The sequence below is a fragment of the Lysinibacillus sp. CD3-6 genome (assembly GCF_006351725.2).
GTDB lineage: Bacteria > Bacillota > Bacilli > Bacillales_A > Planococcaceae > Lysinibacillus.
The window spans coordinates 1-57,671 of sequence record NZ_CP085880.1 but is presented as its reverse complement, the minus strand read 5'-3'; the positions used below and the strand labels follow the sequence as shown (position 1 = coordinate 57,671).

Annotated in this window: 36 protein-coding genes, 3 tRNA genes, 8 rRNA genes, 1 other RNA gene, 1 pseudogene and 1 other annotated feature (1 of these 50 running past the window's edge); of the genes and pseudogenes, 6 read left to right on the top strand and 43 right to left on the bottom strand. The window is 40.8% G+C overall.

The window, feature by feature from the left end; translation table 11 throughout:
* The 8 genes from FH508_RS00240 to ffs all read right to left on the bottom strand — a co-directional run.
* Nucleotides 1-2,538: ribosomal RNA gene (locus FH508_RS00240) — 23S ribosomal RNA — on the bottom strand (it extends 390 nt beyond the left edge of the window).
* 181 nt (nucleotides 2,539-2,719) lie between these two features.
* Nucleotides 2,720-4,271: ribosomal RNA gene (locus FH508_RS00235) — 16S ribosomal RNA — on the bottom strand.
* The 16S and 23S rRNA genes sit together here, the layout of an rRNA operon.
* A gap of 289 nt (nucleotides 4,272-4,560) precedes the next feature.
* The gene (locus tag FH508_RS00230) at nucleotides 4,561-4,833 is read right to left on the bottom strand and encodes a pro-sigmaK processing inhibitor BofA family protein (RefSeq protein ID WP_228134237.1); all 273 of its coding nucleotides are present in this window, start codon (nucleotides 4,831-4,833) and stop codon (nucleotides 4,561-4,563) included.
* A 69-nt stretch (nucleotides 4,834-4,902) separates the two neighbouring features.
* Nucleotides 4,903-5,118 (bottom strand): YaaL family protein, encoded by a 216-nt coding sequence (locus tag FH508_RS00225; RefSeq protein ID WP_228134236.1) that lies wholly within the window; start codon nucleotides 5,116-5,118, stop codon nucleotides 4,903-4,905.
* Nucleotides 5,119-5,130: 12 nt separating this feature from the next.
* Complete coding sequence (gene recR, locus FH508_RS00220; RefSeq protein ID WP_228134235.1) at nucleotides 5,131-5,727, bottom strand: recombination mediator RecR; 597 nt, start codon at nucleotides 5,725-5,727, stop codon at nucleotides 5,131-5,133.
* Between the two features lie 11 nt (nucleotides 5,728-5,738).
* Entirely contained in the window at nucleotides 5,739-6,053 is a 315-nt protein-coding gene (locus FH508_RS00215; protein WP_228134234.1) for a YbaB/EbfC family nucleoid-associated protein, read from the bottom strand.
* Between the two features lie 20 nt (nucleotides 6,054-6,073).
* Nucleotides 6,074-7,861, bottom strand: coding sequence for a DNA polymerase III subunit gamma/tau (gene dnaX / locus FH508_RS00210; protein WP_228134233.1), 1,788 nt, complete (start codon nucleotides 7,859-7,861; stop codon nucleotides 6,074-6,076).
* Between the two features lie 144 nt (nucleotides 7,862-8,005).
* Nucleotides 8,006-8,273: signal recognition particle sRNA large type (ffs, locus tag FH508_RS00205), an RNA gene on the bottom strand.
* A 183-nt stretch (nucleotides 8,274-8,456) separates the two neighbouring features.
* Between ffs and FH508_RS00200 the strand changes: the two genes are divergently transcribed.
* The 4 genes from FH508_RS00200 to FH508_RS00185 all read left to right on the top strand — a co-directional run bounded on the left by FH508_RS00200 (nucleotide 8,457) and on the right by FH508_RS00185 (nucleotide 12,204).
* Nucleotides 8,457-8,549: transfer RNA gene (locus FH508_RS00200), tRNA-Ser, on the top strand.
* A gap of 146 nt (nucleotides 8,550-8,695) precedes the next feature.
* On the top strand, nucleotides 8,696-9,958 hold the full coding sequence (locus FH508_RS00195) for an ATP-binding protein (protein ID WP_228134232.1): 1,263 nt from the start codon (nucleotides 8,696-8,698) through the stop codon (nucleotides 9,956-9,958).
* Nucleotides 9,959-10,837 (top strand): response regulator, encoded by an 879-nt coding sequence (locus FH508_RS00190; protein WP_024362951.1) that lies wholly within the window; start codon nucleotides 9,959-9,961, stop codon nucleotides 10,835-10,837.
* A gap of 92 nt (nucleotides 10,838-10,929) precedes the next feature.
* Nucleotides 10,930-12,204 (top strand): cation:dicarboxylate symporter family transporter, encoded by a 1,275-nt coding sequence (locus FH508_RS00185; RefSeq protein WP_228134231.1) that lies wholly within the window; start codon nucleotides 10,930-10,932, stop codon nucleotides 12,202-12,204.
* 45 nt (nucleotides 12,205-12,249) lie between these two features.
* On the opposite strand, the gene FH508_RS00180 is transcribed toward FH508_RS00185, so the two are convergent.
* The 11 genes and pseudogenes from FH508_RS00180 to FH508_RS00135 form a co-directional block, all read right to left on the bottom strand.
* Complete coding sequence (locus tag FH508_RS00180) at nucleotides 12,250-12,870, bottom strand: RraA family protein (protein ID WP_228134230.1); 621 nt, start codon at nucleotides 12,868-12,870, stop codon at nucleotides 12,250-12,252.
* Nucleotides 12,871-13,087: 217 nt separating this feature from the next.
* Entirely contained in the window at nucleotides 13,088-13,579 is a 492-nt protein-coding gene (locus FH508_RS24075; protein ID WP_370635732.1) for a methyl-accepting chemotaxis protein, read from the bottom strand.
* A gap of 42 nt (nucleotides 13,580-13,621) precedes the next feature.
* Nucleotides 13,622-13,996, bottom strand: a pseudogene (locus FH508_RS24070) (PAS domain-containing protein); the annotation flags it as partial.
* A gap of 149 nt (nucleotides 13,997-14,145) precedes the next feature.
* The gene (locus FH508_RS00170; protein ID WP_228134228.1) at nucleotides 14,146-14,676 is read right to left on the bottom strand and encodes an LOG family protein; all 531 of its coding nucleotides are present in this window, start codon (nucleotides 14,674-14,676) and stop codon (nucleotides 14,146-14,148) included.
* A 404-nt stretch (nucleotides 14,677-15,080) separates the two neighbouring features.
* The gene (locus FH508_RS00165) at nucleotides 15,081-15,749 is read right to left on the bottom strand and encodes a deoxynucleoside kinase (RefSeq protein WP_228134227.1); all 669 of its coding nucleotides are present in this window, start codon (nucleotides 15,747-15,749) and stop codon (nucleotides 15,081-15,083) included.
* Nucleotides 15,749-16,384, bottom strand: coding sequence for a deoxynucleoside kinase (locus FH508_RS00160; RefSeq protein WP_305068704.1), 636 nt, complete (start codon nucleotides 16,382-16,384; stop codon nucleotides 15,749-15,751). Before FH508_RS00160 ends, FH508_RS00165 begins: the two co-directional genes overlap by 1 nt.
* A 336-nt stretch (nucleotides 16,385-16,720) precedes the next feature.
* On the bottom strand, nucleotides 16,721-19,132 hold the full coding sequence (locus FH508_RS00155; protein ID WP_228134226.1) for a heavy metal translocating P-type ATPase: 2,412 nt from the start codon (nucleotides 19,130-19,132) through the stop codon (nucleotides 16,721-16,723).
* Between the two features lie 81 nt (nucleotides 19,133-19,213).
* Nucleotides 19,214-19,420 carry a copper chaperone CopZ gene (gene copZ / locus FH508_RS00150; protein ID WP_228134225.1) on the bottom strand — a complete coding sequence of 69 codons (207 nt, stop codon included), beginning with the start codon at nucleotides 19,418-19,420 and terminating at the stop codon, nucleotides 19,214-19,216.
* 57 nt (nucleotides 19,421-19,477) lie between these two features.
* Nucleotides 19,478-19,810 carry a metal-sensitive transcriptional regulator gene (locus tag FH508_RS00145; RefSeq protein ID WP_228134224.1) on the bottom strand — a complete coding sequence of 111 codons (333 nt, stop codon included), beginning with the start codon at nucleotides 19,808-19,810 and terminating at the stop codon, nucleotides 19,478-19,480.
* Between the two features lie 82 nt (nucleotides 19,811-19,892).
* Nucleotides 19,893-20,846 (bottom strand): cation diffusion facilitator family transporter, encoded by a 954-nt coding sequence (locus FH508_RS00140; protein ID WP_228134493.1) that lies wholly within the window; start codon nucleotides 20,844-20,846, stop codon nucleotides 19,893-19,895.
* A 36-nt stretch (nucleotides 20,847-20,882) separates the two neighbouring features.
* Entirely contained in the window at nucleotides 20,883-21,218 is a 336-nt protein-coding gene (locus FH508_RS00135; protein WP_228134223.1) for an ArsR/SmtB family transcription factor, read from the bottom strand.
* Nucleotides 21,219-21,355: 137 nt separating this feature from the next.
* Between FH508_RS00135 and tadA the strand changes: the two genes are divergently transcribed.
* Nucleotides 21,356-21,880 (top strand): tRNA adenosine(34) deaminase TadA, encoded by a 525-nt coding sequence (gene tadA, locus FH508_RS00130; protein ID WP_228134222.1) that lies wholly within the window; start codon nucleotides 21,356-21,358, stop codon nucleotides 21,878-21,880.
* A gap of 149 nt (nucleotides 21,881-22,029) precedes the next feature.
* Here tadA and FH508_RS00125 read toward each other — a convergent pair whose 3' ends face one another.
* The 5 genes from FH508_RS00125 to pdxS all read right to left on the bottom strand — a co-directional run bounded on the left by FH508_RS00125 (nucleotide 22,030) and on the right by pdxS (nucleotide 28,494).
* Nucleotides 22,030-23,604 carry an amidohydrolase gene (locus FH508_RS00125; RefSeq protein WP_228134221.1) on the bottom strand — a complete coding sequence of 525 codons (1,575 nt, stop codon included), beginning with the start codon at nucleotides 23,602-23,604 and terminating at the stop codon, nucleotides 22,030-22,032.
* A 258-nt stretch (nucleotides 23,605-23,862) separates the two neighbouring features.
* On the bottom strand, nucleotides 23,863-25,197 hold the full coding sequence (locus FH508_RS00120; protein ID WP_228134220.1) for a sigma 54-interacting transcriptional regulator: 1,335 nt from the start codon (nucleotides 25,195-25,197) through the stop codon (nucleotides 23,863-23,865).
* Nucleotides 25,198-25,420: 223 nt separating this feature from the next.
* Nucleotides 25,421-26,701, bottom strand: coding sequence for a serine--tRNA ligase (gene serS / locus FH508_RS00115; RefSeq protein WP_228134219.1), 1,281 nt, complete (start codon nucleotides 26,699-26,701; stop codon nucleotides 25,421-25,423).
* A gap of 78 nt (nucleotides 26,702-26,779) precedes the next feature.
* Nucleotides 26,780-26,996 (bottom strand) — a binding site (T-box leader).
* A 48-nt stretch (nucleotides 26,997-27,044) separates the two neighbouring features.
* Nucleotides 27,045-27,608, bottom strand: coding sequence for a pyridoxal 5'-phosphate synthase glutaminase subunit PdxT (pdxT, locus tag FH508_RS00110; RefSeq protein WP_228134218.1), 564 nt, complete (start codon nucleotides 27,606-27,608; stop codon nucleotides 27,045-27,047).
* A 1-nt stretch (nucleotide 27,609) separates the two neighbouring features.
* Nucleotides 27,610-28,494, bottom strand: coding sequence for a pyridoxal 5'-phosphate synthase lyase subunit PdxS (pdxS, locus tag FH508_RS00105; RefSeq protein WP_139860494.1), 885 nt, complete (start codon nucleotides 28,492-28,494; stop codon nucleotides 27,610-27,612).
* A 105-nt stretch (nucleotides 28,495-28,599) separates the two neighbouring features.
* Here pdxS and FH508_RS00100 point away from each other — a divergent pair, with 105 nt between their 5' ends.
* Entirely contained in the window at nucleotides 28,600-30,030 is a 1,431-nt protein-coding gene (locus FH508_RS00100; RefSeq protein WP_228134217.1) for a MocR-like pyridoxine biosynthesis transcription factor PdxR, read from the top strand.
* A gap of 19 nt (nucleotides 30,031-30,049) precedes the next feature.
* Here FH508_RS00100 and asnB read toward each other — a convergent pair whose 3' ends face one another.
* The 19 genes from asnB to dnaA all read right to left on the bottom strand — a co-directional run bounded on the left by asnB (nucleotide 30,050) and on the right by dnaA (nucleotide 57,671).
* On the bottom strand, nucleotides 30,050-31,891 hold the full coding sequence (gene asnB / locus FH508_RS00095) for an asparagine synthase (glutamine-hydrolyzing) (protein ID WP_228134216.1): 1,842 nt from the start codon (nucleotides 31,889-31,891) through the stop codon (nucleotides 30,050-30,052).
* A gap of 106 nt (nucleotides 31,892-31,997) precedes the next feature.
* The gene (locus FH508_RS00090; RefSeq protein ID WP_228134215.1) at nucleotides 31,998-33,335 is read right to left on the bottom strand and encodes a D-alanyl-D-alanine carboxypeptidase family protein; all 1,338 of its coding nucleotides are present in this window, start codon (nucleotides 33,333-33,335) and stop codon (nucleotides 31,998-32,000) included.
* 135 nt (nucleotides 33,336-33,470) lie between these two features.
* On the bottom strand, nucleotides 33,471-34,934 hold the full coding sequence (gene guaB / locus FH508_RS00085) for an IMP dehydrogenase (RefSeq protein ID WP_228134214.1): 1,464 nt from the start codon (nucleotides 34,932-34,934) through the stop codon (nucleotides 33,471-33,473).
* Nucleotides 34,935-35,314: 380 nt separating this feature from the next.
* A 5S ribosomal RNA gene (gene rrf, locus FH508_RS00080) occupies nucleotides 35,315-35,430 on the bottom strand.
* A 103-nt stretch (nucleotides 35,431-35,533) separates the two neighbouring features.
* Nucleotides 35,534-38,461: ribosomal RNA gene (locus FH508_RS00075) — 23S ribosomal RNA — on the bottom strand.
* Nucleotides 38,462-38,642: 181 nt separating this feature from the next.
* Nucleotides 38,643-40,194 (bottom strand): 16S ribosomal RNA (locus FH508_RS00070).
* Between the two features lie 301 nt (nucleotides 40,195-40,495).
* The gene (locus FH508_RS00065) at nucleotides 40,496-41,389 is read right to left on the bottom strand and encodes a patatin-like phospholipase family protein (RefSeq protein ID WP_228134213.1); all 894 of its coding nucleotides are present in this window, start codon (nucleotides 41,387-41,389) and stop codon (nucleotides 40,496-40,498) included.
* Nucleotides 41,390-42,359: 970 nt separating this feature from the next.
* Nucleotides 42,360-42,475, bottom strand: a 5S ribosomal RNA gene (gene rrf, locus FH508_RS00060).
* Nucleotides 42,476-42,579: 104 nt separating this feature from the next.
* Nucleotides 42,580-45,507 (bottom strand): 23S ribosomal RNA (locus tag FH508_RS00055).
* Nucleotides 45,508-45,603: 96 nt separating this feature from the next.
* Nucleotides 45,604-45,679, bottom strand: a tRNA-Ala gene (locus FH508_RS00050).
* A gap of 13 nt (nucleotides 45,680-45,692) precedes the next feature.
* Nucleotides 45,693-45,769 (bottom strand) — tRNA-Ile (locus FH508_RS00045).
* A 96-nt stretch (nucleotides 45,770-45,865) separates the two neighbouring features.
* A 16S ribosomal RNA gene (locus FH508_RS00040) occupies nucleotides 45,866-47,417 on the bottom strand.
* 316 nt (nucleotides 47,418-47,733) lie between these two features.
* The gene (locus FH508_RS00035; RefSeq protein WP_173479123.1) at nucleotides 47,734-48,822 is read right to left on the bottom strand and encodes an HD-GYP domain-containing protein; all 1,089 of its coding nucleotides are present in this window, start codon (nucleotides 48,820-48,822) and stop codon (nucleotides 47,734-47,736) included.
* Nucleotides 48,823-48,968: 146 nt separating this feature from the next.
* Nucleotides 48,969-51,455, bottom strand: coding sequence for a DNA gyrase subunit A (gene gyrA / locus FH508_RS00030; RefSeq protein ID WP_173479124.1), 2,487 nt, complete (start codon nucleotides 51,453-51,455; stop codon nucleotides 48,969-48,971).
* Nucleotides 51,456-51,480: 25 nt separating this feature from the next.
* Nucleotides 51,481-53,415 carry a DNA topoisomerase (ATP-hydrolyzing) subunit B gene (gene gyrB, locus FH508_RS00025; RefSeq protein WP_173479125.1) on the bottom strand — a complete coding sequence of 645 codons (1,935 nt, stop codon included), beginning with the start codon at nucleotides 53,413-53,415 and terminating at the stop codon, nucleotides 51,481-51,483.
* 91 nt (nucleotides 53,416-53,506) lie between these two features.
* Nucleotides 53,507-54,622 (bottom strand): DNA replication/repair protein RecF, encoded by a 1,116-nt coding sequence (recF, locus tag FH508_RS00020; protein WP_173479126.1) that lies wholly within the window; start codon nucleotides 54,620-54,622, stop codon nucleotides 53,507-53,509.
* A 3-nt stretch (nucleotides 54,623-54,625) separates the two neighbouring features.
* Nucleotides 54,626-54,850: a S4 domain-containing protein YaaA gene (yaaA, locus tag FH508_RS00015; protein ID WP_024364626.1), complete on the bottom strand. Its 225-nt coding sequence runs from the start codon at nucleotides 54,848-54,850 to the stop codon at nucleotides 54,626-54,628.
* Between the two features lie 166 nt (nucleotides 54,851-55,016).
* Nucleotides 55,017-56,153 carry a DNA polymerase III subunit beta gene (gene dnaN / locus FH508_RS00010; protein WP_173479127.1) on the bottom strand — a complete coding sequence of 379 codons (1,137 nt, stop codon included), beginning with the start codon at nucleotides 56,151-56,153 and terminating at the stop codon, nucleotides 55,017-55,019.
* Nucleotides 56,154-56,321: 168 nt separating this feature from the next.
* The gene (dnaA, locus tag FH508_RS00005) at nucleotides 56,322-57,671 is read right to left on the bottom strand and encodes a chromosomal replication initiator protein DnaA (protein WP_173479128.1); all 1,350 of its coding nucleotides are present in this window, start codon (nucleotides 57,669-57,671) and stop codon (nucleotides 56,322-56,324) included.

The following is a 57,671-nucleotide window of genomic DNA, read 5'->3' as shown; positions in this document are numbered from 1 at the left end:
CCGACATCGAGGTGCCAAACCTCCCCGTCGATGTGGACTCTTGGGGGAGATAAGCCTGTTATCCCCGGGGTAGCTTTTATCCGTTGAGCGATGGCCCTTCCATGCGGAACCACCGGATCACTAAGCCCGTCTTTCGACCCTGCTCGACTTGTAGGTCTCGCAGTCAAGCTCCCTTGTGCCTTTACACTCTACGAATGATTTCCAACCATTCTGAGGGAACCTTTGGGCGCCTCCGTTACCTTTTAGGAGGCGACCGCCCCAGTCAAACTGTCCGCCTGACACTGTCTCCTGCCCCGCTAAGGGGCATGGGTTAGAATTTCAATACAACCAGGGTAGTATCCCACCGACGCCTCCTTCGAAGCTGGCGCTCCGAGATCTCTGGCTCCTACCTATCCTGTACAAGTTGTACCAAAATTCAATATCAGGCTACAGTAAAGCTCCACGGGGTCTTTCCGTCCTGTCGCGGGTAACCTGCATCTTCACAGGTACTATAATTTCACCGAGTCTCTCGTTGAGACAGTGCCCAGATCGTTACGCCTTTCGTGCGGGTCGGAACTTACCCGACAAGGAATTTCGCTACCTTAGGACCGTTATAGTTACGGCCGCCGTTTACTGGGGCTTCAATTCGCAGCTTCGCTTGCGCTAACCACTCCTCTTAACCTTCCAGCACCGGGCAGGCGTCAGCCCCTATACGTCACCTTACGGTTTTGCAGAGACCTGTGTTTTTGCTAAACAGTCGCCTGGGCCTATTCACTGCGGCTCTCGTGCGCTTGCACGCTCAAGAGCACCCCTTCTCCCGAAGTTACGGGGTCATTTTGCCGAGTTCCTTAACGAGAGTTCTCTCGCACACCTTAGGATTCTCTCCTCGACTACCTGTGTCGGTTTGCGGTACGGGCACCTCTCACCTCGATAGAGGCTTTTCTTGGCAGTGTGAAATCAGGAACTTCGTCCATACGGACTCGCCATCACAGCTCAACGTTACAGTGTGCGGATTTGCCTACACACACGCCTTACTGCTTGGACGCGCACAACCAACGGCGCGCTTACCCTATCCTACTGCGTCCCCCCATTTCTCAAACGGTGAGGAGGTGGTACAGGAATATCAACCTGTTGTCCATCGCCTACGCCTATCGGCCTCGGCTTAGGTCCCGACTAACCCTGAGCGGACGAGCCTTCCTCAGGAAACCTTAGTCATACGGTGGACGGGATTCTCACCCGTCTTTCGCTACTCATACCGGCATTCTCACTTCTAAGCGCTCCACCAGTCCTTCCGGTCTGACTTCAACGCACTTAGAACGCTCTCCTACCACTGACATCGTAGATGTCAATCCACAGCTTCGGTGAATCGTTTAGCCCCGATACATTTTCGGCGCAGCGTCACTCGACCAGTGAGCTATTACGCACTCTTTAAATGATGGCTGCTTCTAAGCCAACATCCTGGTTGTCTGTGCAACGCCACATCCTTTTCCACTTAACGATTACTTTGGGACCTTAGCTGGTGGTCTGGGCTGTTTCCCTTTTGACTACGGATCTTATCACTCGCAGTCTGACTCCCGTGTATAAATATCTGGCATTCGGAGTTTGTCTGAATTCGGTAAACCGGGATGGCCCCCTAGTCCAAACAGTGCTCTACCTCCAGTATTCTCATCACGAGGCTAGCCCTAAAGCTATTTCGGAGAGAACCAGCTATCTCCAAGTTCGATTGGAATTTCTCCGCTACCCACACCTCATCCCCGCACTTTTCAACGTGCGTGGGTTCGGGCCTCCAGTAAGTGTTACCTCACCTTCACCCTGGACATGGGTAGATCACCTGGTTTCGGGTCTACGACCACGTACTAATTCGCCCTATTCAGACTCGCTTTCGCTGCGGCTCCGCCTTCTAAAGCTTAACCTCGCACGTAATCGTAACTCGCCGGTTCATTCTACAAAAGGCACGCTATCACCCATTAACGGGCTCTAACTACTTGTAGGCACACGGTTTCAGGATCTCTTTCACTCCCCTTCCGGGGTGCTTTTCACCTTTCCCTCACGGTACTGGTTCACTATCGGTCACTAGGTAGTATTTAGCCTTGGGAGATGGTCCTCCCGGATTCCGACGGAATTTCACGTGTTCCGCCGTACTCAGGATCCACTCTGGAGGGAATAAACTTTCGACTACAGGGCTTTTACCTGCTCTGGCGGACCTTTCCAAGTCGCTTCATCTAACTCATTCCTTTGTAACTCCGTATAGAGTGTCCTACAACCCCAAGAGGCAAGCCTCTTGGTTTGGGCTCTTCCCGTTTCGCTCGCCGCTACTCAGGGAATCGATTTTTCTTTCTCTTCCTCCAGGTACTTAGATGTTTCAGTTCCCTGGGTCTGCCTTCAAGACGCTATGTATTCACGTCAAGATACTACGCGATTAAACGTAGTGGGTTCCCCCATTCGGAAATCTCCGGATCAAAGCTCACTTACAGCTCCCCGAAGCATATCGGTGTTAGTGCCGTCCTTCTTCGGCTCCTAGTGCCAAGGCATTCGCCGTGCGCCCTTAATAACTTAACCTAGTTATTAAGCCTAAAAAACTTAATTTAAAAAATAAATGTGTTTGTTACAATTTCAATGTCGTTTTATCCAGTTTTCAAAGAACAAATTTTGAAGTATTTCATCTAATGATGAACCTTCAAAACTGAACGCAAAACGTAATCTTACAAACCCAAGGTTTGTATTCCGAAAATATCCTTAGAAAGGAGGTGATCCAGCCGCACCTTCCGATACGGCTACCTTGTTACGACTTCACCCCAATCATCTATCCCACCTTCGGCGGCTGGCTCCAAAAGGTTACCTCACCGACTTCGGGTGTTACAAACTCTCGTGGTGTGACGGGCGGTGTGTACAAGGCCCGGGAACGTATTCACCGCGGCATGCTGATCCGCGATTACTAGCGATTCCGGCTTCATGTAGGCGAGTTGCAGCCTACAATCCGAACTGAGAACGACTTTATCGGATTAGCTCCCTCTCGCGAGTTGGCAACCGTTTGTATCGTCCATTGTAGCACGTGTGTAGCCCAGGTCATAAGGGGCATGATGATTTGACGTCATCCCCACCTTCCTCCGGTTTGTCACCGGCAGTCACCTTAGAGTGCCCAACTAAATGATGGCAACTAAGATCAAGGGTTGCGCTCGTTGCGGGACTTAACCCAACATCTCACGACACGAGCTGACGACAACCATGCACCACCTGTCACCGTTGTCCCCGAAGGGAAAACTATATCTCTACAGTGGTCAACGGGATGTCAAGACCTGGTAAGGTTCTTCGCGTTGCTTCGAATTAAACCACATGCTCCACCGCTTGTGCGGGCCCCCGTCAATTCCTTTGAGTTTCAGTCTTGCGACCGTACTCCCCAGGCGGAGTGCTTAATGCGTTAGCTGCAGCACTAAGGGGCGGAAACCCCCTAACACTTAGCACTCATCGTTTACGGCGTGGACTACCAGGGTATCTAATCCTGTTTGCTCCCCACGCTTTCGCGCCTCAGTGTCAGTTACAGACCAGATAGTCGCCTTCGCCACTGGTGTTCCTCCAAATCTCTACGCATTTCACCGCTACACTTGGAATTCCACTATCCTCTTCTGCACTCAAGTCTCCCAGTTTCCAATGACCCTCCACGGTTGAGCCGTGGGCTTTCACATCAGACTTAAGAAACCACCTGCGCGCGCTTTACGCCCAATAATTCCGGACAACGCTTGCCACCTACGTATTACCGCGGCTGCTGGCACGTAGTTAGCCGTGGCTTTCTAATAAGGTACCGTCAAGGTACAGCCAGTTACTACTGTACTTGTTCTTCCCTTACAACAGAGTTTTACGAACCGAAATCCTTCTTCACTCACGCGGCGTTGCTCCATCAGGCTTTCGCCCATTGTGGAAGATTCCCTACTGCTGCCTCCCGTAGGAGTCTGGGCCGTGTCTCAGTCCCAGTGTGGCCGATCACCCTCTCAGGTCGGCTACGCATCGTTGCCTTGGTGAGCCGTTACCTCACCAACTAGCTAATGCGCCGCGGGCCCATCCTATAGCGACAGCCGAAACCGTCTTTCAGAATTGTCTCATGAGAGACAAAAGATTATTCGGTATTAGCCCCGGTTTCCCGGAGTTATCCCAAACTATAGGGTAGGTTGCCCACGTGTTACTCACCCGTCCGCCGCTAACGTCAAAGGAGCAAGCTCCTTATCTGTCCGCTCGACTTGCATGTATTAGGCACGCCGCCAGCGTTCGTCCTGAGCCAGGATCAAACTCTCCATAAAAGAAATTTGATTAGCTCAAATTGTTTTGCTGGCATCAATTTTGATGTCCAAAATTTTGTTTCGTTCACTAACGAAGTTAGCTGCTAAAAACTATATTGATTACGTTTTGCTTGTTCAGTTTTCAAGGTTCATTGTGTCGCTTCTTGTTTCAGCAACTCTTATATAATACCATTTTTTCAAATCGATGTCAACAATTTATTTTAATTGTTTTTGTTTTATATAAGTTGTTTCAGTTGTTGTCTTAACGACTCTTATGACTATATCACAATAAATATAGTTTGCAAGTCTTTTATAAAAAAAATATTAAAAAAGTGATTCCTAGCACACCAGGAATTCCTAATATTGCAATTGTGAAAACTGAAAACAGGTTGATAGGCACATTATAGCCGCCATACCCAACACCTAAATGGATAATGAATAGTAATAAAAATGCAAATGCAAATCGGAACCAAAATACAGAAATCCCTTCTAATACTTTTCCTAATTTAACATGCTTTCCTACTATATAAAGAAAAAGAAGCGCTACAGGAACACAAATACTTACAATTACAATCCACGGCATCCAATTGCCTCCTTCGATAATAATTATGTAAGTTTATGATTCCCATGTCGCTTCTATAACTCTCAACTATTATTTAATTAGCACTCGTCGAATTCTAGCTTCCTTAAACAAATAGAAATGTATACTCTCAGCAGCTTTTCGTTGAGCTATAATTTCTAAATCATAATCATTTAATAATTCTTCAATCACTTTCGCTTGCTGTAAATCTTCTTTTGTTTCTTTAATGAGATTAACAAGCTTTTCATCAAATTCTCTTTTTAATTTCCCTTTATTGCGGAAGAACATCTCAATCCCTCACTATAACTCTCGACGGCCTTCCATTGCCTTCGATAATGTTACTTCATCAGCATATTCTAAATCTCCACCCACAGGTAATCCATGTGCAATACGTGTTGTTCGGATACCCGATGGTTTCACAAGACGAGAGATATACATAGCTGTCGCTTCACCTTCAATAGTAGAATTTGTTGCTAAAATAAGCTCCTGTACAGTTTCATCTTGTAGTCGTACTAAAAGGGAGGCTACATTAATATCCTCTGGACCGATACCATCCATCGGTGAAATAGCTCCTTGTAGCACATGATATTTCCCATGATAATCACGCATTTTTTCCATTGCGATAACATCTTTTGTATCTTGAACAACACAAATTACAGAAGCATCTCGTTGTTTATCAGTACAAATATGGCATGGGTCTATATCAGTAATATTGCCACAAACAGAGCAATAGCTTAAATTACGCTTCGCTTCAATTAAAGCTTTTGAAAAGGAAAGAACGTCATCCTCTTTCATTGTTAACACAAAAAACGCCAGTCGGGCCGCGGTTTTAGGCCCGATACCTGGCAATTTCATAAAACTATCGATTAGTTTAGATATTGGTTCTGGGTAATACATATTGTTACCTCCTAGAATGGAAGGTTCATGCCTTGTGTGAATTTACCCATTGTTGCATTTGTTTTTTCTTCCACTTTTTTAAGTGCTTCATTCGTTGCAACAACAATTAAATCCTGTAGCATTTCGATATCGTCTGGATCCACTACTGAAGTATCAAGATTCACTTCTACAACTTCGCGTTGACCTGTAACTGTTACTTTGACCATACCGCCGCCAGCAACACCTTCAAATTGTTCTACATTTAAAGCTTCTTGAGCTTCCATCATTTCTTTTTGCATTTTTTGCATTTTCTTCATCATGCCTTGCATATTTCCCATTCCACGCATAACCTATTCCTCCTAAGTAATCAGTCTTCAACAATTTCAATAAAATCCTTACCGAATAGCTTTTCCGCTTCCGTCACAAGTGGATCTTGTGACGCCAGTGGTTGCGCATCATCGATAAACGGTTCTTCCGACATTTCTGCCGGTGGTGGTTCTAACAATTCAACATTCGGATCATCGTTAACAGACTGTGCTTTCTTTTGCTGTAATCCGTGATCACGAATAAACTCTTCACGCAACTTTAACCATGTTTCTTCTGGTGTACAAAGCATTTCATACATCGTGCCCGTTTGAGCTGCAATTAATTGTGTGAATTGCGCTTTTAGCATTTGATTGTCTGCAACCATTTGACAATGAATATCATACTTGAATTTTAACACAAAAGCACTTGAAGATGCCGCAACAGGTTCAGCTTCTGCTAAAAGAGCGGATTGAGACTTTTGCATTTGATTTAATGCTTGCGCCCATACAGCTTTTAAACTTTGCACATCTTGCTTTGTCGCATCCTTAAGCACTTCTTGAATACGACCAGTAGGCGCTTTGTAGCCGTTTGCACTTTTTGCGCGAGGACGTTGTTCTTTTGCAGCTTGACCAGCTTGTGATGGTGCACCACTTTGTAATTGCGCTGATAATTGTTGTACCATCTGCTCTAGTGCGACTATTTTTTGCGCAAGCTCTGGACTCATTGCCGTTTCGCTTGATGTAACGTTGTGATTTACAACCCCACCTGAAAACTGCGTCATTTTCAGCAATGCCGTTTCCAAATAAATTTTTGTATGATGAGAGAAACGCATTTCTTGTTGCGTTTTCGCTAAAATATCAATGTATCCATAGAGCATATCTGGGGCAAAATCATGCGCCAGAGCAAACACACGCTCTTCTGGTGATACTAACTCTAATAGTTCAGCTAGATTTTCACTCGTTTGCAAAAGAAGTAAATCACGGAAAAATGTAATTAAGTCCTCCGACAGGCGCAATGGGTCTTTTCCATCTGCAATTAGCTGTTCTAAAAGCGCTAGCATTTGTGCTACATCTTTCACCTTTAAAGCTTCTGCTAAATCATAGAAAACATCTTGACTGATTGAGCCAGTAACTAGCAGCGCATCTTCAAGTTTCAGCATTTCACCGCTGAACGATACAACTTGATCTAACAAGCTCAATGCATCACGCATACCACCTGCTGCTGATTGCGCAATTACTTTGAGTCCTTGTTCTTCAAACGGTAGCTCAATGTCTTCTAATACAACCTTCATGCGCTCAATAATATCGTTCGTTGAAAGTCGTTTAAAATCGAAACGTTGGCAACGAGAAATAATCGTCGCTGGTAATTTATGAGGTTCTGTAGTTGCTAAAATAAATACAGCATGTGGTGGTGGTTCTTCTAATGTTTTTAACAGCGCATTGAAGGCACTTGTAGACAGCATATGCACTTCGTCAATGATATACACTTTAAACCTGCTACTTGCAGGTGCAAAACGGACTTTTTCAATAATGTCACGTATTTCTTCTACACGTGAATTAGAAGCTGCATCAAATTCAATTACGTCTGGATGTGAACCATCAGTAATGCTTATACAAGTTGCACACTCATTACATGGTTCGCTTGCTGGAGCATGCTCACAGTTTAAAGCCTTGGCAAAAATTTTGGCTGTACTTGTTTTCCCTGTTCCACGAGGCCCTGAAAACAAATATGCATGAGTTGTTTTATTCGCTAGGAGAGCATTTTGCAGCGTTCTTTTGACATGTGCTTGACCTGACATTTCTCGGAATGATTGTGGTCTATACACACGATAAAATGCTTGATACGTCAATAATTTCCTCTCCCCTTCTTTTTAAATATGATTAAAACCATTATAGCATCGGCTACGTTGTTAATAAAACAGTGGCCTTTATTAGAATATAAAAAAACGCATTCGCCTATAATAGACGAATGCGTTCGAATTGGCAATTTAATGCCGTGCACCTTTCTTCGACAGCCGCACATAAGCGTTACTCTTGTCGTTAGCTCAGATTAGGCAACCCCGCGGCACATGAATAAGACCACTTAATGCTGCTTCCTTCCGGACCTGACATGGTTCATGGGTATCCATTGCGCAGGACCCAATCGTCAACACTACGTGCAAAAGGCAGACCAAACAATACGGACAGCCTCGAAAAAGGAATTCAGTCTCGCTAGAGCGGATTGCGAGTTACAGGACACCGCTACCTTCCCACCTAGCACGGCAATAACTAGTATACTTTCAGTTTTCATAAATTGCAACGAATTGCACAAATTATTTATATTCGTTATTACAAAATAATAAGAAGAAATATAAACAAAATTATTTTTTTAAAAAAGATGTTGACGTGAAAATCAAAACATGATAAATTAGTTCTTGTCGATAAGATAACACAGCAATATAGTATGGAGGTATACCCAAGTCTGGCTGAAGGGATCGGTCTTGAAAACCGACAGGCGGGTAACACCGCGCGGGGGTTCGAATCCCTCTACCTCCTCCATTTTTAAAATACCGACTACATAATGTAGCCGTTTTTTTTTGCTCAAAATTGTATGTCATACTTATTAAATACCACTTCCTTTTAGGTTGTGGTATTTTTTTATTAGCTATTTTGCTTCTACTAAAAATTTAGGGAGGATATAAAATATGTACTCAAAGGTTTTTTTATCTCGTACTTCCCTCACATGGATTTTATTAATTGCCATATTAACTGCTCTCGGTAGTGAAATTAAAATTATCCCATTCGCTAATACGTCTTTTCGATTTGGCTTAGGAACGATCATTTTCTTTTTATGCACATTGCTTAAACCAACACCTATTATTTTTGCTGGCGTCGCAACAAGTATTGTAACAACTGCATTACGAACTGCTATTAGTTTCTATACACAAAACATATCCATATTAGAAGGTATCTATATTCATTTACCTGCAGCTACATTTTATTTATTATTTGCAATATGTCTGCAATATTTAAATATTCATCAATATCGCGAAAAGCCACTTAAGTTAGGGTTACTTGTTGCCCTAAGTGAGGTCATTAGCAATTTAGCAGAACAGTTGCTACGTTTCTTTGTACAATCTTATACAATTTTATTCATTCATGACTTACTGATTTTATTCGCTGTTGCCTTGTTACGAAGCTTTTTTGTTGTCGGAATTTATAGCTCTATTTTAATTGCTGAGCAAAAAAAGCGTGTACAAGAAATACTAACGATTGGCTCAGACTTATATGTAGAGACACTTTATTTAAAAAAGTCTATGAATCATATTGAGGCAATTACCGCCAATGGATTTGATTTATATCGTCAATTAAAAGCTCAAGGCAATCGCTCTGAAAGTTTACAGGCGCTTCATATTGCCCAGGAAATTCATGAGGTTAAAAAAGATTCCCAACGTATTTATGCAGGGATATCTAAAATCGTCGGCGATAAGAGCTTTGGTTCATTACGATTATCAGAATTATTACATTATATAGAAGACGGTAATAGTAAATATAGTGAATTACTCGGTAAAGAAATTCAATTTAACATTACTTTAAAGACCGATTTTGTAACGAATGAGCATATTGCCCTTCTAGCCCTTTTAAACAATTTAACTGCCAACGCCATTGAAGCAATAGAAGGACAAGGTGTCATATCTATTGATATTCAGCAACAAGAGGTTGATACTGTAATAACAGTTAGTGATGATGGAAAGGGAATCTCCGAAAGTGATCTTTCTATTATTTTTGAACCTGGCTATACGACAAAATATAATGTCGAAGGTGTAGCAGCTACAGGAATTGGACTTTCACATGTTGCCGAATTAATTTCTAAATTAAACGGCTCTATTTCAGTTGAATCAAATAACTTCAAAACAGTGTTTAAAATTATAATTCCTACGCAAACTATTCAAACGGGAGAGACTTAAATGAGGTATTTTATTGTAGATGATGATCGTGCTAGCCGCGTGATGCTAAAACAAATTATTGAAGATAGTGGTTTAGGCACAGTCATCGGCGAAGCACGTAATGGAGTGGACGCCATTCCTCAAATATTAATGACACAGCCAGAGTTTGTGCTAATCGATTTACTTATGCCTAAGCTTGATGGTATAGCTACAGTGGAGCATCTTCTCCAAAATCGATTTGAAGGACAGTTTATTATGATTTCTCAGGTTGTAAATAAAGAAATGGTTGGCGAGGCGTATGAACAAGGTATTGACTTCTTTATCCATAAACCGATTAACCGTATCGAAGTGGAGAATGTTTTACGCAAAACAACAGAACAGTTTCGCCTTAAAAACTCTCTATTAGTTATACGACAATCGTTGACTAACATCGACCTAAGTGAGCAGATAAACAATAAGGCCACTTCACGAGATCATATTCAATCCATTTTAAATGATATGGGTATTGTCGGTGAGATAGGCAGTGAGGATATTATAGCAATTATCGAAACATTGCTAGCACATCAGCATAAAATTGCACCACTTCCTCCTTTAAAAGAGCTTTATGAGGAAATAGCAGCTGTCACAAAGTCCACTCCAGATGAAATTTTAAAAGAGAGTAAGGCTATTGAACAGCGTGTGCGTCGAACAATTTTAGCTGCGATGATTAACCTCGCCAATTTAGGGGTAGTCGATTATACAAACTCAGAATTTGAATACTATGCACCTCGATACTTTGACTTTAAAGAGATTCGTCAGCTTATGACACAGATTGAAGACCACGGAAATCGCAAAGCAAAGGTCAATATAAAGAAGTTTATACAGGTGTTATATTCAGACATTTTAACAAAAGTAAATTAATTTTCTCGGATTTTGTCGGATTTTATAAGTCCTCCGTATTATTAAAGTAAGGCATGTCCTAAAAATTTTAATATAGGGGAGGAATTAAGATTTTGAAAAAGAAATTTAAACTCAGTTTAGCCGCTCAGATTCTAATCGGTTTAATTTTAGGGATTATTGTTGGTGGTATCTTTTATGGAAACCCCAAAATTGAGACATATTTACAACCACTAGGAGATATTTTTCTACATCTAATTAAGATGATCGTGGTACCTATTATCATTTCGACATTAATTGTTGGTGTTGCTGGAACTGGAGACATTAAACAGCTCGGAAGATTAGGCGGAAAAACGCTTATTTACTTTGAAATTATTACAACAGTTGCAATTGTTGTTGGTTTACTTTCAGCTAACCTGTTTCACCCAGGTGCTGGCATAAATATGAACGAACTTTCGCAAGGGGATATTTCGAAATACGTTACAACAACTGAAGAAGTACAACATGAAGGACCATTCGATATTATTGTAGGTATTGTACCAACAAATATTATTCAATCAATGGCTGAAGGCAATATGCTTGCTATCATTTTCTTCTCTGTTATTTTCGGTTTAGGGGTAGCTGCAATTGGAGAACGAGGAAAACCAGTATTAGACTTCTTCCAAGGTGTAGCAGACGCGATGTTCTGGGTAACGAACCTTGTAATGAAATTCGCTCCAATTGGGGTATTTGGTTTAATTGGTGTAACCGTTTCCAAATATGGGTTTGCTTCCCTCATTCCACTTGGTAAGCTTGCAATACTTGTTTATGCAACGATGATATTCTTCATCTTCATCGTACTAGGTCTTGTAGCAAAATTTGCTGGAGTCAACATTTTCTACTTGATAAGAGTATTAAAAGACGAATTAATTTTAGCGTTCTCCACTGCTAGTTCGGAAGCCGTATTACCACGTGTAATGCAGAAGATGGAGAAACTAGGTGCACCGAAAGATATTGTATCCTTTGTTATCCCTACAGGTTATTCATTTAACTTAGATGGTTCAACATTGTATCAAGCAATCGCTGCATTATTCATTGCTCAAATGTACGGTATTCATTTAAGCATCGGAGAACAAATTACGTTAATGCTTGTATTGATGGTTACTTCTAAAGGTATTGCGGGTGTACCAGGGGTATCATTCGTAGTATTACTTGCAACTTTAGGTACTGTTGGTATTCCTATTGAAGGTTTAGCATTCATTGCAGGTATCGACCGTATTCTTGATATGGGACGTACAGTAGTAAACGTAATCGGTAACTCTTTAGCGTCATTAGTAATGGCGAAATGGGAAGGCCGCTTCGATAAAGAAAAGATGAAAAACTACTTTAAAAACAACGAAAATTTAGCTTAATACAAAAAAATCCTCACGATGGACGAATGCATCGTGAGGATTTTTTTATTTTGCTAGTACTTTATCTAAATAAGCAATAATAGACTCTTTGCCGTTTGCATGTGCTTCTTGTGCGCGTACTTCATCCTTTTCCACTTTAAGCTCCGCGGCTGCTACAATGCGCTCCGCATCCTCCTGTGGAACAACAATAACACCATCAACATCTCCGATAATATAATCGCCAGGCTGCACGGTTACACCGCCAATAGCAATTGGTACATTAACTTTGCCACCGCCATTTTTATTGCCAGCAGCTATAGTCGTACCAAGAGCAAATACAGGGAAATCCAGCTCGCGAATGGCAGCAATATCTCGAATAACACCATCCACTACGAAGCCCTGTACACCAATACCCTTTGCTAAAGAAATAACAAAATCCCCTGCAACTGCTCGATTTGTATTCCCCTTTGCATCAATTACTAAAATATCGCCCTCATTAGCAGCTCGAATCGCTTCTAGTACCGCTCCATTTTCTCCGTCTGGTAAACGTACAGTAACCGCTCGTCCCGCTATTTTAAAATGCTCGGCTAACGCTTTAATATTACTACGTAAATTTGTATGGCCCCCAGTTGCATCGGAAATTGCTGTCGTTGGTAAATGTTTAAAACTTACTTCCACCTTTGTCATACACAACACCCCTATTTATAATTTATGAAGCCCTTTCACAATTATTGTAAATAAAATGCAGCTACTATTTCAATATATTTAGAAAACTTATAGTGTTATTAATAAATGAACATACAAGAGTGGCTAATTTACTGGCATCCGTCTGTGCTAGCCTTTATAAGAAAATAAAAAAGCCTGTGGCAGTTTAGGCTTAATCGCCACTTGCCGCACGCTCGTTTTAAATTATTTCGATAAATTGTTTTGATCGTTCATCTAATGCCTCAGCAGCAGAAGCAATTTCAGCAAAATCACTTGTTGTGACATTTATTTGCCCATTAGACTTTTCAACTTCCTCAGAAATCCGTGTAATGCTTTCGGTAACTTGCCCAATCTCACGAACAATGCCTTCCACATTTTCTTTTACTTCTGAAATCGATTGCTCAACTCTAACTGAAAGTTTCCGAACCTCTTTTGCTACAACATCAAAGCCTCTTCCATACTCACCAGCTCTTGCAGCTTCAATTGCTGCATTTAAAGCGAGTAAGTTTGTTTGAGAAGCAATCCCTTGAATGGTTTTGACAATACCTTTAATCGATTCAGCTTGATTTTGTAAATGGGCAAGATTTTTTACATTCTCCGTAGATTCTTTTGATACTTGTTGAATAGTTTCAAGTAAACGCTCACTATTTTTTATACCTGCCTCTGAACGACTATAAAGCTCGGTGGACATTTGTTTCAACTGATCTGCTACATTGACTATCGTTTTTTGACGATCAGTTACATTTGTTGCGATTTTAGATACGCCGATGACTCTGCTGGAGTTATTCTCAAATACAGGCATATAGGTCGCCTCAAGCCAAATGCTATTGCCTTGGGCATCCATCCGCTCAATTTTATCCTGATAACTATTACCTGCTGTCAGGTTGCGCCAAAATTTTTCATAGTCAGGGCTTTTTAAGAAGTTAGGAAAACAAAATTCTCTATGGTCTTTTCCGATCATTTCCTCAACTGTATAGCCCATTGTTTTAGCAAAAAGTTCATTTACATACGCCACTTTACGATGCATATTAAAACGAATAATCGCTATATTGCGTTCTATTGCTTGCACGACTAAATCATCTGTGACTTGTGTATCAATTTTATTCATAAAATCCACCTCCGTCGTCCTAATTTACTAGTGTGAGTCATCCTGTATTTTCTTTTATAATAAATTAGATTGTTATATATTATAATATAACTAATTGTATATTAAAAATACTATAAATTTTCATTTTTGGTACTTTATTCTCATTATTGTTATTCTATTAATGCTAAAACTTCTTCCGCTGTTGTAGCTACCCTAATTAATGCTTTGTGTTCTGCACGGATAAAACCTTCCTCTAACATTCGATTAAAATGTTGCAGTAGTGCATCATAAAACCCATTCACATTAAATAAAATAACGGGCTTCTCATGCAATCCAATCTGAGCCCATGTAAATACCTCAAAATATTCATCCAATGTACCGCCACCACCTGGCAACGCAATAAAGGCATCCGCTAAATCTACCATTTTTGCCTTGCGTACATGCATTGACTCTACGAAATGAATTTCTGTCAATGAAGCGTGGACGATTTCTTGTTTTTGTAAATGAGTTGGCATGACACCAATTACTTCTCCCCCTGCTGTTAAAGTAGCATCTGCAACTTTCCCCATTAATCCTATTTTAGAGCCTCCATATATAACACCATGACCGTGTTTCGCTAATACTGTTCCTAACTCAGTTGCTTTTTCAGCATAGATGGGATTAACGCCTAATCCTGAACCACAATATACCGCAATCTTCATCCTTATTCCTCCTATTACAAAAGACGTGATTACAATAAGCTTCGTATTGTCTCACGTCTTTTGGTCTTTTTATTTTTATTTAGCCTTGCGATTTTATTCTTTACGTATAAATTATAACTTGTTTAGGCCTGCCGCTTCGCTTTCGGCCAGAATGCATGAATTTCCTTTACTTTAAAGTCTTTACGATTGCATAGGGCTTCTCCTATTTCCGTAAATGACTTGTTTGTGCCTGCCGCTTCGCTTTCGGCCAGAACGCGTGGATTTCCTTTACTTCAACGCATTTACGTTTGCCTAGGACTTCTCCTATTTCCGTAAATGACTTGTTTGTGCCTGCCGCTTCGCTTTCGGCCAGAACGCATGGATTTCCTTTACTTTATAGTCTTTACGATTGCATAGGGCTTCTCCTATTTACGTAAATGACTTGTTTGTTTTAGCATATGACTGATACGGCTCACAATTGATTCAATTGCGTCTGGATTTTTCATTAAATCATAATCATTAATATCTAAACGTAGTACTGGACATGAATTAAAATTATTAATCCAATCTTCGTAGCGCTCATGCATTTCAATCCAATAATCATTTGGTGTTTGCTGCTCCATCTCACGACCGCGCTCTTGGATACGGCCAATGACGTCATCGATCGGCCCCTCTAAATAAACGACTAAGTCTGGGTGTGGGAAATAAGGGGTCATTACCATGGCATCAAATAAATTACGATATGTCTCGTAATCTATCGGACTCATTGTCCCTTTATCAAAGTGCATTTTTGCAAAAATCCCTGTATCTTCATAAATAGAGCGATCTTGAACAAAGCCACCACCATATTCAAAAATACGTTTTTGCTCTTTAAAACGTTCAGCTAAGAAATACACTTGTAAGTGGAAGCTCCATTTTTCAAAGTCATCATAAAATTTATCTAAATACGGATTGGTGTCTACTTTTTCAAATGATGTACGGAACTTTAACGCTTCTGCTAGCGCCCTTGTCATCGTTGACTTTCCTACACCTACAGTCCCAGCAATTGTAATGACAGTTTGTGGGGGAATATCATATTTCTCTCTCAAATTCATTATTGCAAGCTCCTTTGTTGTAACGTTTCTTCAATTGTTTTTAAAACATATTGTAAATCTTGCGGGTTTTTTACAAAATCAAGCTGATCTCCGTTAAATCGTATAACAGGAATTTCAGGATGCAACTTCTCAAAATGTTCAGTAAAGGTATGATAATCTGCTACCAGTTGCTCCATGTATTCACGAGAAATCATTTTCTCAAATTCACGCCCTCGTTTAGCAATGCGTTGCATTAATGTATCTACACTGGCATGTAAATAAACGACTACATTTGGCACAGGCATATCCTTCGTTAAAATCTGATAGATTTCTTCATACTTATCATACTCGGCAGGTGCCAACGTACGTTTCGCGAAAATTAAATTTTTAAAAATATGATAGTCCGATACAACAGAGTTTTTTTGTGCCAACCGCATTTTTTTGATATCTGTTAATTGCTTATAGCGATTACATAGGAAGAACATTTCGGTTTGGAAACTCCATTCCTCAATATCTTCATAAAACTTATTTAAAAACGGATTCTCGTCTACTATTTCTTTTAATAGATGGTAATTAAATGTCGCTGATACCTCTTTTGCCAAAGAAGTTTTGCCTACACCAATCGGACCTTCTACCGCAACAAATGGAACTGTCACCAGAAGTTCCTCCTTTATGTTTAGAATTCTATGAGTCAATTATGTCCTTATTTTAAGGCTGTATTGTTTAAAACTAAAAATGAATCAGTGCTTTTCATTGTATCATAGTGAGAAAATGAAAAACAGAATCAACATGAATCTCAATTTTTAACATTTTTAGTCCAGCATTCTTGATAGATACGCCAATAAAAAAAGACCCACCGTAGTGGGTCCAAATATTGCGATTGATTTCTGCTACGGTTGACGCTTTCCTCAAACAAACTATCAATAAACTACCTCTTCGTAATTCCCACTTTTAGTTTAGAAATTGTTTGAGAATTGTTTGAGTGCCTGTCACTATAATTTCACTCGTTGTAGACGTAGGGCATTTAAGACAACAGATACGGAGCTGAATGCCATCGCTGCGCCTGCTACCCATGGTGCAAGTAGACCCATTGCTGCAATAGGAATACCTAATGTATTATAAGCAAATGCCCAAAATAGATTTTGTTTAATATTGCGCATTGTTTTACGACTCATAATAATTGCTTCCGCAATGCTATTTAAATCTCCACGAATTAACGTAATATCAGCGGCTTCCATTGCGACATCTGTACCTGTACCAATGGCCATCCCAATATTTGCTGTTGCTAATGCAGGTGCATCATTTATGCCATCTCCTACCATCGCAACGTTTTTGCCTGCTGCTTGAAGTTTTTTCACTTCATCTGCTTTTCCTTCTGGAAGTACTTCCGCGATAACGTCATTAACACCAACTTCATCTCCAATTGCCTGTGCAGTGCGTTCGTTATCGCCTGTCATCATAATGACTGTAATGCCCATTGCCTGCAAACGATGAATTGCTTCTTTGGAAGTATCTTTTACTGTATCTGCTACAGCAACGAGACCAGCGAATTGACCATTAATAGCAGCCAACATTGCCGTTTTACCACTCTCTTCGAATTGCTCCATCGTTGGCAATATATTTTCAATATCAATATCGTATTGTTGCATTAATTTACGTGTTCCAATGACAACACCTTGACCAGAAACAGTTGCTTGCACACCATAACCAGGTATTGCCTCAAAAAATTGAACATTGCCAAGCTCGATACCTTTATCCTCAATTCCTTGAACAATTGCTTGTGCTAACGGATGCTCCGATTGTTTCTCCGCTGCACCAATTAATGAAAGAACATGTGTCTCCTCTTGATTGGCACCCAGTACGACATCCGTTAACACTGGTTTTCCGTGTGTAACCGTCCCTGTTTTATCGACAACAACGGTATCAATGCGTTGCGTTTGTTCTAAATGTTCGCCACCTTTAAATAAAATACCAAATTCAGCAGCTCGACCAGAACCTGCCATAATAGAAGTTGGGGTCGCTAATCCTAGTGCACATGGACAAGCAATGACAAGAACGGCAATTAAAACTTCAAGTGCTGGTGTAAATTCCCCTGGTTTTACCCATATGATCCAAATAAGGAATGTCACAATAGCAATACCAACAACGATTGGTACAAATATGCCAGAAATTTGGTCTGCTAGACGTTGAATAGGTGCTTTTGAGCCCTGTGCATCTTCAACGACTTTGATTATTTGTGCTAATGCTGTATCACGACCAACTTTTGTAGCCGACATTTTCACAAAACCATTTTTATTAATTGTTGAACCGTATAATACATCACCTTGCTTTTTATCTACTGGAAGACTTTCCCCCGTTAGCATGGATTCGTCAACAGCCGTTGTGCCCTCTAATACGGCACCATCAACTGGAATTTTCTCACCTGGTTTCACTAATAAAATATCACCTATTACAACTTCCTCTAACGGTACTTCTTTTTCTACGCCGTCACGCACAACGATAGCGGTTTTAGCTTGAAGGCCCATTAGCTTTTTAATAGCCTCCGATGAGCGACCTTTAGCTTTTGCCTCGAATAATTTACCTAATAATATTAACGTAATTAAAACGGCACTCGTTTCAAAATAGAGATGTGGGCCGTGGTGCGAATTGATTGTGACAATTGCTTGATAAACACTGTAGAAATACGCCGCAGAGGTCCCCATAACGACAAGAACATCCATATTGGCACTGCCATTTCGAAGTGCTTTATATGCTCCTACGTAAAATTGTCTCCCTATAATAAATTGAACTGGTGTAGCTAACACTAATTGCACCCATGGATTCATTAAAAAATCAGGGACATATAAAAATGAGGTAAAAGAAAAATGGCCAACCATCGTCCACAATAGTGGTAGCGAAAGAATAGCAGACAAAATGAGTTTTTGTTGCTGTTGTTTTATAGCCTTTTCTCGATAATCTTCGGTTGCTTGCTCATCCGCTTTTTGGTGAGCTCCATAACCTAATTTCTCTACCTTTCCGATTATGTCCGATACAGAAACTTCTGTTGGATTAAATTCAATTGTTGCGTTTTCAAGAGCCAAGTTAACAGAAGCTGTTGATACGCCTGACAGTTTATTTAACCCTTTTTCTATGCGTGTCGCACAGGCAGCGCACGTCATACCAGTAATATCTAGTTCCGTTTTTTGTTTCACCACGCCATATCCTAATGCTTCAATCTTTTTTTCAAAATCTGCCTCATTCAATTTTGCTGGATCATATTTTATCGAGGATTTTTCAAGCGCTAAGTTTACAGTTGCTTGCTCGACACCCTCCATTTTGTTTAACCCTTTTTCTATTCGAGTTGCACAGGCTGCACAAGTCATACCAGTAATTTGTAAATTCGTTTCCTTGAACTCAGAACTCATTACCTTTCCTCCTTCTATCATACCGACAGGGGGTATATAGATTTGAAAATAATAGAGTGCTTTTTGAGCACCCTACTTATCTTATTCTACCTCATAACCTTGATCGTCAATCGTTTCTTTAATTTGCGCAAGTGAGACTTGTGCATCGTCAAACGCTACATCTACCAAACCATCAGCTAAATTTACTTTTACTTGTTCTACACCAGCGAGTGCACCGACACTTTTCTCCACTGAATTAACACAATGTCCACATGACATTCCTTGTACATTTAAAGTTACATTTTGCATAAAAATCTCTCCTTTAAGTTTAAAATGTTATATAAGAGTATATACCCTAAAAAATCATTATTTTTTCATTAATTTCTGAATGGTCACTACTAATTCATCTAGGACCGCTTCATCGCCCTCAGAGAGACGATCAACGACACAGCCTTTTAAATGACCTTCTAATAAAATTTTCGCTACGCTATTTAAAGCGGATTGCGTGGCAGACAACTGCGTAATTACATCATCACAGTAAACGTCCTTTTCAATCATTCCCTTAATGCCTCGGATTTGACCTTCGATTCGATTTAAACGAGTCGTTAAATCCTTTTTTACGCGCTCAGGGTGGTGACTTTTACGACATGACGCAGTTTCTTCTGTTTGACAAGCATCATCTTTCACTGTGTCCTCCAACTACTTCACCTCCTATTTGATTATTATCATACTATACCCACGAAGGGTATGTAAAGTAGGCAATTTATTTTTTTCTAACTTTTTAATCATGATTGTGCTGATGGGCTTGCTCACTTTTAATATTACATAAAATTGATGCATCATGAAGATTCCCCACTGTTTCCAGTTGAATCGTTACATGCTTTATGCCCTTATGTTCAAGATTATGTTCAATTTCACGTAATATATGCTCGCTATCTCCAATACTGAGCTTACTATCGACTACTGCATGACACGAAAGAGCATTTGTACCACTTGTAATCGTCCAAATATGAAGGTCATGAATACTTTGCACACCTTCAGTTTGCTCGATTATTTGAATAATTTCCTGTGCATCTACATTTGACGGTGTTCCTTCCATAAGAACATGGATAGACGCCTTTGTGACAAAATATCCACTACGTAGTACTAACACTGCGACAATGACACTTGCAAGTGGATCTGCCCAACCCCAGCCGAAAAACATAATAACTAATGCAGCAATGATGGCGCCTACAGAGCCAAGCATATCGCTAAGAACATGTAAAAATGCACCGCGCATATTCAAATTGTCTTGTGTATCGCCACCACGCATCATAATCCAAGCAACTAAAATATTTACTAAAAGGCCAATAACACTAATAATGAGCATTCCTGACGTTGCCACTTCTGGAGGATTTGCAAAACGCTCAATTGCTTCATAGAAAATAAATAGTGCTATTAATATTAATGTCACACCGTTTAATACAGCAGCTAATATTTCAAACCTTTTATAGCCATAAGTTTTACTTAAACTAGCTGCCTTTTCTCCAAACATAAAAGCAAGTAGTGCAATTGCTAATGAAATCGAATCACTTAACATATGTCCAGCATCTGATAAAAGCGCCAAACTATTTGTTAAAACCCCGCCAACCGCTTCAACAACCATGTAGCTCGTAATGATTATAAAGGATAGTAAAAGTACCTTTTTATTTGCGCCATGTGTATGATCATGGCCGTGATCGAGATGATGCCCCATCATTTTCCCCTCCAAAAATTTATTCATCCTAAACGTTTAATTGTGTGTAGCGTGTTCTATTGCTTGCTTTAATAAATTCATGATGTGATCATCATCTTTTGAATAATATAAGCTTGTTCCTTCTCTCCTAAATTTAACTAATCTTAAATTTTTTAAAAATCGTAATTGATGGGATACTGTTGATTGACTTAAGTTTAATATTTCAGCAATGTCGTTAACAGAGTGCTCATCAGAGCATAATAAATTTAAAATCCGTATTCTTGTCGGATCACTCAGTGCTTTGAACGTTTGAGATACAACAAATAGCGTTTCTTCGTCTAAGTGCTGTCCCTTGCCACTCTCTACTTCTACTTGTTTAACTTGTTCATCCATTTTCCATTCCCCCAATGTTTATTTATATATGATCATGTGTTCATATATAAATATATATGGTTATTTTAGGAATGTCAATTCAAAGCAAAGCACAAAACTCCACCCGCGTGATACACTATTTATAAGGAGAGATACTAGTGGACATTTTTAAAACAGACCGTATGTTTATGGGCCAAGCTTTAGAAGAAGCGAAAAAAGCTGCCTTGCTTGGCGAGGTGCCAATAGGAGCCGTTCTTGTATACGAAGGGGAAGTCATTGCGCGAGCGCATAATCTACGTGAAACAACCCAAAATGCAACAACGCATGCTGAATTAATGGTTATTCAGGAGGCATGTAAAAAAATAGGTAGTTGGCGTCTTGAACAAACAACGCTTTATGTAACGCTGGAACCTTGCCCTATGTGTGCTGGGGCCATTTTGCAATCACGAGTACCACGTGTCGTCTATGGTGCGCGAGATATGAAAGCAGGTTGTGTTGATTCACTCTATCACTTATTAAATGATGCTCGCTTTAACCATGAATGTGAAGTTACAGAGGGCATTATGGCGGAAGATTGTGGCCAAATTTTAACGGATTTTTTCCGTGCATTGCGTGAACGAAAAAAGGCGGAGAAAAAGGCGCGTAAAATGGCGGAAGGCACAGAATCTTATAAATCACTGTAGCTTAAATTTTCTTTGCTCTCATATGAAAAAGGTACCTCCAAATTGTGAGGTACCTTTTTCTTTTCTATGATTATGGGGATGGCGATATATATGAAATGTGTCGTAGCAGCGACAACATCTTCATAACAAAATATAATTAAGCTTAAAAATTACTGTTTAAAAACACACTCACCTTCAATATACGTTGCAAGTGGCTTCACATTTATAATTTGGTCTTGTGATATTTCGCGAAGGTCTTCTGCTAATATAACGAAGTTCGCTTCATATCCCTCTTTCAACTGACCGACATTTTCCATACGTATCATCTTTTTCGCATCCGCAGTATAAAGCTGCAATGCTTCTTCTACTGAAATGCGCTCTGCGGCGCCTAAATCTGTTCCATCATATGCAGTACGTGTAACAGCTGCCTGAATCGTTACGAATGGATTAGATGCCTCAGCCCAAGATGTCGCTGGGGCGTCTGATGATAAAGCAGTTGCAATACCTTGCTGTAAAAATGTTTGCACCCCATATAATGTTTGCGTTTTCTCTAGGCCGAGATTTTGTAGGTAGCTTTCAATTTCACAAAATAGGAAGATTGGTTGTGGCACAAAGCCAATACCCCATTCAGCCGCCTTTTTCAAAGCGCTTTCTGATGGCATCGCTGCATGCTCAATACGAACAGATGGTGCATCTGTTAACCATGCTTCTTCTTCATAAAAAGTATCAACGATTAAGTCTATTGCTTTGTCACCCATTGCATGAACGACTAATTGAATACCATACTTCCTTGCTACAGTAGACGCTGCTAAAAGTTCCTCTTTTGTCGTCATAGCAATACCTGTTTCAGTACTGTTTAAAAATGGCTCAGAAACAAGCGCTGTACGTCCCGATACACTACCATCCGAAAATAACTTAATTCCACCTATATATGCACCCGCTTGGGGATCTAAATTATCTTCTACTAATAAGTCATGCTTTTGTATATCATCCCATACATAATTAACCGCGACACGTTGCTTCAAACCTTTACTACGTGCCTTACGATATAAAGTTAAATAATCAAGAGGACTTACCGTTGCCATCATTTCTGTAATACTTGTTACGCCATAGGAAGCTAAAATATGAGAAAGCTTTACGAGTCTTGCCACAATTTCATCCTCAGAAGGTGACGGTAAATGTTGTAGCACTAAATTGCGCGCATTTTCACGCAGCACACCTGTCGGCTCTCCATTTTGATCTCGGTCAATTTGTCCCCCTTGCGGATTTGGAGTATCCTTTGTAATGCCCGCAATTTCTAGTGCTTTACTATTAACAGAAATAATATGTCCGCACGTACGCATGACGATAACAGGTAAGGCTGTCGATGCACGATCTAAATCTTCTTTTAGTGGTGCACGTTTTTCAGCAAGCTTCCCTTCATCGTAGCCCCATCCTAAAATCCAGCCACGTTGACTAGCGTCGTATTTTTGCAAAGCTACAATCATTTCTTCAATAGAAAGAATTTGAGGTGGTAGACAAGCCACTTGCTCTAGTACATCTGCTAACATTATTGGATGCATATGCGCGTCGATAATACCTGGAATAATTACTTTTCCCTGTAGATCAACAATTTCGCCCTCATATAAAGGCATATCTTCTTCTAAACCGAGCCATTGAATCTTGCCATCAGCAACAACCATTGCTGTAGCAGAGTGACTGTCGGTATTCGCTGTATAAATTTTTGCATTGCGAAAAATTTTCATTATTTTTCAACTCCTATTTCTTCAACACCAAGGTCGTTTTCGTTAGGTCGTTTGCTTTCATTACATGTCAAATCCTACTCAAAAGCCGATGGAATGGCATATAGTGTCGGGAAATACAAAGTAGTGAAAACTAGCATGTTTATAATAAACTGTTCCTTTAAACATCAATAAACTTACATAAGATTTATCTAAATAATAAAAAACTTTTAGCAATGAAAAAAGGAGATAAATTTTTATCTCCTTTTTGTAAAAAAAATTTTACAACAACTCGTATTTTAAACATTTATATTTTAGTAACTGACGTGAGATGCCTAAACGGCGCGCTGTTTCCGCTAAACGCCCTTCCGTTTCCCGCAATTTCTCCGCAATAATCAGTCGTTCATAAGCTTCTGTTAAATCTCGTAAATGCCCTGAGTGAATATTAGGCATCGACGGTTGAGCTTTTTGTTGTACCGTTCTTACAATGCGCTCTGGAATATGCTCTAGTAAAATTTCTTGCCCTGTTAAGTTGTTATAGGCTGTTTCTAGCGCATTTTTTAATTCACGCACATTGCCTGGCCAATGATATTCATAAAATAATTGAAGTACTTCATCACTATAACGAACATCCTTTTGAATTGTATGCTCATTATAAAATTGAATATAAAAATCAAGAATCGCAGGTATATCTTCTTTGCGCATATGAAGCGGTGGCAAATCTATTTGCATAACGTTCAGCCGATAAAACAAATCTTCACGTAATCTTTTTTCTGCTAAAAGTTTATCTATATCTTCATTGACCGTTGTAATATACCTAATATCTAACGGCTCCCCATGCAGTATTTTCAAATCTACTGCATGCAATAATTTCGCCTGTAATGATAGGTCCAGCATATTTAACTGATCAATTAGTAATGTGCCCCCATTCGCCTCCTGCAGTTTTCCTTGATTCCCTTCAGCATCAACACCATAAAGCTGTGAAAAAATATTATCCTCTGTCAATATCGAACAATTGAGTACAATGTACGGCTTCGTAAAACGCTCGCTTTCATTATGAATGCCTTGCGCTATTATATCCTTTCCTGTACCAGTTTCCCCTGTAATCAGAATCGGAGAGTTTTTCTTTGCCCCCCGACGTGCCTTCTCAGTTTGAGCTTTCATTTCTGCATTAACAGAAATTAAATCTTCTAAACGGTAATTTGTATAGTTATCTCGATACAATTTATGTCCGAGGAAATGATCTAAATATTTTATTTGTTTACTCTCATAAAAATGCTTTGAAAACTCAATAGCGCCAATAATTGCTCCTTCTTCGATAATCGGATAGGTTGAGCTTAGCGATGTATAACTAAAGCCATTTAACGTCGTCAAAACCTGTTCAAAGTAAATGATTGGTTGCCCTGTTTGTAGTACTTTAAAAATTGTACTTGTTTCAGTAGATAAATTTTGATAGCTATCAGTCACGGTTTTTTGGAAAAATTCATCTGGTGTTAAGCCAATCTCTAACAATATATTTAAATCTGCTAAATCATAAAAAATGGCGCAGCCTTTTTCATCGGTAATTAAAACATTATCAAACTCTCGTAATGCTTGTGTAAATTGATGTAGAACCATGAATTTTCTCCCCCCTTGTCCCCATGAATTATACTCATTATAACGAATTTTCTAAAATAATGAGAGATTCGAGTGCTAATAAAGCAAAAAAAAGCTATTTTAGAAAATCTAAAACACGATTAACTAAAATAGCTTATAGTATTGTCTTTATTTTTCTATGTGGAATTATTGCATTTCTGTCTGTTGTAGCTTGTTATTACAGATTTGCGACCACAATGGACTTTTATTTTGGTGCAATTACTGTTTTTCCGCCCATATAAGGAACTAATACTTCTGGGATTACTACGCTTCCATCCGCTTGCTGATAGTTTTCAAGGATAGCGGCTACTGTTCGACCAATCGCAAGACCTGAGCCGTTTAATGTGTGCACGTATTCTGGTTTTGCATTTGCTTCACGGCGGAAACGGATATTCGCACGGCGCGCTTGGAAATCCTCAAAGTTTGAGCAAGAAGAAATTTCACGGTACATATTTTGTGCAGGAATCCAAACTTCTAAATCATATTTTTTAGCAGCTGTAAAACCTAAATCGGCTGTACACATTTTTAATTTACGGTAAGGTAAGCCTAATAATTGCAGTACTTTTTCAGCGTGACCAGTTAATAACTCTAATTGCTCGTAAGATTCTTCAGGTTTAACAAATCGTACTAATTCTACTTTATTGAATTGGTGCTGACGAATTAAGCCACGTGTATCGCGACCTGCAGAGCCCGCTTCTGAGCGGAAGCAAGCACTATATGCTGCAAAGCCCTGTGGTAAAGCTTCAATAGGCAAAATTTCATCGCGGTAGAAATTCGTAACGGGTACTTCTGCTGTTGGAATCATAAAGTAGTCTGTATCGTCTACTTTAAATACATCTTCCTCAAACTTAGGTAGCTGACCTGTACCCGTTAAGCTGTCTCGATTCACAATAACAGGTGGTAACATTTCCTCGTAGCCATGCTCTTCTGCATGTAAATCCATCATAAAGCTCATTAATGCACGTTCTAAACGAGCACCTAAGCCACGATAGAATAAGAAACGGCTTCCAGTTACTTTTGCACCGCGTTCAAAATCAACAATTTGTAAATCTGTTGCGATATCCCAGTGTGCTTTAATATCGAAATCAAATGTTGGCACTTCACCCCACGTATATTCCTCTACATTATCGTCTTCAGTAGTACCAACTGGCACAGACTCATGTGGAACGTTTGGTAAACGCATCATCATATCTTTAAATCGATCTTCTACTTCATTTAGCTGTGTATCTAACTCTTTAATCTCATCACCAACTTGACGCATACGTGCGATGACTTCATCAGCATTTTCTTTATTGCGTTTCATAACAGAGATTTGCTCAGACACTTTATTTCGTTCAGCTTTAAGCTCTTCTGCCTTTGCGATTAATTCGCGACGTTTTGTATCTAAAGCTTCAAAATCGTCTAAGTTTCCTAAATCCTCGTTACGTGTTAATAGCATTTCTTTAATTTCCGCAAAGTTTTCACGGACGCGTTTAATATCTAACATCGTTCATACCTCCAGTAATAGAATTCATAATGATGGGCATTTTATTTATGAGAGAACACAAAAAAGCCCTCATCCCATGAAAGGGACGAGAGCTACCCGCGTTGCCACCCTAATTGACCAGACATTTTGCCTAGTCCACTTATCTCATAACGGCATTTCAGCCGGCGACAGCCTACTTCATTTACTTCGACTGCGCAACTCCAGGACGGATTCACAAGTGCCTTTATCAGCTTCCACCACCCGCTGACTCTCTAAAAAAAACGTGCTTGTTACTACTTCCCATCATCGTGTTTACTTATTTAAATTTATCCATACTGTACTATATGATACGAGATTTTGCAAGTCACACCATAGTCGTCACAAAATATTCGAGAATGCGCGAATCTGTCGTTAATTCAGGATGAAATGAACATCCAAGATAATGTCTATCACGTGCTAGCACGATTTTTCCTTCATGCTCAGCTAATACTTCCACACCTGCACCGACTGATACAATATGCGGTGCTCGAATAAAGACAGCACGTATCGCTTCACCGATAGCTGGCACATCCAATGCCACTTCAAAGCTATCTACTTGACGTCCAAATGAATTTCGAGCAACGACAACATCCATAACAGCTAAATGTGGTTCATGATTGACCAGCTCTTTAGCAAGTAAAATAAGACCTGCACAAGTGCCAAACATAGGTAATCCTTGTTGCGCAAATGTCCGTATTGGTTCCAGCAACTCATAGCGATTTAGCAACTTGCGCATCGTCGTACTTTCGCCACCTGGTAAGACAAGGCCATCGAGCCCTACTAAGTGCTCCTTGTGCTTTACTAAAACCGTTTGACACCCGAGTGCTTCTATCATTTGAACATGCTCTCGAACAGCACCCTGTAATGCTAACACTCCGATTTTTTTCATGTTACCAGCCTCGTTCTTGCATGCGTTCATTTTGACTTAGCTGTGCAATATCAATGCCTTTCATCGGTACACCAAGCTCTTTTGAAATTTCGGCAATCAATTGATAGTCTTTATAATGTGTCGTTGCTTCGACAATGGCACGTGCAAATTTCTCTGGATTTTCTGATTTAAAAATACCCGACCCAACAAATACACCATCAGCACCTAATTCCATCATCAATGCTGCATCCGCTGGCGTCGCTACACCACCAGCAGCAAAGTTTACAACTGGCAAGCGACCAAGTCTTTTAATTTCTCGTAATAATTCAAAAGGAGCACCGAGCAATTTTGCTTCTGTCATTAACTCATCCTCAGTCATTCCGACCACTTTTCGCACTTGCGCATTCACCTTACGAATATGGCGTACAGCCTCTACAATGTTACCAGTCCCTGGCTCACCTTTCGTTCGTAGCATCGATGCACCTTCACCGATTCGACGAGCTGCCTCCCCTAAATCACGACAGCCGCATACGAATGGTACTGTATAATCACTCTTTAATAAATGATACTCCTCATCCGCAGGCGTTAGGACCTCACTCTCATCGATATAATCAACGCCCATCGCTTCTAAAACTCGCGCTTCAACAATATGACCAATACGCGCCTTCGCCATTACTGGAATAGTAACAGCTCCCATAACCTCTTCCACAATACGAGGATCTGCCATGCGTGCAACACCCCCTGCCTTTCGAATATCTGAAGGTACACGCTCTAACGCCATAACAGCTACAGCCCCTGACGCTTCCGCAATTTTTGCCTGTTCTGCATTTATGACATCCATAATTACGCCACCCTTTTGCATTTCAGCCATCCCACGCTTTACTAATTCAGTTCCTGTTTGCTTCATTATTTTCTACCTCCACCTTTGTGATAAAATTTAGTATAATAGAAATTGACCATATCAAAATATTCAGTTTGTAAAATAATTATAAGGTCAGGAGAATAATTACGCATGGATATGCTCTTATTTCAGCTTGAAAAAGATGGTGGAAAACCGCTATATGATCAGCTTTACAGCGGGATTAAAGAAGCTATTATTACTAAGAAGATTACAGTTGGAGAAAAATTACCTTCAAAGCGGAAATTAGCCGATTTTTTAAATATTTCTCAAACGACTATTGAAATCGCCTATGCGCAGTTACTTGCAGAAGGGTATATTATGTCAAAATCAAGGGTCGGCTATTTTGTTGAGGACATTGATGAACTTCCCTATATTCAGCAAGACACAACCAACTTCCTAACAGAGCAGCCTCGAAAAAAATCATACACGATTGATTTTAACCCTGGTTCCATTGATATTGATGCCTTCCCATTTCAAACGTGGCGAAAATATGCAAAAGAGCTATTTGATGATGCCTCGAAGGAATTATTATTGACGGGTGAGCCACAGGGGGAATTAGCCTTACGTACGGAGATTGCGAATTATTTATATCAATCACGTGGTGTTATTTGTAGCCCTGAGCAAATTGTTATTGGCTCTGGTACTGAACAATTACTTCCGATGATACTACGTCTCTTCAGTGAAGATACTTGCTTTGCGCTCGAAAACCCTGGCTATCCCACAGTGCATCGGATGTTTTTGCAACACAAGCGAAAGGTTTGCCCAATATCTGTAGACGAAGAAGGAATACTTATTCAAGAACTAGAAAAAACAAATGCCAATGTTGTTTATATAACGCCATCACATCAATTCCCTACTGGCGCTGTATTATCTGCTACAAGACGTGCACAGGCATTAAATTGGGCGGCTCAAAGCACCTCAAGATATATCATTGAGGATGATTACGATTCTGAATTTCGTTATACTGGAAAACCAATCCCTGCTCTTCAAGCACTAGATCGCAATGACAAGGTCATCTATATGAGTACCTTTACCAAATCTTTAATGCCCTCTTTGCGAGTTGCTTATTTTGTGCTTCCACCAAAGCTGCTGGCGACTTATAATGATGTCTTTAATTATTACTCATCCACAGTACCTAGGTTTGATCAGCATATTGTAGCCAATTTTATGCGAGACGGTCACTTTTCTAAGCATTTAAATCGAATGCGAAAAGTATATAGAAAAAAGCATGAGAAGCTAACTACAATTTTAGAACATTATTCTACTCAAATTAAAATAACAGGAGAGCAAGCAGGCATGCACATTTTGCTCAATGTCCAACATGACTTATCCGAGAAGCAACTACAGCAAAGTGCTAATACTGCTGGAATAGGGATCTATCCATTATCTGATTATCGCCTTGATGAAAATACAACCTCACAAGCTCAATTTTTACTTGGCTTTGGCGGAATACCAGTGCAGGAAATCGAAACATCCGTTGAAAAATTAATGAATTGCTGGGCAATACAACACAACCAACCATCTACATCACGATTAAAGTGATATAGATGGTTGGTTATTTTTATCCATTTTCTTTAAGTTGAATATTATAATGCGTAAACCATGTATGAATTTGCCCTAAATAAGCTAACAGTTGCGGACCAGCCATTAATTGTCCATACCAAGGCACTTTAAATGAACTTCCTCCAGACTCAATTAACGTCACTAGTTTTTCTCTGTCAAAAAATTCATGAAGAACTGAATTTTTATCTTTTAATATGTCTTTTAACCATTTTTGAACACCTGCTGTATAAACAGGATGATACGTTTTCGGATATGGATTCTTTTTGCGGTATAACACTTCCTCTGGCAATAAATGCGACATCGCCTTTCGAAGTAAGCCTTTCTCCATACCGTCTAAATTTTTCATTTCCCAAGGAATATTCCACGCATATTCTACAAGCCGATGATCTGCAAATGGGACGCGCACCTCTAGACTTGCACCCATACTCATCCGATCTTTTCTTTCTAGCAATGTTTGCATAAACCATACCATGTTTAAATAAAACATTTTACGATGCTGTGCTGCCTCTGAACTTTCCCCCTCTAGATAAGGAACTTCGCCAATTGTTTGATCATATACTTGCTGTGCATAATGTTCTACGTCTAGCTTGTTGCGCCATTCCTCTCGCAACATAGCTGTTCTTTCGGGAAGTGATCGAATCCATGGAAAGCCTGTAGTTCTTTCTTTGAACCATGGATAGCCACCGAATATTTCATCTGCACATTCCCCAGATAAAGCGACCGTAAAATCTTTTTTTATTTCTCTGCAAAACCATAATAATGAGGAGTCAACGTCCGCCATTCCAGGACTATCTCTGACAATGACAGCTTCTATTAACAAATCAATTAATTGTTGTTGTGAAATTTGTTCAGCATGATGTGTTGTATCAAAGGAGTCGTTCATTTTTTTAATCCAATACGTGTCAGTTGAAGTTTGAAAAGCGTGAGGGTTAAAGAAACGTTCGTTATCCTCATAATCGATTGAGTACGTATGAAGCTTACCTTTATTTTGTTGCTGGAAGCTATTTGCCGCAATACCTGTAATAATGCTGGAGTCTAAGCCCCCCGAAAGAAATGTGCATATCGGTACATCCGATACAAGCTGTCGTTCGATAGCATCAGTCAATAAATACCGTACATGATCAATTGTCTCTTCCAGTGATTCTTCATGTTTTTTGCTTTGTAATTGCCAATATTGCCATATACGTATGCCATCTCTCGAATACCTCATTGCGTATCCTGGCCGCAATTCATTAATATTGTGAAATAGCGACTTCCCAGGCGTTTTTGATGGCCCTACAGCCATTATTGTAGCAAGCCCTTCTGTATTAACGAGTGGATGTACTGCTGGATGAGCAAACAGCGCCTTGACCTCTGATGCAAAAAGTAAGCCCTCTTGCTGCTCCGTATAAAATAGAGGCTTTACTCCAAGACGGTCACGGCACAGGAAAAGCGATTCTGTTTGTTCCTCCCACACACCAAAGGCGAATATGCCGTTTAAATAGTTCACACATTGTTCTTTCCACTCGATATAAGCAGTTATTAATACTTCCGTATCTGATTGTGTTGTAAAAACATGCCCTCTTGTTTGCAGCTCTTTACGTAATTCTTCTGTATTATACAGCTCGCCATTGTATGTAATGGCATAGTTTACGCCATCATGTTTTTTCATCATCGGTTGCTTGCCACCTACTAAATCAATAACCGCTAACCGTCGATGGCCAAATGCGATATGTTCGTTACACCAAGTATTTTCATCATCAGGGCCTCGTTTACTTAAAGCTTGCGCCATAGACTTTATGATTTTATCACTTGAACGTAAATCCTTTTTAAAGCTAGACCACCCTGTAATACCACACATTTAGCCACATCCTTTCGCCTATTAGCGTATGCGCTTAGGCTGAAAAATGTGAAAAAAAAACACGTTATGCTTTTTCAAACATAAACGCGTTCTTTATACTTAGCGATTAAAATAAGCCACCAACAAAGTCAGTAATACCGCCCCATAAGTTGCCGAAGAAGTTACCGATACCTTGGAAGAATAGAGCAAAGCCACTTGCGCGTTCAACAGATGCTGTTGTCACGACGTCAGATGCAAATTCCTTGCCATCGATAAAGCCGTAGTCTGTGCCTTCTGTGCGCTCAATCACGACTTTCCCTACAACCGTATCTTTTTTAACTTTAGCTTCAAGGCTTTTTTTATCTAATATTAATTTAGGTTGATATAAATCTTTTTCAGAAGACTTCACCATAAATGAAATTGGTTCTTTCACAGCGATCGCTACTTTATCTTCTTTCCCTTTTGTAACTTTTACTGTCTTTTGATCTTTAAACGTATAGTTCGCTGGGATTACTTCATGCTTTGTAAATTGTGAAAAGCCGTAGTTAAATAATTTTGCTGTAGCATCAAAACGTGCTTTATACGAGCCTTGTCCATTGGCATCTACAGCTTTCATTACAACTGCGATTAAACGTGTGCCATTGCGTTCTGCAGTACCTGTGAAGCAATGCCCTGCAAAGTTTGTAGTACCTGTTTTTAGACCGTCTACGCCTTCATATTGGAATACTAGTCCTGGTAACATAAAGTTCCAGTTTGACATTTCAATTGCATCATCTGTCCCTGCACGGAATGTCTTTTTTGTAATCTTCGATGTTTCTAAAACTTTTGGATGATCTTTTAATAAATGATACGCTAATTTTGCTACAGACTTAGCTGGCATTACATTCTCATCTTCTGGACCTGTCCCTGCAGGATGCATACCAAATAAATCTGCATTGTTAAGACCAGTAGCATTAACGAACTTATAGCCTTCAAGTCCAAGCTCTTCTGCCTTTTTGTTCATAAGCTTTAAGAACTCAGTTTCAGTACCAGCAATTGTTTCTGCAATAGCTACTGTCGCTGCATTAGCAGAATAGATAGCCATCGCCTCATAAAGTTCACGAATTGTATATGATCCGTCTCTTCGTAATGGTACATTACTTAAAGCACGATTTTGAGACATACGATACGTATAATCTGTAACATGATATTCCTGATCCCATTTCACCGTACCTGCATCGATTGCGTCCAGTAGTAGGTACTCTGTCATCATCTTCGTCATACTAGCGATACCTAGTGAAGTATCTGCATTTTGTTCATATAAAATTTTTCCTGAATCTGCGTCGATTAGAATCGCAGCATCTACTGTAAGCCCTAAATCTGTTTCTGCATTTGCTTTCGCAGGCATACCCGCGAATAGACTAAATAATAAAACAGGAATTAGGAGCAAACGTAATACGGTGTTCATTGATTTTTTCACCTTCATTGCCCTCCAAAAAATAATCTTGTCCTCGACATTTTATCATAGATATCATCCTACGTGCGCAATCTGTATCATAAAAAAATGCCCTCGTGCCATCTTTGTAGACGATACGAGAGCATAAAAGTTGCTAGAAATTTATTACATTGAATAGTTTGGTGATTCTTTAGTAATTTGAACATCATGAGGATGTGACTCACGAAGACCTGCACCTGTCATACGAACAAACTGAGCTTTGTCACGTAAGTACTCCAGGTTAGGAGCTCCACAATAACCCATACCTGCTCGAATACCACCGATCAATTGGTAAACTGTATCTGCTAGAGGTCCTTTATAAGGAAGTCGACCTTCAATACCTTCAGGCACTAATTTTTTCGCATCTTCTTGGAAATAACGATCTTTTGAACCTTTTTCCATTGCACCAATTGAACCCATACCGCGATAAACTTTAAAGCGACGACCTTGGAAAATTTCAGTATCCCCAGGAGATTCAGATGTACCTGCAAGAAGTGAACCAAGCATTACGATGTTACCACCTGCTGCAAGGGCTTTTACGATATCTCCAGAGTATTTAATACCACCATCAGCAATAATTGTTTTACCAAGCTCACGAGCTACTGTAGCGCAATCATAAATAGCTGTAATTTGAGGTACACCTACACCTGCAACAACACGAGTTGTACAAATTGATCCTGGTCCAATACCAACTTTCACTACATCTGCACCAGCCTCAAATAGTGCACGAGCGCCGTCTCCAGTTGCTACATTACCAGCAATGATTTCTAGTTCAGGGTATGTTTCACGGATAGAACGAATTGTTTGTAGTACGCCCTCTGAGTGGCCATGTGCTGTATCGATTACTACGATATCCACTTGTGCTTCCACCAGCTTCTCAATGCGAACCATTGTATCTTTAGAAACACCTACTGCTGCACCTACTAATAAACGACCATGTACATCTTTCGCAGCTTTCGGGAATTCAATTACTTTTTCAATATCCTTAATTGTAATTAAGCCAGTTAATTTACCATCTTCATCTACAATAGGAAGTTTTTCAATTTTATATTGTTGAAGAATTTTTTCAGCATCCTCTAAAGTCGTTCCAACAGGCGCTGTAATCAAATCTTCTTTTGTCATTACATCTTCAATTTTTAAAGAGTAGTCAGAAATAAATCGTAAATCACGGTTTGTTATAATACCTACTAGTTTTTGGTTTTCCATACTATCAACAATCGGTACACCTGAAATTCGGTATTTCCCCATTAAATGTTCAGCATCAAAAACTTGGTGGGTTGGAGTTAAGAAGAATGGGTTTGTAATAACGCCATTTTCAGATCGTTTTACTTTTTCAACTTGTTCTGCTTGCTCATCGATTCCCATATTTTTATGGATAATACCGATACCACCTTGACGTGCCATAGCAATTGCCATCTTAGATTCTGTTACTGTATCCATGCCTGCACTGACCATCGGAATATTTAATTTAATCTTTGGTGTTAGTTGAACTGATAAATCAACATCTTTCGGTAATACTTCTGAATGAGCTGGTACTAATAATACATCATCAAAAGTTAAACCTTCTTTGGCAAATTTAGATTCCCACATTTTCGTAACTTCCTCCTATAGTTAAAAGAATATTAATTGTAAGATTAACAACGAGTCATGCTACTGTCAAGAAACTTCTAAAAGAAAGACAATTCAGATATTTCATCCTAGTAAAATTTATACCCATTTCTCTATTTTTAAGACCGTATTTCTATATTTAATGTATAGTTTTTTCTATTTTATCTGTTTTTCTTGTAATAGACTAACTAACTAAAAAAGACTCATATCTTGAAATACCAAATTTAAGATTAGAAATCTTGTATTCTTTCATATGTATTTTTTTCACAAATTTTAACAAAGAAAATAGTGATATAAGCCATATTAGCATTCTAACAAAACCTAAATAAAAAAACAGCCAGCTATTGCTGACTGCTTTGTGTGCCTAGCGACGTCCTACTCTCACAGGGGGAAGCCCCCAACTACCATCGGCGCTAAAGAGCTTAACTTCCGTGTTCGGTATGGGAACGGGTGTGACCTCTTTGCCATCATCACTAGACTATGTTCGGCTTTCAATATACATCGTATCTTGAAACCCTCTTAATTGAAAGTGTTGTTCTTTCAAAACTGGATAAACGGTTCATTGAATGTTTCAAACTTTTTTGGTTAAGTCCTCGATCGATTAGTATTCGTCAGCTCCATGTGTCACCACACTTCCACCTCGAACCTATCTACCTCATCGTCTTTGAGGGATCTTACTTACTTGCGTAATGGGAAATCTCATCTTGAGGGGGGCTTCATGCTTAGATGCTTTCAGCACTTATCCCGTCCACACATAGCTACCCAGCGATGCCTTTGGCAAGACAACTGGTACACCAGCGGTGTGTCCATCCCGGTCCTCTCGTACTAAGGACAGCTCCTCTCAAATTTCCTACGCCCACGACGGATAGGGACCGAACTGTCTCACGACGTTCTGAACCCAGCTCGCGTACCGCTTTAATGGGCGAACAGCCCAACCCTTGGGACCGACTACAGCCCCAGGATGCGATGAGCCGACATCGAGGTGCCAAACCTCCCCGTCGATGTGGACTCTTGGGGGAGATAAGCCTGTTATCCCCGGGGTAGCTTTTATCCGTTGAGCGATGGCCCTTCCATGCGGAACCACCGGATCACTAAGCCCGTCTTTCGACCCTGCTCGACTTGTAGGTCTCGCAGTCAAGCTCCCTTGTGCCTTTACACTCTACGAATGATTTCCAACCATTCTGAGGGAACCTTTGGGCGCCTCCGTTACCTTTTAGGAGGCGACCGCCCCAGTCAAACTGTCCGCCTGACACTGTCTCCTGCCCCGCTAAGGGGCATGGGTTAGAATTTCAATACAACCAGGGTAGTATCCCACCGACGCCTCCTTCGAAGCTGGCGCTCCGAGATCTCTGGCTCCTACCTATCCTGTACAAGTTGTACCAAAATTCAATATCAGGCTACAGTAAAGCTCCACGGGGTCTTTCCGTCCTGTCGCGGGTAACCTGCATCTTCACAGGTACTATAATTTCACCGAGTCTCTCGTTGAGACAGTGCCCAGATCGTTACGCCTTTCGTGCGGGTCGGAACTTACCCGACAAGGAATTTCGCTACCTTAGGACCGTTATAGTTACGGCCGCCGTTTACTGGGGCTTCAATTCGCAGCTTCGCTTGCGCTAACCACTCCTCTTAACCTTCCAGCACCGGGCAGGCGTCAGCCCCTATACGTCACCTTACGGTTTTGCAGAGACCTGTGTTTTTGCTAAACAGTCGCCTGGGCCTATTCACTGCGGCTCTCGTGCGCTTGCACGCTCAAGAGCACCCCTTCTCCCGAAGTTACGGGGTCATTTTGCCGAGTTCCTTAACGAGAGTTCTCTCGCACACCTTAGGATTCTCTCCTCGACTACCTGTGTCGGTTTGCGGTACGGGCACCTCTCACCTCGATAGAGGCTTTTCTTGGCAGTGTGAAATCAGGAACTTCGTCCATACGGACTCGCCATCACAGCTCAACGTTACAGTGTGCGGATTTGCCTACACACACGCCTTACTGCTTGGACGCGCACAACCAACGGCGCGCTTACCCTATCCTACTGCGTCCCCCCATTTCTCAAACGGTGAGGAGGTGGTACAGGAATATCAACCTGTTGTCCATCGCCTACGCCTATCGGCCTCGGCTTAGGTCCCGACTAACCCTGAGCGGACGAGCCTTCCTCAGGAAACCTTAGTCATACGGTGGACGGGATTCTCACCCGTCTTTCGCTACTCATACCGGCATTCTCACTTCTAAGCGCTCCACCAGTCCTTCCGGTCTGACTTCAACGCACTTAGAACGCTCTCCTACCACTGACATCGTAGATGTCAATCCACAGCTTCGGTGAATCGTTTAGCCCCGATACATTTTCGGCGCAGCGTCACTCGACCAGTGAGCTATTACGCACTCTTTAAATGATGGCTGCTTCTAAGCCAACATCCTGGTTGTCTGTGCAACGCCACATCCTTTTCCACTTAACGATTACTTTGGGACCTTAGCTGGTGGTCTGGGCTGTTTCCCTTTTGACTACGGATCTTATCACTCGCAGTCTGACTCCCGTGTATAAATATCTGGCATTCGGAGTTTGTCTGAATTCGGTAAACCGGGATGGCCCCCTAGTCCAAACAGTGCTCTACCTCCAGTATTCTCATCACGAGGCTAGCCCTAAAGCTATTTCGGAGAGAACCAGCTATCTCCAAGTTCGATTGGAATTTCTCCGCTACCCACACCTCATCCCCGCACTTTTCAACGTGCGTGGGTTCGGGCCTCCAGTAAGTGTTACCTCACCTTCACCCTGGACATGGGTAGATCACCTGGTTTCGGGTCTACGACCACGTACTAATTCGCCCTATTCAGACTCGCTTTCGCTGCGGCTCCGCCTTCTAAAGCTTAACCTCGCACGTAATCGTAACTCGCCGGTTCATTCTACAAAAGGCACGCTATCACCCATTAACGGGCTCTAACTACTTGTAGGCACACGGTTTCAGGATCTCTTTCACTCCCCTTCCGGGGTGCTTTTCACCTTTCCCTCACGGTACTGGTTCACTATCGGTCACTAGGTAGTATTTAGCCTTGGGAGATGGTCCTCCCGGATTCCGACGGAATTTCACGTGTTCCGCCGTACTCAGGATCCACTCTGGAGGGAATAAACTTTCGACTACAGGGCTTTTACCTGCTCTGGCGGACCTTTCCAAGTCGCTTCATCTAACTCATTCCTTTGTAACTCCGTATAGAGTGTCCTACAACCCCAAGAGGCAAGCCTCTTGGTTTGGGCTCTTCCCGTTTCGCTCGCCGCTACTCAGGGAATCGATTTTTCTTTCTCTTCCTCCAGGTACTTAGATGTTTCAGTTCCCTGGGTCTGCCTTCAAGACGCTATGTATTCACGTCAAGATACTACGCGATTAAACGTAGTGGGTTCCCCCATTCGGAAATCTCCGGATCAAAGCTCACTTACAGCTCCCCGAAGCATATCGGTGTTAGTGCCGTCCTTCTTCGGCTCCTAGTGCCAAGGCATTCGCCGTGCGCCCTTAATAACTTAACCTAGTTATTAAGCCTAAAAAACTTAATTTAAAAAATAAATGTGTTTGTTACAATTTCAATGTCGTTTTATCCAGTTTTCAAAGAACAAATTTTGAAGTATTTCATCTAATGATGAACCTTCAAAACTGAACGCAAAACGTAATCTTACAAACCCAAGGTTTGTATTCCGAAAATATCCTTAGAAAGGAGGTGATCCAGCCGCACCTTCCGATACGGCTACCTTGTTACGACTTCACCCCAATCATCTATCCCACCTTCGGCGGCTGGCTCCAAAAGGTTACCTCACCGACTTCGGGTGTTACAAACTCTCGTGGTGTGACGGGCGGTGTGTACAAGGCCCGGGAACGTATTCACCGCGGCATGCTGATCCGCGATTACTAGCGATTCCGGCTTCATGTAGGCGAGTTGCAGCCTACAATCCGAACTGAGAACGACTTTATCGGATTAGCTCCCTCTCGCGAGTTGGCAACCGTTTGTATCGTCCATTGTAGCACGTGTGTAGCCCAGGTCATAAGGGGCATGATGATTTGACGTCATCCCCACCTTCCTCCGGTTTGTCACCGGCAGTCACCTTAGAGTGCCCAACTAAATGATGGCAACTAAGATCAAGGGTTGCGCTCGTTGCGGGACTTAACCCAACATCTCACGACACGAGCTGACGACAACCATGCACCACCTGTCACCGTTGTCCCCGAAGGGAAAACTATATCTCTACAGTGGTCAACGGGATGTCAAGACCTGGTAAGGTTCTTCGCGTTGCTTCGAATTAAACCACATGCTCCACCGCTTGTGCGGGCCCCCGTCAATTCCTTTGAGTTTCAGTCTTGCGACCGTACTCCCCAGGCGGAGTGCTTAATGCGTTAGCTGCAGCACTAAGGGGCGGAAACCCCCTAACACTTAGCACTCATCGTTTACGGCGTGGACTACCAGGGTATCTAATCCTGTTTGCTCCCCACGCTTTCGCGCCTCAGTGTCAGTTACAGACCAGATAGTCGCCTTCGCCACTGGTGTTCCTCCAAATCTCTACGCATTTCACCGCTACACTTGGAATTCCACTATCCTCTTCTGCACTCAAGTCTCCCAGTTTCCAATGACCCTCCACGGTTGAGCCGTGGGCTTTCACATCAGACTTAAGAAACCACCTGCGCGCGCTTTACGCCCAATAATTCCGGACAACGCTTGCCACCTACGTATTACCGCGGCTGCTGGCACGTAGTTAGCCGTGGCTTTCTAATAAGGTACCGTCAAGGTACAGCCAGTTACTACTGTACTTGTTCTTCCCTTACAACAGAGTTTTACGAACCGAAATCCTTCTTCACTCACGCGGCGTTGCTCCATCAGGCTTTCGCCCATTGTGGAAGATTCCCTACTGCTGCCTCCCGTAGGAGTCTGGGCCGTGTCTCAGTCCCAGTGTGGCCGATCACCCTCTCAGGTCGGCTACGCATCGTTGCCTTGGTGAGCCGTTACCTCACCAACTAGCTAATGCGCCGCGGGCCCATCCTATAGCGACAGCCGAAACCGTCTTTCAGAATTGTCTCATGAGAGACAAAAGATTATTCGGTATTAGCCCCGGTTTCCCGGAGTTATCCCAAACTATAGGGTAGGTTGCCCACGTGTTACTCACCCGTCCGCCGCTAACGTCAAAGGAGCAAGCTCCTTATCTGTCCGCTCGACTTGCATGTATTAGGCACGCCGCCAGCGTTCGTCCTGAGCCAGGATCAAACTCTCCATAAAAGAAATTTGATTAGCTCAAATTGTTTTGCTGGCATCAATTTTGATGTCCAAAATTTTGTTTCGTTCGCTAACGAAGTTAGCTACTAAAAACTATATTGATTACGTTTTGCTTGTTCAGTTTTCAAGGTTCATTGTGCTAACTGTTTTATAAGAGTTAACTTTTATATAATAACATGTTATTGAAATAATGTCAAACATTTTTTTGTTTTTTTATATTTCTTATTACATGTTGTAACAGCAACTTTTATATAATAACATCTGATTTATAACTCGTCAATAGATTTTATCATTTTTTTTACTATTATATTCTATACTTTGGCCAGTGCTTTAAAAATTGAATAGTTCGATTCCTTCCTATCTCTAGTAATGTTTCCTTTGTCTCTTCATTTAAATCAAATTGTGTAGCACTGTAATCATCTACTGGAATAAAAACAATATCTCTTTCATGCCTTCTTGAAATATATCTTTCATCATGTGCCCCTTTCATAGTTGCAAATAATGCTTCAAATAAATTTAGACCATTCTTTATTGATTGAGGACATTGTTCTTCACTACTTCTACTTAATTTTAGACCGAGGACTGGTCGCTTTTTTCTCCCTTCTTTATCATCAAATATCCAGAGAGGAAAATTACTTAATACACCGCCATCAACAATGACCGATTCACCTTTTCCTGTTTTTAATGTAACTGGTTCAAAGAAAAATGGAATCCCACAGCTCATACGCAATGCACATGCAACGGAAAAATTATTAGCATCAATTTGATACTTGTGTAGATCATCTGGTAAAACAATAATTCTACCATTTGATAAATCTGAAGCTACTAACTTCAATGATCCTTCGGGTAGATCTGCAAAAGTGTAAACCCCCTTATCCGCTAATTTTTGAAAGAACCATTTTTCTAATGCTTTTCCTTTATACAATCCTAAATGGTTATAAACATTAATCCATTTCATAAAAGGCAATGGTAAAAATGTTTTCCGTGGATCTAGTAATGAAGGTACATCCAACTCTTCAAGCATACATTCAATTTCTTTCCCCTTATAACCAGCAGCTATAAAAGCAGCTAAAATTGCACCAGCACTAGTACCTGCAACTCGTTTAAAGTGGAAATTTTCAGCTTCTAATACTTGATAAGCTCCTACTAAGGCAAAGCCCTTCAATCCCCCACCAGAAAAAACACCATCAATCCACAAAATTCCCTCTCCTTTTTCAAGTAATAGTTCATTATAGAAAACTAGTAAAGCGATTAGAACTTAATAAAACGAAATTTGTCGATTTAGCAAGGCATTATAATACTCAACTCTTAAAACAACTTGTGTACTTAAATTAAAATCACCGTTTAGCAAATATTTTGTTAAAATGCGTTAATTAACTATAAGTTTTAGCCTTATCGAACCTCCTTACTTATAGCTAAAGAATAGAGGAAACACAGTTCCTCCGTTTTACATCTGTGTAAATTTATAATGTGGCCAAAAGTCCATGGTCTCCATCAATTAAAAAGAACCGCTTTATTTTAAACAGCCTTCATAGAAATTCATATATAGCCACTAGTAAGGACTAGCAATTCTGTTATGTAAAACATCCCTTTATAAAAAATCAATCTTAAGTGAAATGGCAGCAATGAAAAAGGATAAATCCCCTTCATTACTGCCTTTAACTTTTCACAACTGAGTATTATAACAAGGATTTTACTGAATAAATTTACTATTCATCATTTAGACCGTCAGTTATTAGAACGATCCAAATAATAAATCTTATAAAAAATAATAATTTTTAAATTGCACAAGTGATTAATAGCTAAAATTTCTCTTAGATATATATAAGCATCTGAAAATACGCAAATGTTTTAACATCATAGCTTTGAAAATATTTAGTATTACTTTCCCATCTGATGTAAATATGCATCAATTACAAACTCTTCACACCAATTATCTCTTCAATAAGAAATGATAGATTGTTACCTCCATGAAAAACTATACAAATTTCTGGTCTCAAGTCTCTTACATAGGAATCTTTACGATGGTTAATTTTGCTTGAATACCCCTAACGGGCTTCTAGCATCTATCTTTCGCAAATTATTCAATCATACTCTCTTCATCTCTATTAGATCTTTATTTTTAGATAAAACAAAAAAACAGCCAGCTATTGCTGACTGCTTTGTGTGCCTAGCGACGTCCTACTCTCACAGGGGGAAGCCCCCAACTACCATCGGCGCTAAAGAGCTTAACTTCCGTGTTCGGTATGGGAACGGGTGTGACCTCTTTGCCATCATCACTAGACTATGTTCGGCTTTCAATATACATCGTATCTTGAAACCCTCTTAATTGAAAGATGTTATTCTTTCAAAACTGGATAAACGGTTCATTGAATGTTACAAACTTTTTTGGTTAAGTCCTCGATCGATTAGTATTCGTCAGCTCCATGTGTCACCACACTTCCACCTCGAACCTATCTACCTCATCGTCTTTGAGGGATCTTACTTACTTGCGTAATGGGAAATCTCATCTTGAGGGGGGCTTCATGCTTAGATGCTTTCAGCACTTATCCCGTCCACACATAGCTACCCAGCGATGCCTTTGGCAAGACAACTGGTACACCAGCGGTGTGTCCATCCCGGTCCTCTCGTACTAAGGACAGCTCCTCTCAAATTTCCTACGCCCACGACGGATAGGGACCGAACTGTCTCACGACGTTCTGAACCCAGCTCGCGTACCGCTTTAATGGGCGAACAGCCCAACCCTTGGGACCGACTACAGCCCCAGGATGCGATGAGCCGACATCGAGGTGCCAAACCTCCCCGTCGATGTGGACTCTTGGGGGAGATAAGCCTGTTATCCCCGGGGTAGCTTTTATCCGTTGAGCGATGGCCCTTCCATGCGGAACCACCGGATCACTAAGCCCGTCTTTCGACCCTGCTCGACTTGTAGGTCTCGCAGTCAAGCTCCCTTGTGCCTTTACACTCTACGAATGATTTCCAACCATTCTGAGGGAACCTTTGGGCGCCTCCGTTACCTTTTAGGAGGCGACCGCCCCAGTCAAACTGTCCGCCTGACACTGTCTCCTGCCCCGCTAAGGGGCATGGGTTAGAATTTCAATACAACCAGGGTAGTATCCCACCGACGCCTCCTTCGAAGCTGGCGCTCCGAGATCTCTGGCTCCTACCTATCCTGTACAAGTTGTACCAAAATTCAATATCAGGCTACAGTAAAGCTCCACGGGGTCTTTCCGTCCTGTCGCGGGTAACCTGCATCTTCACAGGTACTATAATTTCACCGAGTCTCTCGTTGAGACAGTGCCCAGATCGTTACGCCTTTCGTGCGGGTCGGAACTTACCCGACAAGGAATTTCGCTACCTTAGGACCGTTATAGTTACGGCCGCCGTTTACTGGGGCTTCAATTCGCAGCTTCGCTTGCGCTAACCACTCCTCTTAACCTTCCAGCACCGGGCAGGCGTCAGCCCCTATACGTCACCTTACGGTTTTGCAGAGACCTGTGTTTTTGCTAAACAGTCGCCTGGGCCTATTCACTGCGGCTCTCGTGCGCTTGCACGCTCAAGAGCACCCCTTCTCCCGAAGTTACGGGGTCATTTTGCCGAGTTCCTTAACGAGAGTTCTCTCGCACACCTTAGGATTCTCTCCTCGACTACCTGTGTCGGTTTGCGGTACGGGCACCTCTCACCTCGATAGAGGCTTTTCTTGGCAGTGTGAAATCAGGAACTTCGTCCATACGGACTCGCCATCACAGCTCAACGTTACAGTGTGCGGATTTGCCTACACACACGCCTTACTGCTTGGACGCGCACAACCAACGGCGCGCTTACCCTATCCTACTGCGTCCCCCCATTTCTCAAACGGTGAGGAGGTGGTACAGGAATATCAACCTGTTGTCCATCGCCTACGCCTATCGGCCTCGGCTTAGGTCCCGACTAACCCTGAGCGGACGAGCCTTCCTCAGGAAACCTTAGTCATACGGTGGACGGGATTCTCACCCGTCTTTCGCTACTCATACCGGCATTCTCACTTCTAAGCGCTCCACCAGTCCTTCCGGTCTGACTTCAACGCACTTAGAACGCTCTCCTACCACTGACATCGTAGATGTCAATCCACAGCTTCGGTGAATCGTTTAGCCCCGATACATTTTCGGCGCAGCGTCACTCGACCAGTGAGCTATTACGCACTCTTTAAATGATGGCTGCTTCTAAGCCAACATCCTGGTTGTCTGTGCAACGCCACATCCTTTTCCACTTAACGATTACTTTGGGACCTTAGCTGGTGGTCTGGGCTGTTTCCCTTTTGACTACGGATCTTATCACTCGCAGTCTGACTCCCGTGTATAAATATCTGGCATTCGGAGTTTGTCTGAATTCGGTAAACCGGGATGGCCCCCTAGTCCAAACAGTGCTCTACCTCCAGTATTCTCATCACGAGGCTAGCCCTAAAGCTATTTCGGAGAGAACCAGCTATCTCCAAGTTCGATTGGAATTTCTCCGCTACCCACACCTCATCCCCGCACTTTTCAACGTGCGTGGGTTCGGGCCTCCAGTAAGTGTTACCTCACCTTCACCCTGGACATGGGTAGATCACCTGGTTTCGGGTCTACGACCACGTACTAATTCGCCCTATTCAGACTCGCTTTCGCTGCGGCTCCGCCTTCTAAAGCTTAACCTCGCACGTAATCGTAACTCGCCGGTTCATTCTACAAAAGGCACGCTATCACCCATTAACGGGCTCTAACTACTTGTAGGCACACGGTTTCAGGATCTCTTTCACTCCCCTTCCGGGGTGCTTTTCACCTTTCCCTCACGGTACTGGTTCACTATCGGTCACTAGGTAGTATTTAGCCTTGGGAGATGGTCCTCCCGGATTCCGACGGAATTTCACGTGTTCCGCCGTACTCAGGATCCACTCTGGAGGGAATAAACTTTCGACTACAGGGCTTTTACCTGCTCTGGCGGACCTTTCCAAGTCGCTTCATCTAACTCATTCCTTTGTAACTCCGTATAGAGTGTCCTACAACCCCAAGAGGCAAGCCTCTTGGTTTGGGCTCTTCCCGTTTCGCTCGCCGCTACTCAGGGAATCGATTTTTCTTTCTCTTCCTCCAGGTACTTAGATGTTTCAGTTCCCTGGGTCTGCCTTCAAGACGCTATGTATTCACGTCAAGATACTACGCGATTAAACGTAGTGGGTTCCCCCATTCGGAAATCTCCGGATCAAAGCTCACTTACAGCTCCCCGAAGCATATCGGTGTTAGTGCCGTCCTTCTTCGGCTCCTAGTGCCAAGGCATTCGCCGTGCGCCCTTAATAACTTAACCTAGTTATTAAGCCTAAAAAACTTAATTTAAAAAATAAATGTGTTTGTTACAATTTCAATGTCGTTTTATCCAGTTTTCAAAGAACAAATAATAAATTGGTGGAGCCTAGCGGGATCGAACCGCTGACCTCCTGCGTGCAAGGCAGGCGCTCTCCCAGCTGAGCTAAGGCCCCAAGAGGTTATATATGGTGGGCCTAAATGGACTCGAACCATCGACCTCACGCTTATCAGGCGTGCGCTCTAACCAGCTGAGCTATAGGCCCTCTTGGAAGTTTTATAATATTGTTTATAAACCTTCAAAACTGAACGCAAAACGTAATCTTACAAACCCAAGGTTTGTATTCCGAAAATATCCTTAGAAAGGAGGTGATCCAGCCGCACCTTCCGATACGGCTACCTTGTTACGACTTCACCCCAATCATCTATCCCACCTTCGGCGGCTGGCTCCAAAAGGTTACCTCACCGACTTCGGGTGTTACAAACTCTCGTGGTGTGACGGGCGGTGTGTACAAGGCCCGGGAACGTATTCACCGCGGCATGCTGATCCGCGATTACTAGCGATTCCGGCTTCATGTAGGCGAGTTGCAGCCTACAATCCGAACTGAGAACGACTTTATCGGATTAGCTCCCTCTCGCGAGTTGGCAACCGTTTGTATCGTCCATTGTAGCACGTGTGTAGCCCAGGTCATAAGGGGCATGATGATTTGACGTCATCCCCACCTTCCTCCGGTTTGTCACCGGCAGTCACCTTAGAGTGCCCAACTAAATGATGGCAACTAAGATCAAGGGTTGCGCTCGTTGCGGGACTTAACCCAACATCTCACGACACGAGCTGACGACAACCATGCACCACCTGTCACCGTTGTCCCCGAAGGGAAAACTATATCTCTACAGTGGTCAACGGGATGTCAAGACCTGGTAAGGTTCTTCGCGTTGCTTCGAATTAAACCACATGCTCCACCGCTTGTGCGGGCCCCCGTCAATTCCTTTGAGTTTCAGTCTTGCGACCGTACTCCCCAGGCGGAGTGCTTAATGCGTTAGCTGCAGCACTAAGGGGCGGAAACCCCCTAACACTTAGCACTCATCGTTTACGGCGTGGACTACCAGGGTATCTAATCCTGTTTGCTCCCCACGCTTTCGCGCCTCAGTGTCAGTTACAGACCAGATAGTCGCCTTCGCCACTGGTGTTCCTCCAAATCTCTACGCATTTCACCGCTACACTTGGAATTCCACTATCCTCTTCTGCACTCAAGTCTCCCAGTTTCCAATGACCCTCCACGGTTGAGCCGTGGGCTTTCACATCAGACTTAAGAAACCACCTGCGCGCGCTTTACGCCCAATAATTCCGGACAACGCTTGCCACCTACGTATTACCGCGGCTGCTGGCACGTAGTTAGCCGTGGCTTTCTAATAAGGTACCGTCAAGGTACAGCCAGTTACTACTGTACTTGTTCTTCCCTTACAACAGAGTTTTACGAACCGAAATCCTTCTTCACTCACGCGGCGTTGCTCCATCAGGCTTTCGCCCATTGTGGAAGATTCCCTACTGCTGCCTCCCGTAGGAGTCTGGGCCGTGTCTCAGTCCCAGTGTGGCCGATCACCCTCTCAGGTCGGCTACGCATCGTTGCCTTGGTGAGCCGTTACCTCACCAACTAGCTAATGCGCCGCGGGCCCATCCTATAGCGACAGCCGAAACCGTCTTTCAGAATTGTCTCATGAGAGACAAAAGATTATTCGGTATTAGCCCCGGTTTCCCGGAGTTATCCCAAACTATAGGGTAGGTTGCCCACGTGTTACTCACCCGTCCGCCGCTAACGTCAAAGGAGCAAGCTCCTTATCTGTCCGCTCGACTTGCATGTATTAGGCACGCCGCCAGCGTTCGTCCTGAGCCAGGATCAAACTCTCCATAAAAGAAATTTGATTAGCTCAAATTGTTTTGCTGGCATCAATTTTGATGTCCAAAATTTTGTTTCGTTCGCTAACGAAGTTAGCTACTAAAAACTATATTGATTACGTTTTGCTTGTTCAGTTTTCAAGGTTCATTTTGTTTCGTTTAGTGCGTCACCTCTTGGCGACTCATTAATAATATCAAGTTTCATAATCTATGTCAACACTTTCTCTAAAAAAATTAATATAGTTTTTAATGACATGGATTTTCTCCTTATATTATGCAAATTAAAAAGGCAATCTAGATGCTTAATGACTGCCTTATTAATACTTTGTTCTATTATTCATTTGTAATTATTCGTGAAATATAGAAAGTGCGATTTTTACCTAAATCAAAAATCTCTCCTGTAATACTTAATTTAATAATTGGACGAGTTGGAGCAAATCTATTAACAAACATTACTTCTCCACGTTCAAGATTTGAAAGCTCAATAATTGTACCGATAGGTAAGTCTGCAACTAAATCAATTAGTGCTCTAACTACTTTAATATCAAACTTTCCAAACTCAGACTCATTAATCATTTCTATAACTTTAAACGAAGATTGTTTAGATCGATAGATGCGTTCACATGTCATAGCATGAAAAACATCTGCAACAGCAATAATCTGTGCAAAGATAGATATATTAGCGATTTTCTCACCTTTAGGATAGCCGCTTCCATTTAAGCGCTCATGATGCTGAAAAATTGCTTCTTTTATTGTATCTTTTAAGATTGTTAAATCCTTTACCATGTTGTAGCTATAAATAGGATGTTTATAAATCTCTGCAAATTCCTGTTCGGTTAAAGACGTTTTTTTATCTCGAATACGTGGATGGATTTTAGCCATTCCGCAATCTGCTAATAAACCGCCAATTGCAATTTGAATTGTTAGCCCTTTATCATAACCTAATTTTTGAGCAATAACGGAAGAAATCAAAGCTGTACCTACACAATGATGGTATAAATAATCTTTAGGATTAGAATACTCGTTTAAATTGAAAATTATTGTACGATCTTCTAATACCATATCCAATAAAGGCAAAATAATTGTACGAGCTTTTGTAATATCTACTTTTGCACCAGCTTCCCAATTTTTGAACTCTCTTTTAAATTGTTCAACAGAATTGTCGTATACTCTTTTAAATGTTGGGATGGCTTCTGGTAGGATAGCAAAATCTATTTCTTGTTCGGTTTCTACTAAAACTTCCTTTACATTATCTTTATATACAGGAGCTCTTGAAATATTAAAAGCACTAAAAACTTGTAAATGTTCATGAGATACTACTGTATCTTTGAAGATAATAGGATATTGTGTATTAGCAAAAATATCTTCAGAAATAACTTTTCCTAAACGTAATTCTGAAATTGGGACATGTACCGTTTCCACGAAATTAAACACCTCTTTACTATTTCACTTACTTAAACTAAGGTCTAATAATATATTATCACGAATTTCTAAATTATTACTTATTTTTCATGATATATAATAAAAACCGATGAGCAGCAACAAGTGCTGTCTTCATCGGTCTTTTTTTATTCTTCTATTTGCTCATTTTCATTTTCAATTTCGTTTTCATCGGACACATCTTCGTCTTCTTTTTCTACTTTCGCAACAGTAGCAACAAGTTCGTCATCTCCTAAACGAATTAAACGAACGCCTTGCGTACTACGACCGATTAATGAAATATCATTTACATCCATACGTATAAGCATGCCGTTGATAGTAATAAGCATTAAATCTTCAGAACCATCGACGGTTTTAACAGCTACCATAGGACCATTTTTGTCGGTAATTTGAATTGTTTTTAAACCAACGCCACCACGACTCTGTAAACGATACTCCTCTTCGGTTGTACGTTTACCATAGCCTTTTGCGGTAACAACTAAAATTTCTTGCCCTGGTTCAACTATTTCCATACCAACTACTTCGTCACCATCACGTAGTTTAATACCACGGACACCGCCTGCTGTACGCCCCATTGAACGAATATCCTCTTCTTGGAAACGAACAAGCATCCCATCACGTGTACCAATAATAACTTGCTTAATACCATCCGTTAAACGAACAGCAATTAAATCATCATCTTCTCGTAAACTAATAGCAATTAAGCCATTTGTACGGATATTAGCAAATTGAGATACTGGCGTACGCTTCGTAATACCTGTTTTCGTCGTAAAGATAAAATAAGCATCCTTATCGAATGAATCTACGCGAATCATTGCTGTAACTTTTTCACCTTTATCGATGTTAAGTAAGTTAACGATAGGTAAACCTTTAGCTGTACGTCCATACTCAGGAATTTCGTAACCTTTTGCACGGAATACTTTCCCCTTAGATGTGAAGAATAAAATAGTATCATGCGTAGATGTATTCATAAGGTGTTCTACGAAATCATCATCGTTCGTACCCATTCCTTGTACACCGCGGCCACCACGCTTTTGACTGCGGTATGTATTGGCAGCTAAGCGCTTAATATAACCATTGTGCGTTAAAGTAACAACTGAATTTTCTACAGGAATTAAATCCTCATCTTCAATCATTTCCATACCGCCAGATGTTATTTCTGTACGACGAGCATCACTGAAGCGTTCTTTAAGCTCTAATATTTCGGTACGAATAATATCAACAATTTTAGCTTCATCAGCTAAGATTGCTTTTAATTCAGCAATTAGCACTTGCAGCTCTTGATATTCAGCTTCTATTTTTTCTCGCTCTAATCCACTCAAACGAACTAAACGCATATCTAAAATTGCTTGCGCCTGACGTTCAGATAAATTAAATCGCTCCATTAATTGTGGTTTTGCTTCTTCCCCACTACGAGAACCACGAATAATCGCGATAATTTCATCGATATGGTCAAGTGCAATACGTAAGCCTTCTAAAATGTGTGCACGATCTTCCGCTTTCTTTAAGTCAAATTCAGTACGGCGACGAATAATGACTTTTTGATGCTCTAAATAATGATAAAGCATCTCTTTTATACCCATTACTTTTGGCTGTCCATTTACTAACGACAACATATTAACACCGAAGCTTGATTGCATCGCTGTTTGTTTATATAGATTATTTAAAACGACGTTAGCATTTGCATCTTTTCGTATTTCAATAACCACTCGCATACCACGGCGGTCAGATTCATCACGTAAATTAGTAATGCCATCGATTTTTTTATCGCGTACGAGCTCAGCAATCTTTTCGATTAGTTTTGCTTTATTTACTTGATAAGGTAATTCATGAATTAGAATTGTTTCCTTACCATTTGATTTTTGCTCAATTTCTACTTTAGCTCGAATAATAATGGAGCCACGACCGCTTTCATAAGCACGGCGAATACCACTACGTCCTAAAATTATTCCACCAGTAGGGAAATCTGGTCCTGGAATAATTTCCATCAATTCTTCGGTTGTAATTGCAGGATTTTCAGATAGTGCTAACACCCCATCAATCGTTTCCCCAAGATTATGTGGAGGAATGTTTGTAGCCATACCAACGGCAATCCCTGCCGCACCATTTACTAATAAGTTTGGATAGCGACTTGGTAAAACAACTGGTTCTTTTTCAGAGCCATCATAGTTATCCGTATAGTCAATTGTATTTTTATTAATGTCACGAAGCATTTCCATTGCAATGCGGGACATACGTGATTCTGTATAACGCATCGCCGCAGCTCCGTCACCATCGACAGAACCAAAGTTCCCGTGACCATCAACTAGCATATAACGGTAACTAAAATCTTGCGCCATACGTACCATTGCATCATAAATAGAGGAGTCACCATGTGGATGGTACTTACCCATTACATCCCCAACGATACGTGCTGATTTTTTATACGCTTTATCTGCTGTATTACCTAGCTCCTGCATGCCGTATAAAATACGACGATGAACTGGTTTTAATCCATCACGTACATCTGGTAATGCACGCGAAACGATTACACTCATGGCATAATCGAGGAAGGATGTTTCTATTTCTTCTGTTATATTAACTCCTTTTACTCCGGAGCGTTCTTGTTCTGACAAAGTGTAGACCTCCCCTCAAGAAAAATTAAATATCTAAATTAGCGTATACCGCATTTTCTTCAATGAATTGACGACGAGGTTCTACTTCATCGCCCATTAAGCGTTCAAAAGCTTCATTTGCTTTAATTGCATCATCTAACTCTACTTGTAACAATGTGCGGTGCTCTGGATCCATCGTTGTATCCCATAGCTGCTCTGCGTTCATTTCCCCAAGACCTTTATAACGTTGAACAACAGGCTTTGGCATACTTGATAATCTTCCTAAAATCTCTTGTAGCGCAATATCATCATAGCAATATTCAACATGCTTACCTTGCTTCACTTGATATAGTGGTGGCTGTGCAATATAAATATAGCCAGCATCTACAAGCGGTCGTAGGAAACGGAAGAAGAATGTTAACAGTAACGTACGAATATGCGCTCCGTCTACGTCGGCATCCGTCATAATAATGATTTTATGATAACGGGCTTTTTCTAAATTAAATTCCTCGCCAATACCAGTACCGAATGCTGTAATCATTGCGCGAATTTCTGCATTCGATAAAATTTTATCTAATCGTGCTTTTTCTACGTTCAAAATTTTACCACGTAAAGGTAAAATCGCTTGGAAATGACGGTCACGTCCAGATTTTGCAGAACCACCAGCAGAGTCACCCTCTACAATGTAAATTTCACATTCAGCAGGATTTGTGGAAGAACAGTCTGCAAGTTTACCAGGCAAACTTGATACTTCAAGCGCTGACTTACGGCGTGTAAATTCACGGGCCTTTTTCGCTGCTACACGTGCACGAGCAGCCATTAAGCCTTTATCAATAATTTTACGTGCTACTGTTGGGTTTTCTAACATAAATCGTTCAAAACCATCTGAGAATAATGCATTCGTAATTTGGCTTACCTCTGAGTTACCAAGCTTTGTTTTCGTTTGTCCTTCAAATTGAGGATCAGGGTGCTTGATAGATATAATAGCCGTTAACCCTTCTCGAACGTCTTCACCTGTAAGGTTGGCATCAGCTTCTTTTAACAAACCATTTTTACGTGCGTAATCGTTGATAACACGAGTAAGTGCTGTTTTAAAGCCAGACTCATGTGTACCACCTTCGTACGTATTGATATTATTAGCGAATGAGAAAATATTCGATGAAAATCCTGCATTATATTGCATGGCTATTTCAATTGAAATACCATCCTTTTCACCAAGAACATCAATTGGTTCATGGATAGGCTCTTTAGATTTATTTAAGTGCTCTACATAAGAACGAATACCACCCTCATAATGATATGTAGTAGAACGTACCTCATCTTCACGCTCATCTGCAATTGTAATTCGAATACCGCGATTTAAATAAGCTAGTTCGCGAATACGGTGTGCTAAAATATCGAATTCATAAACTGTTGTTTCTTTGAAAATTTCAGGGTCTGCTTTAAAACGAGTTGTTGTTCCGTTATGATCTGTCTCACCAATAACAGTTAATGCTTGTTTCGTTTGACCACGTTCAAATTTAATTTCGTGAATATGTCCCTCACGATGAACTTGAACGATTGTCTCAACTGATAAAGCATTTACAACCGAGGCCCCTACACCATGAAGACCACCAGATACTTTATATCCTCCACCGCCGAATTTACCACCTGCATGGAGTACTGTCATAATTACTTCGACAGCTGGTTTACCCATTTTTTCTTGAATACTAACAGGAATTCCTCGACCATTATCCTCTACACGAATCCAGTTATCTTTTTCAATCGTAACAGAGATATCAGTACAAAATCCTGCAAGTGCTTCATCAATACTATTATCAACAATTTCCCACACCAAATGGTGGAGACCTTTAGAACTTGTTGAACCAATATACATCCCTGGTCTTTTACGAACCGCTTCTAAACCTTCTAATACCTGTATCTGATCGGCTTCATACGCTTGATCTTGTAAACCTTCGTTTTCTATAGCCACGGCTTCCATCTACTCCTTCATAACATCATTGTGTGTAAATGAATGAACAGTCAACCGAGCTGACTATTACCATTCTTTTATAATCTAAAAAACTCCCTGGCTAACTTTCTTCAATCGCACCTTGTTTCACGTGGAACAGCTGTGCATGTTCCATCGTCTCATGATGAATTCCATCAACACTTGTAGTCGTTACAAAGGTTTGGACTTCACCTTGAATGGTGTTTAATAAATGCGATTGGCGATAATCGTCGAGTTCCGACAATACATCATCTAAAAGTAGAATGGGTGTTTCATTTGTTTCTTGTTTAATTAACTCAATTTCGGCAAGCTTTAATGATAATGCAGTTGTACGTTGCTGCCCTTGAGAGCCATATGTTTGCACATCATAGTCGTTCACTAAAAATTGTAAATCGTCTCGATGTGGTCCAACCATAGTGACGCCACGATCGAATTCGCGGTCCTTAACCTCTATTAGCTTTTTAAGTAAAATATCTTCAATTTCACCCGTTGTCTGTCCCTTATCAATACCTGCTACGGTGCGGTATTTAATAACTAAAGTTTCTTTGCCTTGTGAAATTCCTGCATGTATTGGTTCTGCCCACTCTTGTAACAAATCCATAAATTGAAATCTTTTTCGAATAATTTGGGTAGCTGCGTGAATATACTGCTCATTATAAACATCATACATCACGTCATTAGTCATTAACTTGCCCTGATTCATTTTCAAATAATGATTTCGTTGTTTTAAAATCTTCTGAAAGGTTAATAAATCATGTAAGTAGACTGGCGAAATTTGACCAATCTCCATATCGATAAAACGTCGTCGTATTTGTGGACTTCCCTTTACAACATTTAAATCTTCTGGCGCAAACATCACTACATTCATTTGACCGATATAATGGCTCAGGCGACTTTGTTCAATATGATTAATCTTACCTTTTTTGCCTTTTTTCGTAATGGTAAGCTCAATCGGTAAAATACCATGCCTTTTTTGAACGGCCCCTTCTATTTTACCATAGTCTGAATCCCAACGTATCAATTCTTTATCGTTCGTCGTACGATGCGATTTTGCCATCGCTAATACGTAGATAGATTCCATGACATTTGTTTTCCCTTGGGCATTTTCACCAATAAATACATTTATTTTTGGAGAGAAATTTAACGCCAAAGCGTCATAATTACGGTAATTTGTAAGTTTTAACTGCTCTATATGCATAATTTATTGTCCAGTAGGCCCAACAATTCGGAATCGGCCACACCCAGGGATATTTACAACATCTCCGTTACGTAATTTGCGACCACGGCGATCGTCTACCTCGCCATTTACGTAAACATCATTTTCGTGTAAAAACCATTTTGCCATTCCGCCTGAGCTAATAGCATCGGTCATTTTTAATAGTTGCCCTAATGTGACAAACTCTACGTCGATTTCAATGTCTTTCATAGCTGTGTTACCCTCCAAATACAGAATGTCTATCTCTCTATCATACCTAAAAATGCATGATAAGTAAAAAAAGATAGCCGCATCTCGCGACTATCCTAAAGTTTATCCAAATAAAGTAAACATAACACAATTTCTTTACATTGCTCCACTAATATAAATTAGATGATCAATATGTTCGCACTGGTAAAATAAGTTGTAGAATCGCATCATCATGCACAGAACGTAAAATAAATGGTCTCATAGCGCCTGTAAATTGAATGACTACATCTTGGCCATCAATCGCTTTTAATGCTTCCATCATGTATTTTGCGCTAAAGGAAATTTTTAAGCCTTCCCCTTCTAATGCTTCTACAGGTATTTCTTCTTGTACTTTACCAATCTCAGGAGAATTCGATGAAACTTCAACAGCTTGACTATCTAAAATTTCAAATCGCACGACATTATTACGATCACCTCGTGCCACTAGTGATGCACGGTCGATTGCTTGTAACAATGCTTTACCGTTAATCGTTACATTTGTTTGATATTCTTCTGGAATTAAACGTGATGTATCTGGATAGTTTCCTTCAAGCAAGCGAGAGAAGAATAATACATCTCCTGTTTTAAATAAAACTTGCTGACTTGTAATAACAATTTGGACAAGGTTTGTAGAGTCTTCTAGTACTTTGTTTAACTCATTTAAACTTTTACCTGGAATAACAACACTATGTTCAACTTCTGGTAAATCTTCTAGTTGAACTTTACGTCTTGCTAAACGGTGGCTATCTGTTGCAACACAGATTAATGTTTCATTTTTTATCTGCCAGTTTACACCTGTCAACACGGGTCTGCTTTCAGAAGTAGCAACTGCAAACACTGTTTCACGGATAATTGATTTTAGTAGGTCAGCAGGTATAGTAAATTTTTGATCTTCCGTTAATTCGGGTAATAAAGGATATTCCGCTGCATCTGAGCCAATTAAATGGAATTCCGATTTACCTGAGCGAATATGCGTTTGGAAACCTGTTGTTACTTGTATTTCTACTTCATTTGTTGGCAATTTACGTACGATTTCATTGAACATACGAGCTTGTACGACAATAGAACCTGTTTCTGTAATATGAATAATTTGTTGTCCATCTTCTTCTACTGGGATAAATGTTTGAATTGTAATATCAGCATCACTACCAGTTAAACGAATTCCTTCGTTTGTTACATCGATTTTTATCCCCGTTAATATTGGAATAGTTGTTTTTGAACTTACAGCTTTCATGACATCATTTAAACCTTCTAGTAAACGGTCACGTAAAATATCAAATTTCATTTCTTTTCCCTCACATATTTATATTATTTATTTATTTAAATATAAAAGATATAGTAATAGGCCCTGTGGATTTGTGGATAAGTGCTTCTATGTGAATAAAATCAGTCTATCCACATGTAGATAGACTGTGTATAAGTTTGTGTTTAAATATTTGAGTTGTCCACAAGATTATTTTCCTAGCATGCTACGAATTTGTTTAATATCTTGTTGCAATTGAGTGTCATTTTTCAACAACGAAGATATTTTTTCATGAGCATGGATGACCGTAGTATGGTCACGACCACCAAACTCTTCGCCAATTTTCGGCAATGAGAAGTCTGTTAATTCGCGCGATAAAAACATCGCAATTTGTCGAGGAAACGCGATTAGTTTCGTTCGTTTTTTAGCTGAAAAGTCTTCTAAACGAATATTAAAGTGCTCCCCTACGGCATTTTGAATGTCTAATATCGTTACAGTTCTTGGCTTCGCATTAGGAATAATATCTTTTAACGCTTCAGCGGCTAATGTAGCAGTAATATCTTTGTTAACTAGCGATGAGTACGCTACGACACGAATAAGCGCACCTTCAAGCTCCCGAATATTGGAGTCAATCTGGTTCGCAATATAGAGCATTACCTCGTTCGGTACATCCAAACCGTCCGCTTTTGCTTTTTTTCGTAGAATGGCAATACGTGTTTCTAAATCTGGTGGTGCTATATCTGTGATAAGCCCCCATTCAAATCGAGAACGTAAGCGATCCTCTAAAGTCGGGATTTCCTTAGGTGGACGGTCACTAGAAATGACAATTTGTTTGGATTCCTCATGTAATGTGTTAAAAGTATGGAAAAATTCTTCTTGAGTAGATTCTTTTCCAGCAAGGAATTGAATATCATCAATTAGCAGTACATCTACATTACGATATTTATTGCGAAAATCGAGTGCTTTATTATCACGAATAGAGTTAATAAACTCATTCGTAAATTTTTCTGATGATAAGTACACGACTTTTGCATTTGGATTATGTTCTAACACATAATGGCCAATTGCGTGCATTAAATGCGTTTTGCCAAGCCCTACGCCCCCATAGATAAAGAATGGGTTATAGGCCTTTGCAGGGGCCTCAGCGACAGCTAATGATGCAGCATGAGCAAAGCGGTTTCCAGAGCCAATAACGAACGTATCAAATGTATATTTCGGATTTAACATTCCTGGTGAAATATCATGTTGGTCGTTATTTTTTGCTTGGATAATCGGCGCTGGTAAGTCAAAATCGTCCGAATCCTGGTTTTTTTGAACAACAAATTTAATAAGCAAGTCTTCGCCTGTTAGCTCCGTTAATATACCTGTAATCAAATGAATATAATGATTTTCAAGCCAGTCTCGAGCAAACGAATTTGGCGCGGCAATCGTCACTGTCGAACCACTTCCATTGTAAGAAAGTAATTTTGTAGACTTTAGCCACGTTTCAAAGCTTGGTTTAGAAATTTTTTGTTCAACTTGAGCCAGGACATTATTCCATAATTCTTCTAAATGTTCCAA

Excerpts from the sequence above, each read along its gene's own strand:
- FH508_RS00180 (WP_228134230.1), bottom strand. The coding sequence starts at position 12,870 with ATGACAAAGGTGGAAGTAAGTTTTAAACATTTACCAACGACAGCAATT.
- recF (WP_173479126.1), bottom strand. The coding sequence starts at position 54,622 with ATGCATATAGAGCAGTTAAAACTTACAAATTACCGTAATTATGACGCT.
- dnaN (WP_173479127.1), bottom strand. The coding sequence starts at position 56,153 with ATGAAATTTGATATTTTACGTGACCGTTTACTAGAAGGTTTAAATGAT.
- FH508_RS00225 (WP_228134236.1), bottom strand. The coding sequence starts at position 5,118 with ATGTTCTTCCGCAATAAAGGGAAATTAAAAAGAGAATTTGATGAAAAG.
- asnB (WP_228134216.1), bottom strand. The coding sequence starts at position 31,891 with ATGTGTGGTATTACAGGGTGGTCTAGCTTTAAAAAGGATTTACGTTCA.
- FH508_RS00140 (WP_228134493.1), bottom strand. The coding sequence starts at position 20,846 with ATGGGGCATCATCTCGATCACGGCCATGATCATACACATGGCGCAAAT.
- FH508_RS00230 (WP_228134237.1), bottom strand. The coding sequence starts at position 4,833 with ATGCCGTGGATTGTAATTGTAAGTATTTGTGTTCCTGTAGCGCTTCTT.
- pdxS (WP_139860494.1), bottom strand. The coding sequence starts at position 28,494 with ATGAAGCAAACAGGAACTGAATTAGTAAAGCGTGGGATGGCTGAAATG.
- guaB (WP_228134214.1), bottom strand. The coding sequence starts at position 34,934 with ATGTGGGAATCTAAATTTGCCAAAGAAGGTTTAACTTTTGATGATGTA.
- FH508_RS00165 (WP_228134227.1), bottom strand. The coding sequence starts at position 15,749 with ATGAATTTGAGAGAGAAATATGATATTCCCCCACAAACTGTCATTACA.
- FH508_RS00190 (WP_024362951.1), top strand. The coding sequence starts at position 9,959 with ATGAGGTATTTTATTGTAGATGATGATCGTGCTAGCCGCGTGATGCTA.
- recR (WP_228134235.1), bottom strand. The coding sequence starts at position 5,727 with ATGTATTACCCAGAACCAATATCTAAACTAATCGATAGTTTTATGAAA.
- FH508_RS00155 (WP_228134226.1), bottom strand. The coding sequence starts at position 19,132 with ATGAGTTCTGAGTTCAAGGAAACGAATTTACAAATTACTGGTATGACT.
- FH508_RS24075 (WP_370635732.1), bottom strand. The coding sequence starts at position 13,579 with ATGTCCACCGAGCTTTATAGTCGTTCAGAGGCAGGTATAAAAAATAGT.
- FH508_RS00090 (WP_228134215.1), bottom strand. The coding sequence starts at position 33,335 with ATGAAGGTGAAAAAATCAATGAACACCGTATTACGTTTGCTCCTAATT.
- FH508_RS00215 (WP_228134234.1), bottom strand. The coding sequence starts at position 6,053 with ATGCGTGGAATGGGAAATATGCAAGGCATGATGAAGAAAATGCAAAAA.
- FH508_RS00120 (WP_228134220.1), bottom strand. The coding sequence starts at position 25,197 with ATGGTTCTACATCAATTTACACAAGCATTACGAGAGTTTGATAATGTT.
- copZ (WP_228134225.1), bottom strand. The coding sequence starts at position 19,420 with ATGCAAAATGTAACTTTAAATGTACAAGGAATGTCATGTGGACATTGT.
- yaaA (WP_024364626.1), bottom strand. The coding sequence starts at position 54,850 with ATGAAAGACATTGAAATCGACGTAGAGTTTGTCACATTAGGGCAACTA.
- FH508_RS00100 (WP_228134217.1), top strand. The coding sequence starts at position 28,600 with ATGGATATGCTCTTATTTCAGCTTGAAAAAGATGGTGGAAAACCGCTA.
- pdxT (WP_228134218.1), bottom strand. The coding sequence starts at position 27,608 with ATGAAAAAAATCGGAGTGTTAGCATTACAGGGTGCTGTTCGAGAGCAT.
- FH508_RS00125 (WP_228134221.1), bottom strand. The coding sequence starts at position 23,604 with ATGAAAATTTTTCGCAATGCAAAAATTTATACAGCGAATACCGACAGT.
- FH508_RS00195 (WP_228134232.1), top strand. The coding sequence starts at position 8,696 with ATGTACTCAAAGGTTTTTTTATCTCGTACTTCCCTCACATGGATTTTA.
- FH508_RS00135 (WP_228134223.1), bottom strand. The coding sequence starts at position 21,218 with ATGGATGAACAAGTTAAACAAGTAGAAGTAGAGAGTGGCAAGGGACAG.
- serS (WP_228134219.1), bottom strand. The coding sequence starts at position 26,701 with ATGTTAGATATTAAACGCGTCCGTGAAAACTTTGCGGAAATTAAAGAA.
- FH508_RS00170 (WP_228134228.1), bottom strand. The coding sequence starts at position 14,676 with ATGAAGATTGCGGTATATTGTGGTTCAGGATTAGGCGTTAATCCCATC.
- gyrB (WP_173479125.1), bottom strand. The coding sequence starts at position 53,415 with ATGGAAGCCGTGGCTATAGAAAACGAAGGTTTACAAGATCAAGCGTAT.